Genomic DNA, 57,671 nt, shown 5'->3' with positions numbered 1-57,671 from the left:
AAAAATCTCCAAGTATGTTTATAATATACCATTTTATCCTATATTTTATAATAGTACGAAATGGTGGAAGTTGCAATGAACTCAACCATGGTATTTTAATCATTCGCAAAAGTTCCATTTTTTAAATAAATTTAATGAAGGGACAGTCTATCGTAAATTAGAAAATTATGATTGAACAGTGATATAATCAGGTAAGAAAGGTTTTTGCATTGGATACATAAATTAGATAGAGAGAGGGAGTGTTCCTCTGCGCGGTTTAGGTAAGGTGTTGGTGTTAATTATTATTTTTTTCGTAATAGGTATTTATCTTAATATCGGCGATGAAGATGAAGGAAACCCTCTTATTGATGGTAACAAAGGTGTTAACCCCAATGGACATATAAATGAAAAAAGCCCTTCCTCTGAAAAGGAAGGGGTTACTGAAGTGACAGAAGGTCTGGCGGTAACGATCGGGAAAAATGCAAAAGAGATAGAAAAGGAATATGGTAAGCCAGATCGAATTGATATGTCCGCCTATGGATATGAATGGTGGGTTTATAAAAAGGACTATGATAATTATTTCCAATTAGCCGTTGAAAATGAAAAAGTGGTATCTGCTTATGGAATCGGTGATGAGGTCAATGTCGCTCCTTTTAAAATTGGACAATCGATTGATGCCATCTATTCCAGCTTATATGTGGAACCCACTGTTGATATTGAAGTTGGTCACAGTTCCTATCGTTTTGAATTGTCGGAGGAAGATATGAACATGAGGCCGTTGATTGATTTAGGGAATATTAATGTTCAGCTATATTTGGATAAATTCACCGGTACTGTTTCAAGCATCCGATTTTTGAATGATTCCGCCTTATTGAAACAACAGCCGTATGAGTTGACCTATCATGGTGAACTTGTGACAGTTAAGGACCTTTCTGATGAAGACTTGGGGAAAGTGGAAGAGGGCAATGAGCAGCAAATATTCGATATTACGAATATAATGCGCAGCAGGTTTGATTTGAAGCCTTTAGAATGGGATGCGCCAACTGCAGAGGTTGCTTACCTTCATAGCCGGGAAATGACGGACGCACCTGAAGGAACCCATGTTACTGAAACAAAGGGGGATTTGGAAAAGCGTCTCGATGCAGGCCATGTAAAATACAGGTCAGCAGGTGAAAATATAGCGGCTAATTATGTTGACGCAGCTGCAGTCATGGAAGGTTGGCTAAATAGCAAAGGGCATCGGGATGCGATGCTGAACGAGGAATTTACAGGTCTGGGCGTCGGGGTATATAAAAAGTACTACACCCAGAATTTCATAAAGAGATAAAAAAAACGGATCCGATTTGGGTCCGTTTTCTTGTTCTGGATTATATTTTGAAAATAAAAAAGGTCCCTGTCTTTGTAGCGCAAGTTCCCCATCATCACGGTTGACCTTTCCCTTGATGATGATTGTATGCCTAAGTATTAATTTGCACGGAATCGATCGCCAATGGAGGGGTTTACATAAAGAACTTGGATATCCGCAGTCACGGCAGCATACCCTTTTGGAACTATAAGGGTACTCATCCCCAAATCATCCAATTGCATTTTAAAAGGAATGTTATGCACTTTTTATTTACCTTTAGCATATGGTGCAATAGGCGATGTCTAAGTGTGAGGTGAGAGTAATGGCAAAAAGAAAGCGGCCCTCCGTGGATGGATTTCGGGAGTTTGTAAAGGAACATCCTCATTTAGTGAATGAAGTGAGAAGCAAACAAGCAACATGGCAGGAACTTTTTGAAGAGTGGTATTTACTCGGAGAAGATCATCCACGCTGGCAGGCTGACGGCAGTGTGGGCGAGTCCAAAGTGAATACAGGGTCCCCATCACCGCCGGTTGAAAAGGGAGACCAAAGCACTGAGTTGATCGGTTCGTTAATGAGTGCAGTTAAAAATATGGATATGGGGCAGATTCAACAATATATTACGAATGCCAATCAGGCCATCGGTGCAATCCAAGGAGTGCTATCTGCTTTCCAAGGGAATAAGTCAGGTGATACCAGTCCTCCCCCAAAAGAAAAAGAGCAGAGAGCTAACCCTTTTTTATTCACCAAAGATTAAGGAGGGTTTTTCATGCGTCAGAATATATATGAATTCATTCAAACAAACGAAGATATGCGTAATTACTTGAGGATTCAGCCTGCATGGTACAAAAGGTTAATGCGTAATCCCCATGAAGTGGATGTGTTTGAAACCGAAGCGAAATATTATTTTGAGAAGTCGATTCCACATCGGGTCTCTAAATTTTCGGATAGCGTTCAGGTTGCCTCAATGATGCTTCATATGTTTCAAGCGATGAATGCTTCAGGTGAATGAAGAAAATAAGAGTAATTTACTCCTTTTGGCGAACAATAAAGGCAAAAGGGGGACGATGGAATGAGAAAGTTGATTTTGGCTCTCACAGTGTTGATGGCAGCGTCGGGTTGTGGAAAGAAAATACCGGAACCTGAAAATTCAGGAGTAGCCATGCAAGATGTTTCTACACATAAAGCTGCCACCACTGTATCGAGCATCCGAAACTCAGATGAGGACTTTCGGGTAAAAACTTTTGTAAAAGGCAACTCTGTCTATGTCGAGTGCTACTTGAAAAACTATGGTTTTTCTGAATCAAATCCTGAACAATTGGCAACTGTGTCCGTATTTATTGATAATCAAAAGAAAGTCGATATGAAAACGGCAGCCTTTATCTTAAAGGAAGTCCCGAATGGCATGCATAAAATTAAGCTGGAAGTCTTGAATAGTTCAGGTGAAAAAACAGGGTTGCAAAAAGAGATTGAGGTACATATCACTTCCTCGATTTAATCAAACCATTAGCATCTAAAAGGGAGAAATGGTAAAATGGTTGTGGAGGTGAGCTTGTTAATGCTTGCTACTATGGAAATCATCAACATTTTACAACAGGCTGATGGATTAGCTGAAATGATCCTTCATTCTGAAATAGGGGAAGAATACCTTCTTAGTTTATATAAATTACAAAGCGACAAAGAGGCACAGCAGAAAATTTCCAAGTTTACTTCGCTAAAGGATCTATTTGAAGATGTTCAGAGGTTCGGTAAATATCATCCGGATTATAAACGCATCAATTTAGAAACCAGGCAAGCTAAACGAGACATGGATATGCATCCTGCCGTAGCAAGGTTTAAGCTGGCGGAGACCGAATTACAATCCGTTCTTGATGAAATAAGCGGAAGAATTGGCCGAGCCGTTTCTGAACAGGTCAAAACCCCAGCGGGGAATCCATTTTTTGTTTCATCAGGTGGATGTTCAACGGGAAGCTGCGGAACCGGCGGAAGTTGTGGATGCTCTGCTTAAAGTAATGGCAAGAATCGTGAACATTCAGGCCGCTATATAAGAACATGCAGCCACCGAAATTCGATATTGCTACGGAGTTCGGTGGCTGTGTCATGTAAGGAATCTTCAACGAGACAGTTGGTCAACCTGATACGTTACAAAGTGATTAACTGCGATATAAGATACAATCCGGACATAGGTTGCCGCAGCAAAACATCTTTTGCTGCGGCACATAAAAACGATGCCGGAATACATATAAATGTTCTTCCTGTCGTACGAAAATGGTTTCACAATGAAGCTGCTTGCCACGCATTGAAAGGCTTGCAGCTTTTTTTATTAAGAAGGAAAGCTTACTATTACCATTTTGTGCCGGATGATAATGGATATATATAAATGGTATACCTGTGAACTTTTTTATCGAAGCTTGGGTAATTTCATCATTATCTAATAGATGATCAATAAATTGACTCCAAATTTGGTTTAAATCCATCGTTGTTTGTCTCCCTTCACAGTGTGTATATTCATAATAGTGAGAGAATTTCGTTTATAATCTTTTTTTCTTGGTTGAAAGTAAAGATTCTGCTATGCTACACTTAGTTAAAACCTTTATAAAAGGGAGTTATTGATATGCTTGGAGCGAGACAGGGAATCATCGTCTATTTACATACATTAAAACAAGCCAAAATGCTTAGGAAATTTGGAAATATCCATTATGTTTCAAAAAAGTTGAAATATGTAGTTCTTTATACGAATATGGATGAAGTGGAACCACTAGTGGAAAAGCTGAATAATTATTCGTTCGTTAAAAAAGTGGACCTTTCTTACAAGCCTTTTTTGAAGGTGGAGTTCGAAAACTCCAAACCGGATAAAGCGAAAGAATATGATTATAAAATGGGAATTTGAAAAAAGCTGACTCATGCGGAGTCAGCTTTTTTCAATTTCTGGCATCAACATCTTTCAACCTAATGGGGGCAAATATCTATTCATTCGCAAAATGCCGATTAAGTGTTGGTAGTACAACTCGATTTCTGCAAAGAGCACCGAAGGTTTCACGTCGATTTCAATAATTGGTCTATCCAGTTCCTCCGCCAAGTTCTCAAAAAGCTCATAGCGTTTGTTTTTGGTGGCGTGAGGGTTCGGTATACCTTCACGGCAAATGTAAAGTGGCTGGAATTTCCCGGGATCTGTGGGCTGCATGACGATAACCAATGATGTTACCTTTTTATCATCAATAGTAGAATGCATAGCCAAAAGCCTTGCAACTCGATGTTTCTGATTGCGGCCTACTTCCAGCAACTCATATATATCGGAATATCCTTGTCCAATTTCAATAAAACGTTGAATCAATTAAACCTCTCCTAACTAACTTATTATTCATTACTTTATCATTATCCCTCATAAAAGAGAAGGACAACTTCATTGACGAATCATGACAAAGAAAATTAGATATCAGAGGTTTATCAAAAAAAAAAAGCCCTGCAAAAATATGCAGGGTCCTTCTATGTCTAACTAAGGACCAGAAGGCAAAGGGAGAGGAGAAACCGGAGGAAGAACTTATGGGGAAACGTAAGCCTTCTCCGCGGTTGGCAACAACACCTAAAAAGGAATGTTGTTATTCACATTATTGCCAAAAACCACTTTATTATTCAAAATGTAAAAGATTTATAAAAAGAATGGATATCTTCCTTTATGGTCCGAAATGATAAGTCGATTTTCATCTTGGAAGTGAAGCCAAATCGGTTTAAATATTGGCTAGCTTTTTCTAATATGTTAGGATAGGAAAGTAACAGAAATTTGTCATAAAATGTGGTGAGGATGATGAGGGTCGTTTCCGGAATTTGCAAAGGAAGACCACTTAAGGCTGTACCGGGTACAGGAACCCGGCCGACTACTGATAAAGTCAAGGAATCTATTTTCAACATGATTGGTCCTTATTTCGAAGGAGGGCTGGTCCTCGACTTGTTTGCCGGGAGCGGTGGACTGGGAATTGAAGCGTTAAGCAGAGGCATGGATAAAGCCATATTTGTCGACCGGGATTTTAAAGCAAATCAAACGGTTAAGGCCAATTTGGAACTATGCAAGTTTTCAGACCGTGCAGAAGTTTATAAAAATGATTCAGAGCGTGCACTGAAGGCTTTGGTGAAAAGGGAAATGACTTTTGAATTGATTTTTCTTGATCCACCTTATAAGAAACAAAAGCTTGTCGAGATTCTTGAAGAAATACATAAATACCGATTGCTGAACGATATGGGATACATTGTTTGTGAGCATGGCCATGATGTTACATTGCCAGAAAAAGTTGGTGACTTTACCGTTAAGAGAAAAGAAGTTTATGGCGTCATTGCCGTTACGATTTATCAATGGGGAAACGTACACGAACAGGGGGAACTATGAATGTCCAAAATAGCGATTTGTCCGGGGAGTTTTGATCCAATAACATTTGGTCATCTTGATATCATTCAAAGGGGAGCGAATGTTTTTGATGAGGTATATGTGGTCATCGTGAACAATTCAGCGAAAAATTCACTTTTTACTGTGGAGGAGAGACTGGAATTGATTACTGAAGCGACTGCTCATATGCCGAATGTTAAAGTGGATTTCTATCAGGGATTGACGGTCGACTATGCTGAAAGCGTTTCCGCGAATGCCATCATTAGGGGATTGAGGGCGACTTCCGACTTTGAATATGAAATGCAGGGAACTTCGATGAACCGATTCCTTAACAATAAAATAGAGTCATTCTTTATCATGACGAAAAATCAATATTCTTTCTTGAGTTCAAGTATCGTGAAAGAGGTTGCGAAGTATGGCGGGGATATCTCCGAACTAGTGCCAAGCGTCGTCGAGAAAGCTCTGGCCAAAAAATACGAGGAACTGAAAGGATAGAAAAAAGAGCATTGCCAACGCGCAATGCTCTTTTTTTCGGTTTACGAAAGGCCTTTGAATAGCCTTTTGGTAAATATGATGATGTATAGGATCAAAAACACGAGTGTCAGAATGGGTCCGAAATCAAGCATGTTCTGATATAGGGAATTCACGTGTTCACCGGAACCGCTGACTGGGAATGCATTTATCGGGCTGCCGCTGTACATATTGCCTTTATATAATGGTCCCCAAAGTAAGACGGTAATAATGGATGCCAGAAGGCCATGTGCTATCCTTGCCAGAAAAAAGGGAGTGAAACGAATGTCTGTTGCGGCAATGATGCTGGCAACTTGCGCTTGAATGCTGAAACCGTTGAAAGCTAAGATGAAACTTGTCATTACTGTTTGCTGAAAGAGTGTCGCATCTTCGACCGTACTGGTTAATTTTGAACCAAGAGTCATTTCAAACATGCCTGATATGAAGGGGAGGCTTAAGGAATCGGGGAAATTGAAAATATGTAAAATTCCTCTGACCCCTGATGCCAGCAATCCGGTTATGTTCATATGAAATAAAAGCTTGTTCACCACCGAAAAGAGAATGATGAATCCCCCGATCATTAATAGGGTTTGAATGGATGAGAGTACCGCATCTCCAAGTAAACTGCCAAATGGTCTTGTTTCTTTTATTCTGGTTCGATGCATTTGGCTAAAGGCTTGTCTTATGGAGGGGAGCTTGGCCATTACATTTGTATGGGATTTTTCTTCTTTCCAACGGTAAAAACGCATGATGATGCCTACACAAAAATTTCCTAAGTAGTGGGAAAGTGCAAGGATGATCCCTAAATGAGGATTGTGGAAAAACCCAACGGCAACGGCAACGAACAGGAACAATGGATTGGATGAATTAGTAAAACAAACGAGTCTCTCAGCTTCGATGCGTGTCAATTGTTCTTCCTGACGAAGCCTTACAGTGAATTTCGCTCCAGCTGGAAACCCTGATGCAAGTCCCATCGCCCAAACGAAACCGCCCACTCCTGGTACACGGAATAAGGGACGCATAAATGGTTCGAGCATGACGCCAATGAACCTGACAACACCAAAACTGATTAATAACTCCGAGAGAATCAAGAAAGGTAGAAGCGAAGGAAAAACAATTGTCCACCAAATATTCAGTCCGCCTTTGGAAGCTTCAAAGGATTCTTGGGGGAAGATGATCAAGCCAACTGCCATCATCGTGACGGAGGTAGCTAACAGTACTGTTTTTGATTTTGATTTTAGCAAAATTCATCCTCCTCTTGAAGGTTTCTAAATAAGGGCAGTTCGTTTCGTATATAATAAAATATGAACTTCCTTTTCTCGAAAAGTAAGCGCATGATGGAATATGGATTGTACCGACATGTATAAATGAGGATGATCCGCACAATGGAATATCAATGAAGACCTCACTTTATTGGCTACATAGGTTATATCCGCCATGCTTGTTTCACTGTCAATATAAATAATATGCTTCTATAAATCCGTTTAAGACCATAACTTTGAATGAGTGTTATTTCAATATTTTGAACTAGTTACAGCGGGAGGGATATCTTTGTCGAAACCAAAGGTCGGGCTTGCACTTGGGTCAGGAGGAGCTAGGGGGTTTGCACATATTGGCGTGATAAAGGTATTAAAGCAAGAAGGCATTCCGATAGATATGATTGCCGGAAGCAGCATGGGGGCTATGGTTGCTGCCTTTTATGGAGCGGGTTCGGATATCGAGAGGCTGTATAAGTTGTCCCGTGCATTTAAGCGAAAGTATTATTTAGACTTCACCATACCTAAAATGGGCTTCATTTCGGGTAAACGGACAAAGGATTTAATCAGGGTATTTACATATGGAAAGAAATTTGAAGAACTTGATATTCCTGTGGCGGTGGTCGCCACTGATATAAAAACGGGGGAAAAAGTCATTTTTCAGGAAGGTCCCATCGCACCGGCTGTAAGGGCAAGCATCTCCATTCCCGGTATTTTCACTCCCGAAAAAATCGGGAACAGACTGCTTGTAGATGGAGGCGTTGTTGACAGGGTTCCTGTTTCAGTCGTGAAGGATATGGGAGCAGACATCATAATTGGTGTGGATGTAGCCCACGTGAAACAGGATATGGAGATAAACTCCATCTATGACGTCATCATGCAAAGCCTTGATATCCTGCAAATGGAGCTGGTTAAAAGCAGGGAGTTTGCTTCAGACGTCATGATACGCCCCAGGGTGGAGAAATACAGCTCGAAATCATTTACAAACGTTCAGGAAATAATTAGTATTGGAGAAGAAGCTGCAAGAGGAAAGATAGATCAAATTAAGCAGAGTATTGTTACTTGGAAGGAGTCCTTTGAAGATGAGCCGTAAAATGTATGTACGCACTTTCCTGGTGGTGGCTATACTTCTCATAGCATCAGCCCTTTATTCCCTACCTTTTTATGTATCAAAACCAGGAATGGCTAAAGAATTGGAGCCAATCATTGAGGTATCCGGAGGAGATGAAGCAAAAGGAAGCTTTATGTTAACCACTGTAAGGATGGGCCGGGCGAATGTATATTCCTACATGCTGGCGAAGTGGAGCAAATATCAGGAACTTTATCCGGAAACCTCCATTCGAAGCGAAGATGAAACAGATGAAGAATATAATATCAGGCAGCTGCACTTAATGGATGGTTCTAAAAATAATGCCATTCAGATCGCATATGAAAAAGCAGGGAAAGAAGTCGAATACGAGTACCTGGGTGTATATGTTTTGGACGTGCTAAAAGGAATGCCGGCAGCTAAAGAGCTGAAAGCGGGCGATCAAATCATTCAGGTCGATGATGTTAAATTCAAGTCTGCACAGGAATTCATGAACTATATTAACGGAAAGAAGGCTGGAGACGAAGTTAAAATAGTGTATAAGCGGGAAGAGACGGAGAAAACGGCCGTTCTTTCTTTGCAGCCTTTTAAAAATGACCCAAATAGGGTAGGAATAGGCATTTCGCTGGATGATAATCGAAAAGTGACCACAAAACCGGCGATTTCCATAGATTCAGAACAAATAGGCGGTCCTTCGGCTGGTTTAATGTTTTCATTGGAAATTTATAATCAATTAACAAAGGGCGATCTTACAAATGGATATGACATAGCGGGGACAGGAACGATGTCCGACGATGGGACAGTCGGTCCAATTGGCGGAATTCAACAGAAAATAGTTGCAGCCGATAAGTCAGGAGCCGAAATATTCTTTGCCCCGAATGAAAACGGAGCAGCAGGTTCGAATTATGAAGATGCACTTATTGCAGCAAAGGATATCGACACGGACATGAAGATCGTGCCGGTGGACAACTTTGATGATGCAATAGACTATTTAACGAAGCTAAAAGGAAAAGAAAAATGAAAAAAAGCGCAGGCAGTCATCTACTGTTTGCGCTTTTTTTGATGATTTGATTTTTACTCTTAAGGATGGACGGGCAAAGCTTAAACGATTCTTCATTTGAAAATGATGGGAGATTCATATTCCCGTTTCATCAATGCAGCTTGATATGGTTCCGACAAGCCCAATGCATACACCTGTGCCGCTCGCAAGTCCGTATCGATATCCTGTTTCTGATAGGACGAAAGTTTAGAGATGAGCGGGAGGGGTAAGCCTTTTTTTACAGTGCGAAGATAATCTTGTCCCCGGCCATTCATGCCAAGAAGTCTGATATAGGCTGGTTGGTCATTGTGAATCACCTGTTCCTTTAATGTATGGGTCAATATATGGACACACATCCGTTGTAGTCGTGTCCATGTGTAGCGTTTTGTCTTCAGGGCTGCCATGAATCCAGAAAAGCTCGAAGATTGTTTGGCCATCTCCTTTATCCGGTGTTCAATGCCTTCCTCAATTTCGTATATCCCCGCTAATTCGGTTAAAGAGGAAGAAAGGATTCGGTATTTCAACATGGGCCAATACATTTCCCAGTCATGCAAGGCATGGTAGTGCTTTAAATATTGCTCAAGACCATTCATCGTCGGTTGAGGAATATAACTGGAAACAGAATTTAACTCCTGGTGTTCATGGATGGCTTTTCGTATCCCCGTTGCACTGGCAATAGGGTCTTTGGACAACTTTGTTTCATGGTATCCGGCAGCGACCCTTTGAATCGTATAAGGGCGAATGGAGTAGCCGTTTGAAAGTGCAGCACTTACATATTCCTTTCCAAGAATATTATTTGGCTTAGTCAAATCCAATCCGGCATCACCATTGATGATCGATCGATAAGCCTGGGCAGCACTGGCCGGATAACTATTACCGGCATCCATAGCCGATTTAATTGCGGCATCGAATGCAGCGGAATTATCCGATAGAATTCTGTGGGCAGTGATGAATGGTTCAATTCTGCCATCCTCGCTTCCAAAGCAAAAGGAGTCACAGCCAAGGGATTCCAAAAGAGAAATAGATCCTTTTGCAAATATTTCCGCCTTCTGTGTCGCGAAAGCATAGGGTAGCTCAATGACAAGATCTATGCCGCCGTTCAAGGCCATTTCGGCACGTGTCCACTTGCTGACGATAGCAGGCTCGCCACGCTGTAAGAAGGGTCCGCTCATAACAGCGACCACAACATCTGCCCCTGTTTTTTCTCTACTTTCTCTTGCATGTAAAACATGTCCATTGTGAAAAGGGTTATATTCGACTACTAAACCGCAAGCTTTCATTCGTTCACCTCAGAGAAAAACTTTGTATTTTATCAACTTAGTGCTAAAATAGTATTTCAAGTAAAATTACTATAAGTAATCGTCCGGATTCTTTGTTTGAAATGATTCTTAAACTTAGACAATCAGTTAGGATGACTACATTATAGTGTAAAGAAAAAATATTGACAAACTTATAATTGAAAGCTATAATTATTTTTGTTGCCTTGAGGTGATTTCATTTGAAATGGACGATTAGTCAACTTCAAAAAATTCGGGACAAAGATTTACGGTTTGATGAACTGGTGGATGTCTTGGACATTAGAGAAAGAGACCCGCAAATTCGCGATGTTTCTCCGATCAGAGTAGCAGGAAGAGCTGATATCAGCTCGACCGAGATTACTTTTCACTTGCATCTTTCAGGTGAATTAACATTACCTTGCTCCCGTACACTGGTAGACGTTAAATATCCGATTGATATTGATACAAAGGAAACCTTTCTTTTAAAGGCAGATGGCGCTGATTTCTACGGAGATGATGTCACTGTTGTGGAAGGTGAAGTTGTAGACCTAATACCGGTAATTAAAGAAAATTTATTGCTAGAAATTCCGATGCAGGTTTTTTGTGAGGATGTCGATTCGAACGAAGCTGCTCCTCAATCCGGAAAAGACTGGGCTGTTATTTCTGAAGAGGAAAATGAGCATAAGGTTGATCCGAGATTTGCAAAGCTTGCCGACTTTTTTGACAACAATAAAGAATCTTGATTGGAACGAAAAATCGTTAATCCGATTTTTCCAGCTTTTTTATATTTTTTAAGGAGGTGGGAATAATGGCTGTACCTTTTAGAAGAACGTCGAAAACTGTAAAAAGAAAACGTCGTACGCACTTCAAGCTTCAAGTACCTGGTATGGTAGAATGCCCGAGCTGTGGTGGAATGACTCTTTCACATCACGTTTGTAAAGAATGTGGAACATATAAAGGAAAAGAAGTTGTCGCAAAATAATTTCTTGACCTACTTGAGAGCTTTGCTTTCTTGATGCAACACGCTAATCAAAGCGCAGGGATTTTTCTCTGTGCTTTTTTTACAAATATATTTGGCAGAATATTTTGAATCATCTATGTTTGCCGATGATTTTGGAGAAGGTGTTTACATGGATCAGGTGATTGAAGTTGAAAAGGATAAACGCGGTTTCATGAAGCTCCTATTTAATAGACCGGAGAAAAGGAATGCCGTGAATTATCAATTGATGGACGAACTTGAGTTGATATTGTCAGAAGCTGCATACGATGATGAAGTTAAGTTGCTAGTCCTGACAGGGGCGGGATCTCAGGCATTCTGTTCAGGTGGGGATCTAAGGGAATTTCAGGATTTGCACACAGAAGAAGAGGCCTTTGCTATGTTATCGAAAATGGGTGAAATTCTGTATAAACTAGCAGTTTTCCCAAAACCAACAATAGCGCTCATCAATGGAAGTGCTTTCGGCGGTGGATGCGAAATAGCGACAGCTTGTGATTTCAGATTAGCAAAGAGTGAAGTCAAGCTAGGGTTTGTGCAAGGTACACTGGGAATAACGACAGGCTGGGGCGGAGCTTCACTTTTACTTGAAAAAATACCAGAGCAAAAAGCGCTAAAGCTATTATTGGATGCAAAAATACATAAAGCTGAGGAAGCAAAGGAATTTGGTTTCGTAGATGAGATAGTCGGAGAAGGTACGGATGGATGGGAAATGTTCGCAGAAGATTTTCTTCGCCATGAGACAGGGGTATTGATGGCCTATAAACGATTGCTGGTCCATAAATGGCAGGGTAGCGGGCTTAAAGGAAGAATGGATGCGGAAATCCGGGAATGTTCTAAACTGTGGGCGAGTGATGAGCATCATGCTGCAGTCAATCGTTTTTTAAATAAGAAAAAATAAATATTACACGCTCTATATATCTTCTATCTTTCCTAGCATGTGCATATTATGAATTAAAACTTGCTGGGAGGTAGAGAGATGACGATTGCGAGACAAGATGCATGGAATCATGATGAGGATCTGTTGTTGGCTGAAGTGGTACTGAGGCATATACGAGAAGGCAGTACACAATTAAAGGCGTTTGAAGAAGTGGGGAAACAGTTATCGAGGACATCTGCTGCTTGTGGGTTCCGTTGGAATTCATTTGTAAGGAAGCAATATAAGTCTGGGATAGAGCTGGCGAAAAAACAAAGGAAAGAACAGGTAGTCAATAATCCTGAAATGGAAATGGATTCGGTTGCAGTGGCGGAGAATGTCACGATTGAAGAAAAAACGCCCGAGCATGAAGATAAAGAATCTATTACCCTTCAGGAAGTTATATTATATTTAACTAAAATGGATGAATTCTTTCAGCTTGATAATAAGGAAAAAGAACGGATTTCTGAGCGGTCCCTATTTCTTGAACGGGAAAATGCACGATTATTGGAAGAGAATGTATTGCTTAAAGAAAACCTGAAAGCTGTTGAGGAAGATTACCGTGCGTTAATGCAGATTATGGAGCGTGCGAGAAAACTTAGTGTACAAGAGGACGAAAAGACTAACCCGAAGGTGAGTTTCCAAATGGATAAGAATGGTAATCTGGAAAGGGTCAATAAATAAAAAATGCGGGTGGGAAAATCCGCCCGCATTTTCTTGATGCTTCCTTATTCTTGTGTATCTATTTCTTTATTATCTTGTATGTCAAATGGGCTCCAAATCAGCGGGTTTTCTCCGAGGTCCCTGTCCAAATCATAGGAAACAGCAGAAAAACCCATCTTTTTCCAAAAGTCTTGTGAATGAACTCTTGGATTGGTTTTGATAGGCGTGTTCAGGCTTTTGGCGAATTCGACCAAAGCGCTTCCATAACCTTTTTTCTGATAGTTAGGCAGGACTTCAAGTTTCCAAAGAACAAGGAAGTCCCTAGACTTGTCAAAATACTGGTCGAATTTAGCACTTCTTTTATACAGGCTCATGCGGGCTACAAGTTTGTCGCCATAAAAGATTCCGTAAAAAGGTGATTGGCTGTCATTTTCGATGATGTTACCCTCTAAATCATCTAGCATTGACAGTTCCTGTATCCCGTATTCTTTGAATTTTTTGAATTCCTCAAGCGTTTTAAAATTTACAAGTAATCGTTCTACCTTGTATTCCATAAAAAAGCTCCCCCTTAATTCTGATAAACCTCTTCGATAGTACCCTTTGAAAGTCATCCCACTGATCTTTACGATGTGGAATTCCAGCTAAGGTCAAATCTAGTATGACATCATCGACTTATCCTAGCTGTCTAAATGCTTATAGCCTTTTATCCCCCGCCCTTTTCCCTTCAATTTCTCGCGGGTTGAGTTTGGAGTTATCTTTTGTTCCTAAAAGTATTCAAAATGGCTAAGCTTTTCGTATCTAATATACCATTAAATTAACGCTTAAAGAAGAAAATATATCTTCAATGGCGTATTAATAATTCTTTTCATTGGTATTTTATGACGAGCCTTGTTAATGGCAGTTTAATTTCATTCAATCAGATGTGCTGCGTTTTCCAACGATGGGAAAATTGATGCAGGATAAAAAAGATAATGTGATAAAATAGTGAATATATTTCAAAAAGTAAGGAAGGGTATTATGAGAATTGGAATCATTGGGGGAGGGGCCATAGGGCTGCTGTTTGCGTCTCATTTAAGTGAAAAACATGGTGTGACACTCTATACTCATACTGCGGATCAGGCGTCCATCATCCAACGTGATGGAATCCGTCTTATTGCGGATGGTGAAAGCAGACTGCTGACAGGCATCATTTCCAAGTGCCTGGATGATGGGATATCGGATGTGGATCTTCTGATATTGGCCGTCAAGCAATATCACCTGCCGCAAATATTGCCTAGGATCAAAGGTATTCAGGTTCCATTGCTATTCTTGCAGAATGGCTATGGGCATATTTCTTATTTAAAGCAGCTTCAATCCCAGACCATATATGTGGGGGTAGTGGAGCATGGGGCATTGAAACATGACGGGAATACCGTGGAGCATACAGGGCACGGCATTACTAGGGTCGCTTCCTTTAAAGGGAAACTTGAGCAACTATCGTTAGTGAATGAAAGGTTGGATCATTTTCCTTTTGCGAAGAGTGAGGATTTTCACTCGATGCTGATCGATAAGCTTGTCGTTAATGCAGTGATAAACCCGTTAACGGCGATACTTGATGTGGAAAATGGCGGTTTAATCACTAACTCCTTTTACTACCAATTATTTCAAGAGCTTTTTGAAGAAATCTCCGGTATTTTGGAAGTTGAAAATAAGGATGAGTCATTTGAACATGTGAAATCCGTTTGTATGGCAACTGCCGAAAATCGATCGTCAATGCTAAAAGATATAGAAAATGGCCGTAAAACGGAAATTGATGCTATTTTGGGTCATATCCTCTCGGAGGCAAAGAGTAAAGGGAAAAGTGATTGCCTGACATCTTCTCTATATAAGATGGTCAAAGGAAAAGAGTCTCAGGGGGGATGAGCATGTGCCGTACGTAGTTTCAAGTATTGCCGCGATATTTATTACCTTGCCTTTCGTAGGGTATTTACTTTTTTTTATAAGTGCCAAACAATACACTGGAAACCATAGGCGCTCCGTTCAATTTGCAATGGACATGAGTACGCTGCTGTTCATATTATCCGTCCATTATTTGATCATTACGATTTGGGATAAGCAAATTCTTTGGGTGATCATGCTGATCATGATCATCAACGCATTCGTGGTGGTCCTTGTCCATTACAAGGTAAAACAGGAAATCATTTTCCATAAGGTATTAAAGGGTTTTTGGAGAGTGAACTTCGCCTTCTTTTTTGTAGCTTACCTTCTATTATTTTCCATTGGCATAATTGCAAGTATTACGAAGATATTGACTACATAACATAGAACATCGCATCAATTTTCTGCTGCTGGGCAACTTCTTTTGTTTTCTTAAACCGGAATGTTATACTCTAAAAAGAATTGTAGTTGCAGAGAAAGGGAGAACAGAAATGGAGATGAAAGATCTCGCGTTACCATCTTTAAACCGTTTTGCATCGGACTATTTACAAAACCGTCTTGAAACGGAGGATTATTTTCACTATGACTTGTCTAAGCCTGACATTTATCTCAATAGATATAATGAATTGATGAACCGCTCTTTTTTACGTGATGAATTGTCGGATTACATACAACAATACATGTCCCATTTTTCAATCAGTGAGGCAGTTAAGGGGAATATTGAAAGGTTGCGCAGGGATGATTCCGTGGTGGTAATTGGAGGGCAGCAGGCAGGGTTATTATCAGGGCCGCTGTATACCATTCATAAAGTGATTTCGATCATTAAGCTTGCGGAAGAACAGGAAAAAGAACTTGGGCAGCCAGTCATTCCAGTTTTTTGGATAGCTGGAGAAGATCATGATTTGGCTGAAGTCAATCATGTTTATGTTATGAAAAACGGTAAACCCGATAAAAAAACCTATCCTTCCTATCAGCCGTATAAAACAATGGTTTCTGATGTAGAGCTGGAAACGGATAAGGCTGAGAAATGGCTTGAGGAAATCATTGAAACTTATGGCGAAACGGCCTTTACGAATAAACTCCTGATTGATATGAAGGAAACCATTAAGCAATCGAATACTTTCGTCGATTTCTTCGCCAGACTGATTCATGAATGGTTCAAAGAATATGGCCTTTTACTAGTCGATGCCGGTGATCCGGAATTAAGGCGAATTGAGAAGGCATACTTTGAATCGATGGTCAATGAAAGTGAACGGATTGCTGAAGTGGTCGAGGAACAGCAATCATTCATGCATGCGAAAGGGTATGCAAAAATGATTGAAATGGATAAACGGGCAGCTAATTTATTTTATTATGATCCAGAAAAAAAAGATCGATGTTTACTCGAACGTGTAGAAGGTGGTTTCAGCGGAAAAAACGGTGAAGTATCATTTACCGGGCAGGAACTCTTGCAGATTGCCAAAAATCATCCTGAACGATTAAGCAACAATGTCATTACACGCCCGCTCATGCAGGAAATGCTTTTCCCTGTATTGGCTTTCGTTTCTGGACCTGGGGAAATAGCTTATTGGGCAGAATTAAAAAAGGCATTTGAGTTGTTTTCCATGAAGATGCCGCCAATCATTCCTAGGTTGAATATCACGCTGGTAGAGCGCAGTATCCATAGCGACCTTGAAGAAATGGAACTCGGTTTGGAAACTGTTCTGACTGAAGGAACCGCTAATGCTGTGAAAAGTTACCTTGATTCGGTGAAAGATGAGACGATTGACACTCTGTTCGGGACACTGAAATCACAGCTTGAAGAGAACCATGAAAAGCTATTTGCCCACGCTGTCTCTTTAGATAGAGGACTTGAGCCGATGTTGAACAAAAACATCGAATTCATTCAAAAGCAATTGAATTTCATGTATGGCAAAATCGGTGACCGTACAAAGGAACGGCATTCGGTCATATTGAAAAAATATGAACGGATTGCAAATTCACTGTACCCTCTTGGATCACCTCAGGAGAGGATTTGGAATGTGTTTTATTACTTGAATCAATACGGGCCAGAGTTCGTACGGGATATGATGAAACTGGAATACCGGTTCAATAATCAGCATAAATTGATTTTCATTTAGAAAATCCATCCGTTTTGGGGAAAAGTGGCGGACACTTCAATTTGAATAGGGTTGCCACAAACCAATCCTGCCGGAGGGATTAAAAAGTGTAAAAAAGACAGGTGCTAAAGCCTGTCTTTTTTTTCTGTTTTCTGGGCTATTGTCAGGTAGTGCTTCGACAGTAATGGTGGGACTGCGTCTTAGTCTGAGTCCATTCGAGGGAATTGCACGTTTCTGTGAATAATTTGGCTAAATAAACTTAAGTAGAAAAGAAGGGAATTTTTACTTAGAAGGAGAAAGTAAAAACAAGTGGAGAAAGGTGGGGGAATGTGGTACATTGAGATTAGAATGTGGGGGTTGTGGGTATGTTCATGGGAGAGTACCATCATAACATCGATATAAAGGGCCGTTTGATTGTCCCAGTGAAATTCAGGGAAAATCTCGGGGAGCAATTTGTCCTTACCCGCGGACTCGATCAATGTTTATTTGGTTACCCTATGGAAGAGTGGAAGCTGCTTGAAGAAAAGCTGAAAGCCCTACCTTTAACAAAAAAAGATGCCCGAGCCTTTACCCGTTTTTTCTTTTCTGCAGCTACAGAGTGCGAAATTGATAAACAAGGGCGAATTAATATCCCCACGCCGCTTACTTCATATGGCCAATTGGAAAAAGAATGTGTAATTCTTGGTGTTACCAATCGTATTGAGATTTGGAGCAAATCCCTTTGGGAAAACTATTTTTCAGCTTCTGAGGATTCTTTCGCTGAGATAGCAGAAAATATGATTGGCTTTGATATTTAAGGCTGCCCCCAGAAATAGGGTCACTCAATAACCGATTGGAAGGATGTCTAGCATGTTTCAACATACAACAGTGTTATTAAAAGAGACGGTTGATGGATTGAACATCAAACCTGATGGAATTTATGTGGATTGTACTTTAGGAGGAGCCGGTCACAGCGAATACTTACTTTCACAGCTCTCTGACAAGGGTAGGCTTTATGCTTTTGATCAGGACGAAACGGCGATTCGGAATGCTAAGGAAAAATTGGAAAGCTATGGCGAACGTATTGTTCTTGTTCCTAATAATTTTAAATACTTAAAAGAAGAGTTGAATGCCCGGGGAATCGAGAAAGTGGACGGGATCCTTTATGATTTAGGTGTGTCATCCCCACAATTGGATACACCAGAGCGTGGTTTCAGCTATAACCATGATGCACCTTTGGATATGAGGATGGACCAAAGTGCTGCCATTTCTGCCTATGATGTCGTGAATACTTGGTCATTCCATGATTTGCTGAGAATTTTCTTCCAATATGGCGAAGAAAAGTTTTCGAAACAAATTGCCAGGAAAATTGAAGCGGCACGTGAAATAAAACCGATTGAAACGACATTCGAGCTTGTGGAGTTAATTAAGGATGGAATACCGGCCCCGGCAAGACGTAAAGGCGGACACCCTGCGAAACGAGTGTTCCAAGCAATAAGAATCGCTGTGAATGACGAACTTGGTGTCTTTGAAGATTCCTTGGAGCAAGCCATATCGCTTTTGGATAAAGAAGGAAGAATATCTGTCATTACATTCCATTCATTAGAAGATAGAATTTGTAAAACGGTATTTAAAAAAGCCAGTAGCATGCCGGACCTTCCGCCTGGACTTCCAGTTATCCCGGATGAATTCAAACCAACTATGAAAATAATTACGAGAAAACCGATTTTACCTTCTGAAGAAGAATTGGAAGGGAATAATCGTTCCCGGTCGGCTAAGTTAAGAATCGCCGAAAAGCAATAATCACAGAAAAAAATCAGTAGAGGGGGAACATGAATGAGTTCCATAGCCAAAAAAATACAAGAACAGCAATATGAAGACCAACAGCAGCAACAGACGCATCAAACAGTGGTCATCCGTAAAGCGAAGATATCCATTGGTGAAGTTTTCTTACTATGTGCCCTTGCTATCATGGTTACCTTTATGGGAGTGAAAATAGTCTCTAATCAAGCGGCCATCTATGAAACGAATAAAGAAATCCAGCTAGTGGAAACGTCGATTGAAAAACAGGGTAAAGTGAATGAAGATTTGAAAGTACAGGTTGCTGAACTTAGTACATACGAAAGAATTTGGAAAAAAGCTGCAGCGCTAGGCTTCAAGTTAAATGAGAATAATGTGAAGGGTGTGCAGTGATAATGCAGAAACAAAAAAATATGAAGCATGGGGCAGCCGGATTATTCTTCTTATTCGGCCTGCTCTTTTTTGTATTAGTCTGCCGCTTTTTGTATATTCAGGTGACAGGTACAGCAGGCGGGGAGGTACTGGCTTCGAAAATCGACAAGAAATATGAAAAAAAACAGGTCCTAGAAGCCAAAAGGGGAAGCATACTCGATACTAAGGGTGAAGTCATCGCTGAGGATACTCCCTCCTATATCTTAAGGGCTGTACTCAGTGAAAAGGAGCCGGAGCATGTCAAGGATCCGGAGATGACCGCTAGTAAGCTAGCTAAATATATCGACATGGATGAACAGGACATTTATGAAAGACTTACGAAAAAAGGGGCATACCAGGTGGAGTTTGGCAGTGCGGGCAAGGATTTGACTCAGGTCGTCAAGCAGAAAATAGAAAAAATGGAACTGCCGGGAATTACATTCGGAAGTACGAATAAACGTTTTTATCCTAATGGAATTTTCGCCTCCCATCTGATTGGCTATGTAGAAAAGGATGAAGAAACGGAAGAAATGGCTGGTAAGTTCGGCATTGAAAAGTACCTCAATAAAGAACTACAGGAAACGAACGGGGAGCTGACATATGACAGTGACTCATGGGGCTTTCTTTTACCGGATACGAAGGAAAAGGTGGTTGCCCCGGATAATGGCAATGATGTTATGCTTACGATCGACAAGAAAATACAAACGTTCCTGGAAGATTCGATGAGCAAAGTGCAGGAAAAATACGATCCCGAGCAAATCATAGCGATTGTCTCCAATCCAAAAACGGGGGAAATTGTGGCGATGGGGCAAAGGCCTACCTTCCACCCGACAACGAAAGTCGGGCTTACGGATACTTGGCGTAACCTGGCTATTGAAGAAAGCTTCGAACCGGGATCAACCATGAAAACATTCACCCTTGCCGCGGCTGTTGAGGAAGGGGTCTTTAATCCGAATGAAAGCTTTGTCGCTGGAACCTACAAAGCCGGATCGGGGAAAATCGGAGATCATAGCGGAATCGAAAGAGGGAAGAGCATGACATTTCTTGAAGGGGTTCAACGTTCCTCCAACGTCGCTTTTGCCACTCTTGCAATGGATAAGATAGGAGAGGATACTTTCCGTGAGTATTTGACTAAGTTCGGATTTGATAAAAAAACGGGAATTGACCTGCCGAACGAGATAACTGGAAAAATTCAATACAAGTATAAGCTTGAAAAAGTTACTACTTCCTTTGGACAGGGTTCGACCGTTACACCGATTCAACAAATCCAAGCTGCATCCGCAATAGCCAATGACGGAAAAATGATGCAGCCGTACGTGATAAAAAGCATTTCCGATCAAGATACCGGAAAAATTTTGAAAACGACAAAGCCAAAAGTGACAGGGCAACCGATTTCGGCAGAAACTGCAAAACAAGTACGTGATTATTTGGAAACGGTAATTTCCGCGAAAAAAGGAACAGGGAAAAAATATGCCATTGATGGATATGAAGTAGCGGGGAAAACCGGTACTGCACAAATTCCTGGTCCGACAGGTAGATATTTAGAAGGGAAAAATAACTATGTATTCTCCTTTTTAGGTATGGCTCCAAAAGATGATCCGCAGTTGGTCATGTATGTGGCGGTCAAGCAGCCGAAGTTAGGTGTATCTTATGTTGGGGCTGATCCATTGTCAGAGATATTTAATCCTGTCATGCAAAATAGCCTGCAATATCTAAACATAAAGCCTTCTGAGGTTAAAAAACAAAAAGCAAATAAAATCGTTGACTATACGAATCAAACCGAAAGTTCAGCTGTCAAAGAACTGAAGGAACTTGGCTATGATGTAAGTACGATCGGCAGTGGGCGTAAAGTGCTCGATCAATCCCCAAAAGCGGGGAGTATACTGTTACAGGGTGAAAGGATAATCCTGAGGACGGAAGGAGAAATGAAAGTTCCTGACATGAAGGGATGGTCCCTGCGCGATGTTATGAAATTGGCTAAGGTTGCAAAACTGGAGCTAAAAACTGAAGGTACTGGATATGTGAGTAAACAAAGTCTTGAGGCCGGGAAAAAAGTGAAGGAAGGAGAGACCTTCAATATTGAATTATCCCAGCCTGAAGGGGCTGGTGAAGATATACCGACAAAAGAGACAACAGAGTGAAGATAAAGAGGGGATCCAAATGGATCCCCTCTTTAATTCTTACAAAGTTTCTAGTCTAGCATCGAGTAGACAAGCATATATTGAAGCATGTATGAAATGGAGGTGCCTGTTTTTGCGTGTTTCGAATGTTACTGTCCGAAAACGGCTGGCAATCGCATTGGCGATCGGTATCGTTGTTTTTTTTATCATTGATATCCGATTGGGAATTGTACAGTTTTATCTAGGGGATAAGTTGACGGGGCTGGCTAAAGATTCCTGGAGCAGGAATATTCCTTTTGAAGCCAAACGAGGAGAAATTCTCGATCGGAATGGTGTTGAGCTGGCAACGAATATATCTGCTCCAACAGTCTATGTCATCCCAAGACAGATTGAGAATCCTGGGGAGACGGCGGAACAGCTTGCTTCAATATTGGATATGACAAAGGAAAAGGCTTATCAATGGTTAACGAAACAGGCGATGAGCGTCAGAATTCCGGAAGGCAGAAAGATATCTCATGAAAAGGCGAAGGAAATAAAAGCATTAGGGATAAAGGGCGTTTATATAGCTGAAGATTCAAAGCGCCATTACCCATTTGGTGAATACCTTTCGCATGTTCTTGGCTTTACAGGCTCTGACAATCAAGGGTTGATGGGTATTGAATTGTCATATGATAAGGAACTAAGCGGAGAAAAAGGATTCGTTAAATTTTACTCCGATGCGAAAGGGAAAAGGCTTGAGAATATGGCCGATGACTATAAGCCCCCTGTTGATGGTGATAACTTGAAGCTAACCATCGATAGCAAAATCCAGACAATTGTGGAGAGGGAGCTCGATAATGCGGAGGCGACATATGATCCCGATGGTCTAATTGCCATTGCAATGGACCCGAATACAGGGGAAATATTGGCAATGTCAAGCAGGCCAACCTTCGACCCGGCCAATTTTCAAAATGTACCTTCAGAAGTGTATAATCGTAATTTACCAGTTTGGAGTATATATGAACCAGGTTCGACTTTTAAGATCATCACGCTTGCTGCGGCGCTTGAGGAAGGGAAGGTCGACTTACAAAAGGAACATTTTTATGATTCCGGACATGTGGAAGTGTCAGGGTCTACACTGCATTGCTGGAAAAGCGGAGGACATGGGGACCAAACTTTTCTTGAAGTCGTCGAGAACTCATGTAACCCTGGTTTTGTAGAATTAGGGAACCGGCTTGGTAAAGACAAGCTGTTTAAATATATAAATGATTTTGGGTTTGGGCAAAAGACGGGGATTGATTTAACAGGAGAAGGAAAAGGAATCATGTTCAACATGGATCAAGTGGGTCCGGTTGAGCAGGCAACGACAGCGTTTGGACAAGGTGTAGCCGTAACGCCCATTCAGCAGGTGACAGCGGTATCGGCGGCTGTGAATGGCGGAACTTTGTATACACCTTATATCGCGAAGGAACTTGTGAATCCAAAAAATGGGGAAGTGCTGATGCGAAAGACCCCACAGGCGAAGAAAAAAGTGATTTCAGAAGCAACCTCGAAGAAAGTCCGTGAAGCACTTGAATCCGTTGTCGCCCAAGGTAGCGGTAAAGGAGCATTCGTGGAGTCGTACCGAGTCGGCGGGAAAACGGGTACAGCCCAAAAAGCTGAAAATGGCAGATACCTTGAAAATAATTATATTCTCTCATTCATTGGGGTCGCACCAGCGGATGATCCGCAAATCGTCGTTTATATAGCTGTGGATAATCCGAAAGGAACGGTACAGTTCGGCGGGGTCGTTGCCGCACCAATCGTTGGGAATATCATGGAGGATTCACTTAGGGCCATGGGCGTCAAGCCAAGGAAAAACCAGATTGAGAAGGAAACGGTCTGGACGGATCCTGTCATGGTCGAGGTACCTGACGTTGTGGGTCTAAGCAAAAAAGAGTTGCAAACCCAGCTGATCGACCTTAAGCTGGATATTGCCGGAAATGGGGATAAAGTCATAAATCAAGCCCCGGATCCAGGTGTTAAAGTAAAACAAGGCTCCACAATAAGAATTTATCTTGGCGAAAATACAGAATAAGTATAATATAATATATGAATAGTTAAAGCGGCTGAAGAATCATCAGCCGCTTTGTTTACGGAGTCGGGATAACCCCGTATAATTGAAATTGGTTTCTCGACAAGCCAAGGCTAATCACATATAATGAATCCTCAAATTAAGTTGAGAGGGATGGAAAAATGAAGCTTCACAAATTACTATCTTATTTACACTCCTTATTTACGTATGAAGGAGAAAATCCTGAAATCACCTCCATTGAAAATGATAACCGTAAAGTCATAGACGGAAGTTTATTTGTTTGTATAAAAGGTTATACAGTCGATGGTCATGATTTTGCCCGACTTGCTGTAGAACATGGAGCTGCAGCAGTCATTGCCGAAAGGCCGCTTGACCTCGATGTTCCCGTGATCGTAGTCAGGGATTCGAGCAGGGCGATGGCGGTGCTTGCCGATGCATTCTATGGCCATCCGACTCAGAAGATGCGCTTGATCGGAATTACAGGTACAAATGGAAAGACGACGACCAGTCACTTATTGGAAAAGATTTTCGAGGATCGACAAGAAAAAACAGGCTTGATTGGCACGATGTATACAAAAATTGCCGATACGGTATATGAAACTAAGAATACGACGCCAGATAGCGTTACGCTGCAGAAGGCTTTTCATGAAATGGCCGAAGCATCCGTTACCACTGCCATTATGGAAGTTTCATCACATGCACTTGAGCTTGGACGCGTCCATGGCTGTGATTATGATATTGCCGTCTTTACGAATCTCACACAGGATCATTTGGATTTTCATAAAACCATGGACAGATACAGGCAGGCAAAATCCTTATTTTTCTCACAGCTAGGCAATGCTTACATAGAAAATCGTCCTAAATATGCTGTGCTTAATGCTGATGATGAGGCAACAGCTGATTTCATTAAAGCGACTGCTGCTACAGTTGTAACATACGGCATAGACAAAGAAGCAGATATCAGGGCCAAGGATATACAAATTGATGCTAATGGCACATCGTTCACCTTGACAGCAGGTAAAGAAGAGCGTTACATTCAGCTGAAGCTAATTGGTAAATTCAGTGTTTATAATGTGCTCTCTGCAATCTCAGCTGCTTTGTGCGCCGGTAACGATCTAGATGAGACAATTAGATCCATAGAGGATATAAAAGGTGTTGCAGGCCGTTTTGAGCTCATTACAGCGAATCAGGACTTCCCTGTCATTGTTGACTATGCCCATACTCCGGATAGTTTAGAAAATGTTCTAAAGACTGTTGGTGAGTTTGCTAGAAAGAAAATTTTCGTGATAGTGGGCTGCGGCGGGGACCGAGACAAGACAAAGCGTCCCATCATGGCCGAAATAGCATGCAGTTTGGCGACTGACCCGATCTTCACTTCGGATAATCCGCGCAGTGAAGATGCTGCCCAGATCCTCCGGGATATGGAAGCTGGTGTAGCAGGCAAAGAATATACGGTTATTGAAGACCGCAGGCAGGCGATTGCTTACGCTGTTTCCAAGGCGGAAGAGGGCGACGTTATATTAATAGCCGGAAAAGGTCATGAAACCTATCAATTGGTCGGTGACGAAGTGCTTCACTTCGATGACCGTGAAGAAGCGGAAAAGGCGATTCAAAGTCGTTTGGGTTCAGTTTGAACAAAGCTGAAATTGCCATGCAACAAATAAGAAAAGACATCAAGCAGAATTTTATATTTGAATTGTGTTAGGAATGAGGGAGTAAGGAATGTTGGAACAAGTGATTTTTTATACGATTTTGGTGGCGTTTTTAGTAACCGTTCTTCTTTCGCCGATTTTCATCCCGTTTTTAAGAAGATTGAAATTCGGGCAAAGTATTAGGGAAGAAGGCCCACAATCGCATCTGAAGAAAACTGGAACACCCACCATGGGCGGTTTGGTAATTTTATTATCTGTCACCATCGCTACACTAGTCATGACTTTGAAATTTTCGGCACCTTCAACCGAAACGTATTTATTATTATTCGTTACTTTAGGTTTTGGTTTATTAGGTTTCCTGGATGATTTCATCAAAGTGGTCATGAAGCGAAACCTAGGATTGACTTCCAAGCAAAAACTGCTTGGACAAATTGTGATTTCTGTCATCTTTTACTTCGTCTTTAAGCAGACAGACCGTTTTAATCCTGAATTGACGATTCCAGGTACTGACTTTGCTTTTGATTTTGGCTGGTTTTATCTGTTTATCGTTATTTTCTGGCTGGTAGGTTTTTCGAATGCCGTCAATTTGACGGATGGGCTTGATGGACTTGTCTCAGGAACATCAGCCATTGCCTTTGGTGCTTTTGCCATTTTGGCCTGGAGTCAGTCACAATATGATGTCGCTATTTTTTCGGTGGCGGTTGTCGGTGCAGTACTCGGGTTCTTGGTATTCAATGCACATCCAGCAAAGGTTTTCATGGGGGATACGGGTTCCTTGGCCCTTGGGGGAGCAATCGCAACCATCGCCTTGTTAACGAAGCTTGAAATCCTACTGGTAATCATTGGCGGAGTCTTCGTGATTGAGACGCTCTCGGTCATCCTGCAGGTAGGATCTTTTAAAACGACTGGTAAACGTATTTTTAAAATGAGTCCGCTTCACCACCATTATGAGCTTTCCGGCTGGTCGGAATGGCGCGTCGTCGTGACTTTCTGGACAGTGGGGCTGCTGTGTGCGGTACTTGGAATCTATTTAGAGGTGTGGATATAATTGAAAGAGACTGCAAAGTATTCAGAGAAAAAGATATTAGTATTGGGTTTGGCAAAAAGCGGAGTGATTGCAGCTTCGCTTCTACATAAATTAGGTGCTTTCGTGACGGTTAATGACATGAAGCCATTATCGGAAAATCCTGAGGCTCAAGGACTTCTTGAACAGGGAATCAAAGTCATCTGCGGCAGTCATCCGATCGAGCTTCTTGATGAGGGTTTCGAGCTGATCGTGAAAAATCCGGGAATCCCTTATCGGAACCCTATCGTAAAAGGGGCATTGGAAAAAGGGATCCCTGTTATCACGGAAGTTGAACTGGCCTATCAGATAAGTGAAGCACCTTTCATAGGGATCACTGGTACAAATGGGAAAACGACCACGACAACATTGATTTACGAAATGTTGAAGACCGGTGAAAAATCCCCGCTGGTTGCCGGTAATATCGGGACAGTGGCTTCTGGTGTTGCTGAAAATGCAAAACCCGATGACTCGATCGTCATTGAATTATCATCGTTTCAGCTAATGGGAATAGACGAATTTCGCCCTGAAATCTCAATCGTGACAAATTTGTATGATGCACATTTGGATTATCACAGTTCAAAACAGGAATATGTCGAAGCAAAAGCTGCCATTACGAAAAATCAAATAGACTCAGATTTCATGATTTATAATGCAGATCAAGATCTTGTTTTGTCCATGGCGAAAAAGACCAAGGCTGAACTTGTTCCTTTTTCAGCTGAAGTGAAACATGAGAATGGAGCCTATGTGGAAGATGGTGCCGTCAGTTTCCGAGGAGAAAAAATCATTGAAGTTTCAGAGATAGCCCTTCCTGGGAAGCATAATTTGGAAAATGTGCTCGCTGCCATCTCAGCGGCCAAACTGAAGGGTGTAGCTAACGAAGCCATACAGACTGTACTCAAAACATTTTATGGTGTGGAGCACCGTCTGCAGTTTGTGGCAACGATCGATAACCGTAAATTTTATAATGATTCGAAAGCGACGAACATTCTTGCAGCATCCAAAGCGCTAACTTCCTTTACGGAACCTGTCATCTTATTGGCGGGCGGTTTGGATCGCGGAAATGAATTTGATGAGCTGAAACCGGCGATGAAAAATGTCAAAGCCGTGATAACTTTTGGTGAAACGGCAGAAAAAATTGAACGGGTAGCCAAAGAATTAGGAATAGCGAATATAAAACGTGTCGATAATGTAGAAAAGGCCGTGCCGGCTGCATTTGAATTATCAGATGAAGGCGACTGCATTCTTCTCTCCCCTGCTTGTGCAAGCTGGGATCAATATAAAACTTTTGAGCAAAGAGGAGACATGTTTATGGAGGCCGTGCATAAACTTAAGTAAGAGCTTTCGCAGAGAGAAGTGAACTTGCTTCTACGTTGACACCATGGAAAAAAGCGATAATGAGCCGTTATCGCTTTTTTTTTGACTAAAGTGCTGACAAGCAATCAGCATTGATGTTTATATTCGCAGGCTCGAAAAACTTCCTAGAGGTGGATGTCCGTGCCATTAAAAAAATCGAATCCTGATCTCATTCTCATTATCGTCACCTTAAGTCTTTTGACTGTTGGATTAATCATGGTTTACAGCGCGAGTGCCATTTGGGCAACATATAAATTTGATGATTCGTTTTATTTTGCTAAAAGGCAGTTGCTGTTTGCCTGCGTTGGTGTCATAGCCATGTTTTTCATCATGAATGTGGATTACTGGACGTGGCGGACATGGGCCAAGATCCTTATCATCATTTGTTTCATTATGTTACTGGCTGTGCTTGTACCAGGTATAGGGATGGCGAGAAATGGTTCGAGGAGCTGGATTGGTGTGGGTGCCTTTTCGGTGCAGCCCTCTGAGTTCATGAAGCTGGCGATGATCGCTTTTTTAGCTAAGTTTTTATCAGAACGGCAAAAGCTGATCACCTCCTTTAAAAAAGGGATGCTTCCATCCTTGGGTTTAGTGTTTTTGGCATTTGGATTGATCATGTTACAGCCGGACCTTGGAACGGGAACGGTGATGGTTGGAACGTGCATCGTTATGATTTTTATATCCGGGGCAAAAATCAGTCACTTTGTTGGCTTGGGGCTAATCGGGGTAGCAGGTTTTATCGGACTGATTTTGTCAGCGCCCTACCGGATAAAAAGGATCACGTCTTTTCTGGATCCTTGGGAGGACCCTTTGGGCAGTGGATTTCAAATGATTCAATCGTTTTATGCAATCGGACCAGGGGGATTGTTCGGATTGGGACTCGGGCAAAGCCGCCAAAAGTTTTTCTATTTACCAGAACCGCAGACTGATTTTATCTTTGCCATACTTTCCGAGGAGCTTGGCTTCATCGGGGGTTCTCTTGTCATTTTATTATTTGCGCTTATGCTTTGGCGGGGCATTCGGATTGCACTTGGTGCCCCTGATTTATATGGGAGCCTTGTAGCGGTGGGAATCATTGCAATGGTCGCCATTCAAGTGATGATCAATATAGGTGTGGTAACGGGTTTGATGCCAGTTACGGGTATCACCTTGCCCCTCTTAAGTTATGGTGGTTCATCACTGACACTCATGTTGATGGCGATTGGGGTGCTCCTGAATATTAGCCGTTATTCAAGGTTCTGAAAATAAGTGAAATATATGGTTTGGCAAAAGGGAAGTTCTGTTAAACGCAGGCTTCCTTTTTTTATGTTGAAAACCCTTGCAGGAAAACGATTTTGGATGGTGCCTTGCCGAAATTTAGAAATAAATGAAATGCCGCTTAAATATTACCATGTATGAATGTTGAGGAATCCACAATAAATATTGGCAATACGTCTTTGTTTAGACTATAGTATAAGAGGGTTAGGCCGTACTGGGGCTTGCTTCTGTTCATTTTTCTGCTAAAAAGGCGTTATTAAACTTGTAATATAAGTGACCTCATGGAAGAGGAAATGAAAATTATAACCTGGAATTTTTGGAACAACAAGGAGGTTTATCATGGATAATGTGATAAAGCAATTAACTGAAATGAAAATCGGCAAAGTTCTTGAACAGGAACCGCTTGCAAATCATACAACTATGAAAATTGGGGGGCCGGCAGATTTATTCATCGTGCCTTTATCCATTGAGAATATAGAAAAAACAATGAAGGTCATCAAAGAAAATGGGATTCCATGGACGGTGATCGGCAGGGGCTCTAACCTACTTGTGAGTGATGGCGGAATTGAAGGTGCCGTGCTTAAATTGGGTAAAGGACTTGATCATCTCGAGATAAATGGGCCGGAGATAAAAGCAGGAGCTGGGGTATCACTTGTCAGCCTGTCCGTACAAATCAGTAAAAAAGGATATGCAGGATTGGAATTTGCCAGTGGGATTCCTGGTTCCGTCGGCGGAGCAGTCTATATGAACGCTGGTGCACACGGTTCAGATATGAGTGAAATTCTCAAGGAGGCACATGTTCTTTTTGAAGATGGAACCCTGGCTTGGCTTTCGAAAGAAGAAATGGAGTTTTCTTATCGAACTTCTCTGCTTCAGAAGAAAAGACCTGGTATCGTACTGGAAGCAATTTTTCAATTGACAGAGGGTGATAAAACCGAAATCGTTGAAAGAATGCAGAATAACAAGAATTATCGTAAAGATACCCAGCCGTATAATCTTCCATGTGCCGGGAGCATATTTAGGAATCCACTTCCACACCATGCTGGTAAATTGGTCGAGAATGCAGGCCTGAAGGGACATTCTATTGGCGGAGCTCAGATTTCACCGATGCACGGGAACTTTATCGTTAACACAGGTAATGGAAGTGCAGCGGATGTTCAAGCGTTGATACAGCATGTGAAGGATACTGTGTATGATAAATTTGAAGTTGAAATGGAAACAGAAGTGGAAATTATCGGCAGAAAATAATAGGATTCATAATATCCAAATATTGTGATATAATGTGTTACCTTTTAAAGTTTGTTAATAACCAAATATAGAGTTTGTCTTGATTTCGCACTGTCAAGAACCATCCATTTTTTCAGGAAGAGGTGAAGGGGATGGAAAAGGGGAAAATCGTTTCCATTGAGGACCGCATCCCGAAATTAAAACAATTAAGAAAAAGCAAAGCAAACAGGCGGCTTGTTCTTTTGCTTTCCCTTTTCTTCATTCTGGTTGCTTGTGTGCTATATTTCTTATCTCCGTTAAGCTATGTGAAATCCGTGCAGGTAGAGGGGAATCGTTATATTACTTCCAAACAGATCATTAAATTGAGTAAGGTGAAGAAGGATCGAAGCATCTGGAAGGTTGATACAGGGGAAGCTGCAGCCAATATCAAAAAAAATCAAGAAATAAAAAGCGTTAAGGTGACACCGATATTTCCTAATTCCATTAAAATTACGGTTTCGGAACATAATAGGATGGCATATCTGTCCAATAATGGGAAGTTTGCACCCATTTTGGAAAACGGGTCCGTTTTAGAGGAGTTGGCAACAGGCGAAATTCCAGTATTTGCCCCTGTTTTAATTGGTTTCAAAGAGGGTAAAGCATTAAAGTTGCTTTTAGAAGAGCTGGACAAGCTTCCAATCGAGATTCAGAATGCCATTTCAGAAATTCATTACGCTCCAACCAAAACTGATGTCTACCATATCGTCATGTATATGAACGATGGGTTTGAAGTAAGTGCGACAAGCCGGACTTTATACGAGAAAATGATTCACTATCCATCAATTGTCAGCCAGTTGGATCCAAATGTAAAGGGAGTCATCGATCTGGAAGTGGGTTCTTATTTTAAGGCATATGAAGACGCTGATCAAAAGGAAGACACTAATGAGGAAAATTAATGGCAAGCGGGTGGTTTTACCCCTGGTTTGCGTGGTGCTCGGATTCATGATAGCCTTCTCTTACAATCTGACCAAAGAAGGTGAAGGTGCAGGGAAGGACAAAGCCTGGGATCAGGAATATGAGCTGAGGCAGAAGCTGATCGAACAGGAGAAGCAGAACCGGGAACTTCAGAAGGAACTCCTTCAGAAGCAAGAAAATGTATCCCAAATAGAAAAAGACTTAGCGCAGGAAAAGCAGCTTTTTTTCAATTTGGCAAAGGATACGGAAAAATACCGTATGTTTCTCGGGAAAGTGAAAGTGAAAGGCTCAGGCCTGCAGGTGACGCTTGAAGATGGTACGGATATGGATTCAGAAGCCAATGTTAATAATTACCTCGTCCATGAACAGCATGTCTTCAAGGTCGTCAATGAACTATACATATCAGGTGCAGAGGCTGTTGCGATTAACGGTCAAAGGTTAAATCATGATTCATACATAATCTGTAATGGGCCTGTGATTACAATCGATGGCCATCAGCATCCTGCTCCCTTCATCATATCTGCGATTGGGGACCCGGATGTCCTGGGTGCTTCACTGGACTTACCCGGTGGCATCAAGGAACAGCTGGTTAATGAGAATATTATCTTTACAGTGGAAAAACAAAAGAATATCATTTTTGATCCAATTATTGGAGGGTGATCAGACCGCCGGATTCGATGAAAGATTGGTGAGAAACTGGAAATGAAAAAAAAGCTTTCTTTTAGTTTGGTTACGTTGATTGCTGGCTTCATGCTCGCTATTCAATTCAATTTGGTGAATCAGCCTGTCGTTTCCGATACAAGGGATATGTGGGAGCTGAAAAATGATTTATTGAAAGAACAGCAGACCCAGGCGGATCTAATAGAGGGTATAGGGAAGCTTGAGGGAAAAATAGCATCCTATGAAACAAAGAAAAATGAGAGTAAAGAAGAAGTATTGCGTGACACCCTGACCGAATTAAAGACAGATGCAGGTTTGACCGAAATTAAAGGTAATGGGGTCATCGTATCTATACAGCCTATCAAAGCAGATCTCCTTCTTGGTGAGAGGGTCGAGTATATTTCACCTGTTTTGATCATTCGGCTCATTAATGAAATGTATAGGTATGGCGCTGACGAAATTTCCATTTCAGGACAAAGGTATATATCAACATCGGTTATTCGTGATATTAATGGGCAGCCGAAAATGGACGGGTATCCTCTTGTTCATTACCCGGTCGAAATACAGGCAATAACCGTTAATCCAAAGAAACTGAAGCAACGCATTGAAGGTTCCGAACTTATGGATGATTTCTTTATAGATAATTTTGAAGTGCAGATCAATGTGCCTTCCGGTGAGTTGACATTGCCGGCTTACCAAAATGCTATTAATGTGGAACATATGGAACCCATTATGGATGGGGGTGAATCGTAATGTGGCTTCCAGTTTTTGGACTATTGATTGGAATCACCCTTGGTTTTTTGGTGGATTTTGATATTCCACATGAATATTCAAATTATCTTTCCATTGCTGTGCTTGCTGCTTTTGATACCTTATTTGGGGGCATAAGGGCCCATTTGCAAAATCTTTATGATGAAGTTGTATTTGTAACAGGATTCTTCTTTAATATTGTTTTAGCCGCAGGTTTGGCTTTTCTAGGTGTACATCTTGGTGTAGACTTATATTTAGCCGCAATCTTTGTGTTCGGTGTAAGGCTCTTTCAAAATATCGCCCTGATTAGAAGGATCCTAATTGAAAAATGGTCCATTTCCCGGAAAAAGCAGAAAAAAAATCTATAATTTTAAAGGGAATTAAGTTATAAATGACGAATAGTTTATGGCAGTATCTAGTTTATTAAGTGTATCAGTCTCGTTGAGAAGCGAACAATAAGCACCATAAGGTGGGAAATCTACGAGTTTTGTTCGGGAAATACTAAATGAACCGCATTTCTATGAAATTCGCGAGTTGTTGTAATCAGTTCTGTTATTCTATAATGTATAAGTCTTCGATATAAAAATGTTATTCTACTAATACATGTATAAAACTGAAGGAGGTGCCATGGAATGAACAGCAACGAAATATACGTAAGTCTTGACATCGGTACATCCAGTGTAAAAGTTATCATTGGGGAAATGGTCAATGACACATTAAATATAATCGGCGTAGGAAATGTTAAATCAGAAGGGCTCAAAAAGGGTTCGATCGTCGGTATAGATGAAACCGTCCAATCCATTCAAAAGGCTATAGAGCAAGCAGAACGGATGATAGGGATGGAGATAAAGAATGTAATCGTCGGCATAAGCGGAAATCACGTGACGCTTCAGCCATGCCATGGGGTAGTAGCGGTATCCAGTGACAATAAAGAAATTACCGAGCATGACGTTTTCCGTGTTAGGGAAGCAGCGGAGTTAATAACGATACCATCCGACAGGGAAATCATCGACGTGGTGCCGATTCACTACAAAGTTGATGAACTTGATGAAATCAGTGATCCAAGGGGCATGATAGGTGTCCGGTTGGAAATGAGAGGGATTTTAATCACAGGTCTTCGGACAATTTTACATAACACACTGCGCTGTGTGGAAAGGGCAGGGTTGGAAATAACCGATATCGCGCTTCAGCCGTTAGCCGCAGGTTCCCTTGTTTTATCCAAGGATGAAAAAGAACTTGGTGTGGCACTTGTCGATATTGGCGGTGGTTCCACGACTCTGGCAATTTTCGAACAAGGCTATTTACAATATACGTCTGTGATACCTATAGGCGGGGAAACACTTACGAAGGACCTTTCCATCGTTCTAAGGACAACGATGGAGGAAGCTGAGAAAATAAAAGTAAAGCATGGACATGCCTTTTATGATGACGCGTCTGAAGATGAAGTATTCCAAATACCGATCATCGGCAGCGATCAGCAACAGACCTGCAACCAGTTAATGCTTTCGGATATCATTGAAGCGCGGGTGACCGAAATATTCGAGTTGATTCAAGATGATTTGAAGAGACTTGGCTTCCAGGATATACCGGGTGGTTTCGTGTTGACCGGGGGCGTCGTCAAGATGCCGGGAGTCCTGGAGCTAGCTCAATATGTGTTCCAAAACCGAGTAAGGACAGCTGAACCGAATTACATCGGTGTCAGGGAGCCCCAATACACGACAGCTGTTGGTTTGATTAAACACGCATGCAAGAAAGAGAGAATGCAAAAAAACACCGCTAATAAAACTCCTGTAGCAGCTGGACAAGCTCAAGAAGATAACGACCAGCGCAGCCAGAAGGTTTCTCAGAAAAACAAAGAGAACACGGCTAAAAAACAAGGTGAAAAAGGTGAATCTAAATTCAAAAAAATCCTGGGTTACTTTTTTGAATAACAATCATTAAGAATCGGGAATTTCGTCAAAATAGGAGGATTGTCATGTTGGAGTTTGATTCTAATCTAGAACAATTAGCAACGATAAAAGTAATAGGTGTTGGCGGCGGCGGAAACAATGCGGTAAACAGAATGATCGAGCATGGTGTACAGGGTGTTGAGTTTATTTCTGTCAATACTGACGCACAGGCTCTTAATCTATCAAAAGCAGAAATCAAAATGCAAATCGGTGGAAAGCTTACTCGTGGTTTGGGAGCAGGTGCCAATCCCGAGGTAGGAAAAAAAGCTGCTGAAGAAAGCAAAGAGCAGATTGAAGAAGCGCTTAAAGGTGCCGATATGGTTTTCGTAACTGCTGGAATGGGCGGCGGTACAGGAACAGGGGCTGCTCCTGTCATAGCGGGCATCGCTAAAGATCTAGGGGCTCTTACAGTGGGTGTAGTTACACGTCCATTTACTTTCGAAGGCCGAAAACGTGCAACACAGGCACAAGGCGGCATTTCATCCATGAAGGAATCGGTTGACACACTGATCGTCATTCCGAACGACCGCCTCCTTGAAATCGTCGATAAAAGCACGCCGATGCTTGAAGCATTCCGTGAAGCCGATAATGTACTTCGTCAAGGTGTACAAGGGATTTCAGATTTAATTGCTGTTCCAGGTCTTATTAACTTGGACTTTGCCGATGTGAAGACAATCATGTCCAACAAAGGTTCCGCACTTATGGGAATCGGGATTTCCTCAGGGGAAAACCGTGCGGCGGAAGCGGCGAAAAAAGCCATTTCCAGTCCGTTGCTTGAAACATCGATTGATGGTGCCCAAGGCGTACTGATGAATATTACAGGTGGCACGAACCTAAGTCTTTTTGAAGTCCAGGAAGCGGCCGATATCGTGGCTACTGCATCCGATCAAGACGTCAACATGATTTTTGGTTCTGTTATCAATGAAAACCTTAAAGATGAAATCGTCGTTACGGTAATTGCAACAGGCTTTAACGAGGTTGAAGCTTCAATACGGCCTACGGGACGTCCAACACTCGGACAACAGCAGCAATCAAGACCTCAGACACAACAAACGCCACAGCCAAACGTGAAGCGTGAAGTGAAGAGAGAAGAAGTCAATGAACAGCCTGCACGTAATGCCAATCAAGGTGATGAGGCCCTGGATATTCCAACCTTCCTCCGTAACCGTAATAGACGCCGTTAATACCGACGTCATATGCCGTTCCCATTTGGGGACGGTTTTTTGTCGTTAATAATGTGAACTCTTAAAAGCAATTGGTGTCAATTGACCTTATAATAATGGGGCGTTTCTCGAGCTTTATCACTCGGACCGAAGTGATAAATGAAATCTGCATTATTGGATCCATGATCTTTTCTGGATGTCCTGTGAGCTGGAAGACGGAATTGTACTGGGTGGAATGCCTTGGCAGAAGGGAGTCCCCATCATTTGTTCACTTTCATTCATTAATGTGAAAAGATGAGAGAGCATTGAACTACCCGCCGCTTCCCGACCTTACGGTCTGATTGAAGTGGGGGATTCCTAAGAACATTAGCCTATTGGCCAAATTTTAATTAGGCTATCCCCGAAGTTCCTACGGTTAGAAGCCTTATGGCTTCGTTCATTAGATTGAGTCCTGCGTTAATATCTCGATCGTGGTGAGTAGAACAAGAAGGACAATCCCATTCACGAAGATTAAGATGTTTAACGTCTTTATTTTGGTACCCGCAGCTAGAACACAGTTGGCTAGAAGCAAACGTTTTAGATACGGACACGATTTGTTTACCATACCATTTTGCTTTGTATTCCAACATTTGTTTGAATTGGTACCAAGATACTTCACTAATCGCTTTAGCTAGTTTGTGATCTTTCATCATATTGGACACTTGCAAGTCTTCCATTCCAATAACATCGTGGTTTTTGATGATTTCGGTTGAGACTTTATGTAAGTAATCCATTCGGGCATTTGAAATTTTTTCGTGTAGGATGGCCACTTTTCTTTTTTGTTTTTGATAATTTTTGGCTTCAGCCAATGGTTTATTTTGATTCAAGGCTATTTCTTGTCGCCTTGAAAGAATTCGTTGTGCTTTGGCCAATTTTTTTTCGACCGTTCCGAAGAACTTTGGGTTTTGATAAACCGTACCATCTGAAAGAATGGCAAAATTCTTCAAACCAACATCTACACCGCACGAACGATTCGTTTTAGGACGTACTTGTACATTGGTTTCCGCTAAAACAGAAATGAAATATTTACCCGAAGGGTTCCGCCTGATTGTGGCATTGATGATTCGCCCTTCGACCTCGCGGCTTTTAGCAAAACGAACTAAACCGAGTTTTGGCAATTTAATTTGGTTTCCAAACATTCCGATATTTCCATTCGTATGTTTAGTCGTGTAGGATTGGACCGGATTCTTTTTCGATTTGAAGCGTGGAGACTTGTTTTGTTTTTTATAATATCGACTATAGGAATCTGCTAAATTTTCTACTGATTTCTGTAAGGCTATACTGTCTACTTCTTTTAGGAAAGAATACTCTTTCTTTAAAGCTGGAAGTTCTTTGATTGTTGCGTATTTATTCAGAAAAGAACCTTTCCATTCATTAGAGGGTAATTGGCCGTTTTGCTTCATTTCTTCACAGATATACCAGTAGGCATCTTTCTCATTTTGCTTGCCTAAAAAGAAGTTATAGACAAAACGGGAGCAGCCGATCGTTTTATTGATGAGAACTAGTTGTTCTTTCGTTGGATAGATTCGAAATTTATAAGCCTTGTTTACGACCATTGGTTCACCCCTTTATAGTTATTATCATTCAGGGAACGTATGTTTGTCAAAAGATTACTTTGGATTATGCCAACCGCCATTCATCTCCCCTTACCGTTGGACTCTCGCCCTTCACACGCTTGAAGAGGGAGTCTTCTGGAGGGAAATGATAAATTATTAAACTTTTATAACATAAATCGACAGAAGTAAAAGGGAGCAGGATAGTCTCTAAGACGGTATTGAAAATATCAATGGCTGTTTTTCTACAAAAAGGGTAAAAATGACTGAAAAACTCTTAAGTTTTCAGTACAAAAAGTGACACACTTTCTAAGGGCAGGTACGCTATACTTTTTGCTAGTGGAAGGTTTGTTAATAAAAGGAGGGGAGGGTGTTTGACTTTATATTTAGATGTAATCTGGTTGTTGAATTGGTTATTTGACTGCCTCCTTTTATATTGGACCGCAATTATTCTTAAACGAAGGGTAGCTCTTTGGCGGGTATGCATCGGCGGGTTGATTGGTTCCTTCATTATCGTATTGGCATTCACTCCTTTTTATGCAATTGCCGACCGAGTGTACATGAAGATTTTAGTATCCCTTGTCATGGTGCTGGCAACCTTTGGGTTTAATAGGTTGAAACTTTTCATGAAATCGGTGGCCACTTTATATTTCGTGACGTTTTTATCGGGAGGAATCCTTCTGGGACTTCACTACTTATTTGAATTCCAAATCGTGTCCAAGGACCCTGGTCAATATGCAGGAATCAACCGTTTTGGCGACCCTGTCAGCTGGATATTCGTAATGATCGGGTTCCCGCTCGCATGGCAATTTTCCAAGCGAACACTAGAAGGGATGGAGATGACCAAGCTTACACATGAACAAATGGTTTCGGTCTCGGTTAAAATCTCTGACTTTGAAGGGGAATTTCATGGATTGGTGGATAGCGGCAATCAACTATATGATCCAATTACACGCTCCCCAGTCATGATCATCTCTCTTTCAGGAGGGGAAACAGGAATTCCGGACGATATGCTAGAACTCTTTAAAAATCCTGATAACCTGATTAGTCAGGAAACGCAGCCCGAATATTCATGGACAGGAAGAATGCGTGTCATCCCTTATAAAGTCGTGGGCCATGAACATCAGCTGTTAACCGCAATCAAACCGGATTACATTAAAATCATTCAAGGAGAAAAAGAATTTCATGTCAAGCAGGGTCTCGTTTCGTTTACCTTTCAGCAACTCTCTCCCGACAATAGCTATCAATCTATCGTTCACCCGAAAATGTTAACCGGGATACCGGTGCAAAATGCCTCCTGAACCATCAATTCACTCTTTAATTTGACCCATAATCCGTTTATTAGAAGGGAGAATTATTTTGAAGAAATTCATTCTTCGGCTCACTTATTTTTGGTACAAACTATTGTTCAAGCTCGGATTGAAAACGGACGAAATATTTTATATAGGAGGGAGTGAGGCACTGCCCCCGCCCCTTTCGAAGGAAGAAGAGGCAATACTGATCAATAAATTACCGAATGGTGATGAAGCTGCACGCTCGATCTTGATTGAACGTAATTTAAGGCTGGTGGTTTATATTGCCAGGAAATTCGAAAATACTGGCATCAATATTGAGGATTTAATCAGCATTGGAACCATAGGTTTGATCAAAGCTGTGAATACATTCAATCCTGAGAAGAAAATAAAACTCGCTACATATGCTTCGAGATGCATCGAGAATGAAATATTAATGTATTTACGCAGAAATAACAAAATCCGTTCTGAAGTTTCTTTTGATGAACCCCTGAATATTGATTGGGATGGAAATGAACTTCTGTTATCCGATGTACTTGGAACGGACGATGACATTATCACGAAAGACCTTGAGGCAAATGTTGACCGTAAGCTGCTGACAAAAGCACTTACACAGTTATCCGAACGTGAAAAACAGATAATGGAACTCCGTTTTGGGCTTGCAGGCGGAGAAGAAAAAACCCAAAAGGACGTTGCCGACATGCTGGGGATTTCCCAATCTTACATTTCACGTTTGGAAAAAAGGATTATTAAGAGGCTTCGTAAAGAATTTAATAAAATGGTGTAAAAAAATAAAGTGCTTAAATGTCAATCAAATCAATACTTTGGTAGCTATATTGAAAAATAATGGGGATTTTCTGTTCTAGCCATGTGCATATTTTTTCCTCCCGCGGAAATACTGTTTTTTGTACAGCGCTCCTGTGAGGAGGGAATAATTTTGTCTCGTAATAAGGTTGAAATCTGCGGTGTGGATACATCAAAATTACCGGTTTTAAAGAATGAAGAAATGAGAAAACTCTTTAAAGAACTGCAAGATGGCGATATTTCAGCAAGAGAGAAACTGGTAAACGGGAATCTTCGACTCGTTCTAAGCGTCATTCAACGCTTCAACAATCGGGGAGAGTATGTAGATGATCTATTTCAGGTAGGCTGTATAGGGTTGATGAAGTCGATAGATAACTTTGACCTAGGTCAAAATGTTAAGTTTTCAACGTATGCTGTTCCGATGATTATTGGAGAAATCAGAAGATATCTTCGTGACAATAATCCGATTCGGGTATCCCGTTCTTTAAGAGACATCGCTTACAAAGCTTTGCAGGTAAAAGAAAAGCTCATAAGCCAGACCCTTCGTGAGCCGACAGCTGAAGAAATCGCCAAGGTGTTGGAAGTACCTCATGAAGAAATTGTTTTTGCACTAGATGCTATACAAGATCCAGTTTCACTTTTTGAACCGATTTATAATGATGGCGGGGATCCGATTTATGTACTCGACCAACTAAGTGATGAAAAAAATAAAGATAGTACCTGGATTGATGAAATAGCTATAAATGAAGGCATGAGACGGTTGAATGACCGGGAAAAAATGATCCTTCGCAAACGGTTTTTCCAAGGGAAGACGCAAATGGAGGTAGCCGAGGAAATCGGCATTTCACAAGCACAGGTCTCCCGATTAGAAAAAGCGGCAATCAAACAAATGAATAAAAATATCCAACAGTAGAAGCTGAGCATGAGAAAAAGTTAGCTGAAGCGGGTAGGGCAAAAATGTCAATACCCGCTTAAAGCTACTTATCCATAGCGGCTTTTTTATTTTGTTGAAAATCCCTTCCGGAAGGGATCGTGATCGAATGGACGTTTATTTATCGTATTCTTCATCCTTGAGCGCATCATGTCATATACATAGGAATAGGACCTTCATCTATGATGAAATTTTGAGGAGCTGAGTGATGTGACCAGGATTTCCGAATTTCAAATTAAGGATATCGTCAATATAGCGGATGGTAAGAAATTAGGTAATATGTCAGATCTTGAAATCAATACGGCCACGGGGAAAATAGAGGCCATCATTGTTTCAAATGGAACTAGATTGATGGGTTTTTTTGGCAGGGAACAGGATATTGTGATCCCATGGCGTAAAATAAAAAAAATCGGTGCAGATGTCATACTTGTTGAGCATCAGACTGTTTTTCAAGCCGAAGTGAAAGATGAACGGTTTTAAAGGTGCGTGGCACAAATATATGATACACTAGACTAAAAATAAAGAGGTTTATAGCATGAAAGAGCCATTTGTTTTAATAAAAGACCAATATATGCTCATTGACAGCTGGAGACAAAAAAATCTCCAGCTCGTAGCGGGCTTCACCACAAAAAATGGGGGAGTCAGTACAGGTGATTTTCAAACATTGAATACCGGTTTTCATGTCGGTGATAAACTTGAAGATGTCCAGGGAAACCGCAGGATTATAGCTGATAAGCTGACGTTTCCGCTTAATGAATGGATAGGCGCCGAGCAGACACATGAAACGAAAATCCATCAAGTTACCAGCCGCGATGGCGGGAGAGGTGCTACGGATTATGATTCAGCCTTTAAAGCGACTGACGGATTCTATACGAAGGACCAAAACGCTCTATTGACCCTTTGCTATGCAGACTGCGTGCCCTTATACTTTCTTGCTCCGGCACATGGTATGATTGGGGTGGCACATGCCGGCTGGAAGGGTACGGTTAATGGAATTGCACGAAAAATGGTTGAGGCATGGCTGAGTGAGGGTATAAGAGCAAGTGAGATATTTGCTGTTATTGGACCGTCGATTTGTTCGAAGTGCTATGTAGTTGATGATTATGTCATGGATTTAGTGCAGAATATGCTGGTAGATATTGACGAAAAGCCCTATAATTTAATCAGTGAAGGACAATATCAGTTAGACCTTAAGCAACTTAATGCATTGATTCTTCAAAAATCAGGAATTCCAAAAAGTCAGATCGACGTTACATCATACTGTACAAGCTGTGATCATGAATTGTTTTTTTCACATCGCCGTGATAACGGGAAGACAGGCAGATTGATGAGTTTTATCGGTTGGAAGGAGGATTTAGAGTAACAGTGAAAGTAGTGGACAATTTAAAAAACATCGAAGAAAAGATAAATAGAGCATGTGAGAATAGTGGAAGGGACCGTGAAGCGATAAAGTTGATCGCAGTGACGAAATATGTTTCGGTCGAGAGAGCGAATGAAGCATTGGAAGCGGGAATACTTGATTTGGGTGAAAACCGTGACGAAGGGCTTTTGACTAAATATGAAGTGCTGAAGGACAAGCCCAACTGGCATTATATCGGTTCTATGCAAACACGCAAAGTAAAGAATGTCATCGATAAAATTTCGTATATCCATTCATTGGATCGCATTTCTTTGGCAGAAGAAATTCAAAAACGAGCAAATGAGCCGATAAACTGTTTAGTGCAGGTGAATGTTTCTGGTGAGGAATCAAAACATGGCCTGGGTCCTGAGGAGACGATGGATTTCGTCAAAGGATTATCCAAGTTTGATAAGGTGAATGTTGCAGGATTGATGACAATGGCTCCACTGACCGATGATGAACAGGTTTTGCGGGAATGCTTCCGCAAACTGAAAGGCATCCAGGTTGAAATACAAAATTTAGAGTTGAAGCATGCCCCCTGTACTGAGTTGTCCATGGGGATGTCCAATGATTTCATGATTGCCATTGAGGAAGGCGCTACAATGATCAGGATTGGTACAGCACTTGTAGGCGAATAATTTTAAGGAGGTACCCTATAGATGTCGTTCGTATCAAAATTTAAATCTTATTTCGCGCTGGATGATGAGTATGAGTACAAGGATGAAATGATGGAAGAAGAGGAGGCTGAACCAAAAGTCGTGAAGTCAGCTAAACAGCATCAGTCCGCTTCTGCAGGGAATCATGCCAATCAGAATATCGTAAGTTTGCAAAGCGTACAGAAATCTTCTAAAGTAGTATTATTGGAGCCTCGTGCTTATGCAGAAGCCCAGGAGGTAGCTGACCATTTAAAAAACAGGCGTGCTGTAGTCGTGAACCTTCAACGAATCCAGCATGACCAAGGAAAGCGAATCATTGATTTTCTAAGTGGGACTGTTTATGCAATCAGCGGGGATATCCAAAAAATCGGAACAGATATATTCTTATGTACCCCGGACAACGTCGATGTTTCCGGTAATATTACCGGCTTCGCCGCCGAAGAGGAGTACGAAGAAGCGAGGTGGTAATGGTTAATGGGTTTAGTGCTTCAGGGTTTATATTATTTAATTGAAATTTATTCAATGGCATTAATCGGTTACATATTGATGTCATGGTTCCCCAATGCAAGGGAGACATCGATTGGTCAATTTCTGGAAAAGATTTGCGAACCGTATTTAGAACCGTTCAGAAAGTTCATCCCGCCACTTGGCATGATCGATCTTTCACCTCTTGTGGCTTTGCTGGTACTTAATTTTGCCAGCGGTTATGGAATCAATTACTTACAGACTTTAATAGGATGATCAACAACTAACCTGACATGATTACTACACAGTCGGAAGATACTCTGCTGTGTAGTAGCAACGCAGAGCCGTTTAATCAATTACTTATGATCGTCCATTAATTTGATAATTAAGGAGCATTTATTCAATCATGAGTATTTATCAGCATTTCAGGCCGGAGGAAAAAGATTTTATTGACCAGGCTATGAATTGGATCGATCAGGTTAAAAATTCCTACGCTCCGAAACTATCTGATTTTCTTGATCCGCGTCAGCAGGAAATCCTTACTTCCTTATTGGGGAATGATCCGGATGCGAAACTGCAATTCAATGGCGGGGGCGATTTCGTAGAGCGAAAACGTGTGCTCATTTACCCTGATTATTACTCTCCTGAACCATCGGATTTCAATATCTCCTTATACGATATCTCCTATCCAAAAAAGTTTGTTACGCTTGAACATAGGCAAATACTTGGAACCTTGATGTCACTAGGGGTAAAACGTGAAAAATTTGGTGATATAATAGTGACGGAGGAGCATACTCAGTTTATAGCTGCCGAGGAGATGGATTCATATCTCACAGGGAATCTGGAGAAAATAGGTAATGCTTCTGTTTCCATCAGACGGCTTCCGATCGAGGATATCGTCCAAGTTAAAGAAAAATGGGAAGAGCAAGTAACCACCGTCAGTTCTCTTAGGCTTGACAGTGTGCTGTCGTCCGTCCTGAACATGTCCCGTCAAAAAACGCAGGCCTTGATAACGTCAGGTAAAGTAAAGGTGAATTTCAAGCAAACGGAAAACGTCTCGGAAGAATGCCGTGAAGGTGATACACTTTCCATCAGAGGTTTTGGCAGATGTAAAATAGCTTCAATCGATGGGAAAACCAAGAAGGATAAGTGGAGAATCTCGTTAGGCAGACAAAAATAATTCAATAAAAAGCAGGATTTATAAATTTATTGTCGAATATAGAGTTTTAACATACTAGAGTAGAAACCGTTCTGGAGGTGCCGTAATGCCCTTAACCCCGATAGATATACATAACAAGGAATTTAACAAAGTATTTCGTGGGTATGATGAAGATGAAGTTAATGAATTTCTCGACCAGGTCATTAAAGATTATGAACTGATTTTGAGGGAGAAGAAAGAACTTGAAGATAAACTGAACGAGACTTTTGATCGTTTGGGACATTTTACGACAATTGAGGGTACACTTAACAAGTCGATTATTGTCGCTCAGGAAGCAGCTGAAGAATTAAGGCGCAATGCCCAAAAAGAAGCGAAACTGATCATAAAGGAAGCAGAGAAAAACGCGGACAGGATCGTCAATGAGTCACTCGTGAAAGCAAGGAAAATAGCGATGGATATTGAGGATTTGAAAAAGCAATCCAAAGTATTCCGGACGCGTTTCAAAATGCTTGTCGGTGCACAGCTCGATTTGCTGGACAATGACGATTGGGATCATCTTCTGGATTATGAAGTGGATGCGACTGAAATAGAATTAAATGAGAGAGTGGAAGAGGAAATTTAAACGATTCCTTGACTTTGAACACTTTTTTCGCATATAATTTTTTAACAATACTATTCATTATGAAATTAGACGATGACAGGGAAAGTAAATTCTTCACACACTTATTTTTAGCGAACCGGGGATGGTGAAAGCCCGGAATAAGCGAAGATATTGAAGATCACCCTTGAGTTCTGAGTTGAACCTGCTTTTGCAGTAAGTAAATGAAGCGTTTCATTCACGTTACGAATGCTCGAGAGGATGGATTCACTTTGTGAATCTTTCTAGCCAGGGTGGTACCGCGGGAAGCTAAGCTTTCTCGTCCCTTTTTTAGGGATGAGAGGGCTTTTTATTTTGGCCGGATATCAAGTCATCGGTTCGAATGAATTTATGAAAAGACGGATGGAGGATTTAATGATGGAATACAAAGATACCTTATTGATGCCTAAAACTGAATTTCCAATGCGGGGGAATTTGCCGAAACGTGAACCGGAAATCCAAGAAAAATGGAATGAAATGAACATCTATAAAAAAGTGCAAGAACAAACGGAAGGACGTCCTTTATTCATTTTGCATGATGGACCTCCGTATGCAAACGGCGATATCCATATGGGCCATGCAATGAACAAGGTTTTAAAGGATTTCATTGTCCGATTTAAATCTATGAGCGGTTTTCAAGCTCCGTATGTACCTGGCTGGGATACGCATGGGCTTCCGATCGAAACGGCATTGACAAAAAAAGGCGTGAAACGGAAAGAAATGAGCGTTGCCGAATTCAGAAAGCTTTGTGAAGAGTATGCTTATGGTCAGATTAACAATCAACGTGAGCAGTTTAAGAGAATAGGGGTCCGTGGTGATTGGGATAATCCTTATATCACATTGAAGCCTGAATATGAAGCCCAGCAAATCAAGGTATTCGGTGAAATGGCGAAAAAAGGCTATATTTATAAAGGGAAAAAACCTGTTTACTGGTCCCCGTCAAGTGAATCAGCTCTTGCCGAAGCAGAAATTGAATATCAAGACAAACGTTCTGCGTCCATCTATGTTGCTTTTGAAGTCACAGATGGCAAAGGTGTAATCGAAGAGGGCGTCAAAATCATCATCTGGACGACAACACCATGGACGATTCCGGCTAATCTTGGTATTTCATTGCACCCGCAATTAAATTACGTAGTGGTGGCTGTCGAAAATGAAAAGTACTTACTTGCTGAGGCACTGCTTGAGTCGGTTACGGAAACATTAGGCTGGGAAAACCCGTCTATCCTGAAAACAGTTAAAGGAAGCGAGTTGGACCGTGCTGTTGCCAAACATCCTCTTTATGACCGCGAATCTTTAGTGATGTTAGGTGAGCACGTAACGACTGAAGCTGGAACGGGTTGTGTTCATACTGCGCCTGGCCATGGTGAAGATGACTTTATCATTGGGCAAAAATACGGCTTGGACGTACTTTGTCCTGTAGATGAAAAAGGAGTCATGACGGAAGAGGCAGGGGAATTTGCCGGATTATTTTATGATCAAGCGAATAAACCTATTACCGAAAAATTAACTGAAGTAGGCGCGTTATTGAACTTGACGTTCATTACGCACTCTTACCCACATGACTGGAGGACGAAGAAGCCAACGATCTTCCGTGCAACAGCACAATGGTTCGCGTCAATCAAAGACTTCCGCAGTGAACTTCTGGAAGCGATTGAAGAAACCAAATGGGTACCGGCTTGGGGCGAAACGCGCCTATTCAATATGGTCCGTGACCGCGGGGATTGGTGTATTTCCCGCCAACGCGCTTGGGGAGTGCCAATTCCTGTGTTTTATGCAGAAAATGGCGAGCCGATCATTACGGATGAAACAATCAACCATATTTCAAATCTATTCCGCGAACACGGTTCAAACATCTGGTTTGAGCGTGAAGCGAAAGATCTTCTGCCTGAAGGCTATACACATGAAGGCAGCCCGAATGGTATCTTCACGAAAGAAACGGATATCATGGACGTATGGTTCGATTCCGGTTCTTCTCATCAAGCGGTACTTGAAGAAAGAGACGACTTGCAACGGCCTGCTGACCTTTATTTAGAAGGGTCCGATCAATATCGCGGCTGGTTTAACTCATCGCTTTCAACAGGTGTTGCAGTTACAGGCAAAGCGCCATATAAAGGTGTACTTAGCCACGGTTTCGCATTGGATGGCGAAGGCCGTAAAATGAGTAAGTCGATTGGGAATGTTGTACTGCCATCCAAGGTCATGAACCAACTTGGTGCAGATATCTTACGCCTTTGGGTAGCTTCGGTGGATTACCAATCGGATGTCAGGGTTTCCGATCCTATTTTAAAACAAGTTTCGGAAGTTTACCGTAAAATCCGTAATACATTCCGCTTCCTGTTAGGGAACTTGGATGGATTCAATCCAAAAACCGATAAAGTGGCAGTCCAAGAATTGCCTGAAGTCGATCGATACATGCTCGTTAAATTGAATAAACTGATCAAACATTCGAAGCTAAGTTATGAAAATTATGAGTTTGCTACAATTTATAATATGGTCAATAATTTCTGTACACAGGATTTAAGTTCGTTCTACCTTGATTATGCAAAAGACATTCTTTATTGTGAAGCTCCAAATGGTAAAGAGCGTTTGGCCATTCAAACGGTCCTTTACGAATCATTGGTCAGCTTAACCAAATTGGTGTCACCGATCCTCTCTCATACAGCTGATGAAGTATGGGCGTTCATTCCGGGTGTAACGGAAGAAAGTGTACAGTTGACATTGATGCCTGAAGAAATTTCCGTTGATGATGCTGAAGTCATTGAAGAAAAATGGACGGCGTTCATGGATGTCCGTGATAATGTTCTAAAAGCATTAGAAGAAGCCCGTAACCAGAAGGTCATCGGAAAATCACTAAACGCTAAAGTGATGGTATATGTTAATGAAGAAACGAAGAATCTGCTTGATGGCATCAAGGAAAGCTTTGAACAGCTATTCATCGTATCCGAATTCGAAATCGCTGGCGATGTGGCAAGTGCTCCAGCAGAAGCGGTTAAACTTGAGGATATAGCGATCCTTGTTACAAAAGCAGAAGGTGAAACGTGTGAACGTTGCTGGAATGTTTCGAAGGAAGTAGGTCAAGTGGAAGAACATCCAACACTTTGCCCGCGTTGTGCTACAGTCGTGAAAGAGCATTACGTGAATCAATAATTCCCACAAAAAAAGCCGGTCCCTTTATAAAGGGCCGGCTTTTTGCGGGAATAAAAGCTAAAACCCAAATCGGGAATTCTACCTTTATCCAATCTTCCTGATATTCTTCAGGTACAGTTAGCAGACTTATGCTTTTCGGATTAGTCATTATTTCTAGTTTATGCTACAATTCAAAAGTGAAGATTTGATTAGTTTGGGGGAAAAAATGTGTTTTATTATTTGATTGCCCTTTTGGTCATAGCTATCGATCAGCTGACAAAATGGATGATTGTGAAAAAAATGGAGTACGGAGAAAGCATTGAAATTATTGAAAACCTTCTATATATCACCTCGCATCGTAATCGTGGGGCAGCATGGGGAATTCTACAAGGTCAAATGTGGTTTTTCTACATCATCACCATCGCTGTCATTATTGGACTTGTCTATTATATTCAGAAAATGGCGAAGGAAAGCATTTTGCTTGGAGTTGCACTTGCTCTCATGCTAGGCGGTGCGATTGGTAATTTCATCGATCGTGTTGCTCGTCAGGAAGTAGTGGATTTCGTTCATACCTATATTTTCAGCTACAGTTTCCCGGTATTTAATGTTGCTGATGCTGCGCTTTCAATTGGTGTCGGACTGCTCGTGATTCATATGTTTTTAGAAGAAAAAAACGCTAAGGAGAAAGATAATGGATAAAAGGTTATACAGCATCGATGAAACACTAAAAGGAGTTAGGATTGATAAGGCTCTTTCCACTTTGAATGAGGAATGGTCACGTACTCAGGTCCAGCAATGGATTAAGGATGATCATGTTTTGGTAAATGGCACGGCGATAAAGACGAATTACAATGCTATTCCTGGCGATACAATCGAAGTGACGATTCCTGATCTTGAGGAATTGGATGCGGTAGCAGAGGAAATGGATTTGGATATCTATTATGAAGATAAAGATGTACTCGTTGTTAATAAACCGAGCGGCATGGTCGTCCATCCGGCACCGGGACATGTATCTGGCACGCTTGTAAATGGATTGATGGCTCACTGCAAGGATCTTTCTGGAATTAACGGAGTCATGCGGCCTGGAATCGTCCATCGGATCGACAAAGATACATCAGGTTTATTGATGGTTGCCAAAAATGATATGGCACATGAGAAACTGGTACAGCAGCTTGTTGATAAAACGGTTACCCGTAAGTATCAAGCTGTAGTTCATGGTGTGATCCCTCATGACTTCGGAACGATCGATGCACCGATCGGCCGCGATAAAAAAGATCGCCAAAGTATGACTGTCACAGATTCGAATTCCAAAAATGCTGTCACGCATTTCCGTGTCATCGAACGCTTCAAAGCTTTCACTTTGGTGGAATGCCAGCTTGAAACAGGAAGAACACATCAAATCCGTGTACACATGAAATACATTGGCTTCCCACTGGCGGGAGATCCGAAATATGGTCCGAAAAAGACACTGAAATTAGATGGACAAGCGTTGCACGCGGGTCTTCTAGGTTTCATTCATCCGCGTACAAATGAGTATATGGAATTCGAAGCTCCGATTCCGGAAGAGTTTGAAAATCTAATTAATCAATTACGTAGAAGTAAGGATTGACAAATTCGTTTTTCTGATATATTATAATAACAACTTAATAAGAACCTTTAACACAGTTCAGAGAGACTGAGAAGGAAACGGATACGCAAAGTGGGATAACCATGCCCATGGCGATAAAATCCTCATGCCTTCTTGGCATGAGGATTTTTTGTTGAAATTAACCTATCAGAAAAAAGGAATCGGGGTGGCCGACGTGTTGAATGAGAAAGCCATAGTACTTGATGAGCAGGCCATTAGCAGAGCCTTGACGAGAATTGCCCATGAAATTATTGAGAAAAATAAGGGTATTGAGAATTGCGTCTTAATCGGGATACGTACTCGCGGGATTTTCCTCGCTGACCGACTTGCAAAGCGCATCAATCAAATAGAAGGCAAGGAAATAGAACTTGGTGAACTGGATATTACACTTTATCGTGATGACCTTTCGAAAAAGACCAATGATGGGGAACCCATCGTAAAAGGCTCAGACATTCCGGTCAATATCACTGACAAGAAAGTGATTTTAGTGGATGATGTTCTTTTCACAGGCAGAACCGTTAGAGCGGCAATGGATGCTCTAGTGGATTTGGGAAGACCTTCGCAGATCCAGCTCGCCGTATTAGTGGATAGGGGACATAGGGAATTGCCGATTCGCGCGGATTTTGTCGGCAAAAACGTTCCGACTTCTCAATCTGAAAAAATTACAGTTACTTTAACAGAAGTAGATGAAGTAGATCAAGTTACTATATTAGAAAACTAAACAACATGAAAATTTCATATTACCCTTTTAAAGACAGTCCAGAGAGGCTGGCAAAGGGGAGTCAATCGGGAGAGCTGTGCCTACGCATAGGCATTCGCCTTCTGAGAAACCCTCTTTGTATATTGCAAAGAGGGTTTTTGCAGTTTTGATGGAATTTTCATGAGGGGGATACGGAAATGGAAGAAACTAAAAGGGACATCGTACTGGATGTCGAGGACGTGCCAAAGGCTGGCCAGTGGATTACGTTAAGCATCCAGCATTTGTTCGCCATGTTCGGTGCAACGGTGCTGGTGCCATTCTTGGTAGGATTGAGCCCGGCGGTAGCACTGGTTTCAAGCGGATTGGGCACACTTTCATACTTATTGATAACCAAAGGTAAGATACCTGCTTATCTCGGTTCATCTTTCGCTTTCATTTCGCCAATCATCGCGGCTAAGGCTCTAGGAGGTCCGGAAGCGGCCATGATCGGCTGTTTTGCAGCAGGGTTCATATATGGGATAGTAGCTTTGATTATCCAAAAAGTCGGATTGCGCTGGTTGATGAATATACTTCCTCCGGTTGTGGTGGGTCCGGTGATTATCGTAATCGGATTAAGCCTAGCCGGAACGGCCGTGGACATGGCAATGTATGATCCACAAGATAAATACAGCGTAACATATATAGTGATAGCGCTGATCACTTTAGCGGTAACCATCATCTGCAACGTGTTCTTTAAGGGATTCATTAACTTGATCCCCATTTTAATGGGAATCATAGTCGGCTACGGCTGTTCGGCTGTTGCAGGTATAATAGATTATGAACCGATCAAGTCAGCACAATGGTGGGAAATGCCTGAATTCATGTTTCCCTATGTAACCTATACACCGTCCTTCTCATGGGAAGTCATTGCCATCATGGTACCGGTCGCCATCGTAACTTTATCAGAACATATCGGACACCAGATGGTACTGAGCAAAGTAGTCGGCAGAAATTTTTTGGAAAATCCCGGTTTGCATCGCTCGATTTTAGGAGATGGAGCAGGAATCATGATTGGTTCCTTAATCGGTGGGCCGCCGCTGACTTCATATGGCGAGAATATTGGGGTCCTGACTATGACAAAGGCGTACAGTGTGTATATCATCGGTGGGGCAGCATTGACTGCAATCATCTTTGGCTTTAACGGTAAGATTTCAGCAGTCATCAGCTCGATACCTACAGCTGTGATGGGCGGTATTTCCATCTTGCTCTTCGGTATCATCGCATCAAGTGGATTGAGGATGCTGATTGATAATAAGGTCGATTTTGACAAGAAAAGGAACCTGATGATAGCTTCAGTCATCCTGGTGTTAGGAATCGGAGGAGCGTTCGTACAACTATCGGAAACGGTATCGCTTTCCGGAATGGCACTTTCAGCCATCGTCGGAATCCTTCTTAACTTGATTCTTCCGGACCGTGAAAAAATATCCGGAGATATATTTGAAAAATAAGATACTGCATCAAAACAATAAATCACCTTTTAAAAGAAGTCCAGAGAGGCTTAAAAGGGTGTTGCTGTAAAGAATGAGAACGGGATAAAGTGTAAACCATTCCGTGTCCTCACACTCTTTATGACCTACACCCTGTCCTTAATGGCGGGGTATTTTTTATGCCCCGCATCACAAATGTGAAAGGAGCAGGATCGATGAAAAAATTATTGACCATGAATGAATTGACTTTAACTGATATTGAAAGAATTTTACATGAGGCAGAGTGTTTTGCCAACGGATCTAGCTGGAATCCAAAGCAGCAGACCACAGTTGCCAATCTCTTCTTTGAACCAAGTACACGTACAAAATCAAGCTTTGAAATGGCTGAAAGAAAATTGGGACTAGAGGTCATTCCTTTTGATGCGGGTACATCATCCGTGTTAAAAGGTGAAACCTTATATGACACTGTTAAAACGTTAGAAGCAATAGGTGTAAATGCCTTGATCATCCGTCATGAACAGGATAATTATTTTGACGAATTGAATGAGAAGATCGGGATTCCAATAATCAATGCAGGGGATGGCTGCGGAAATCATCCAACCCAATCATTACTGGACTTATTGACGATAAAACAAGAGTTTAAAAGTTTCAAAGGTCTGAAGATTTCCATAATCGGTGATGTGAGGCATAGTCGAGTTGCGAAATCGAATGCAGAAGCATTAACTCGTTTAGGAGCGAATGTCGTATTTTCGGGTCCGCCTGAATGGTTTGACAGAACAGACAGTTTAGGAAGGTATGAAGACATCGACCATGCGGTAGCTACCTCGGATGTGGTCATGCTGCTCAGAATACAGCATGAAAGGCATAATGAAAAATACGATCAGGCAAATGGAGATTATCTGGAAAGTTTCGGCCTGACCAAACAACGTGAAAAAAATATGAAACCGGGTGCGATCATCATGCATCCTGCACCAATAAACCGCGGTGTTGAAATAGACAGTGATTTAGTCGAATGCAGCCGCTCAAGAATTTTTAAACAAATGGAGAATGGCGTGTTCATTAGAATGGCCGTATTAAAAAATGTGCTTGAACAATCCGAAGGGGGAAACATTCATGAAAACAGTAATCAAAAATGGAGTATTGCTAGATAATCAAAACTCATTCAAAAAAGCGGACATTGAAATGGAAGGCAAGGTAATCACAAAGATCGGCGAGAACTTGGCAACGGAAAATTGTAAAGTAGTTGACGCTGAAGGGTTACTTATCACATCAGGTTTCATTGACCTGCATGTCCATTTACGCGAACCGGGCGGTGAACATAAAGAAACAATCGCAAGTGGAACGCTTGCAGCGGCAAGAGGCGGTTTCACTACGGTAGCGGCAATGCCTAATACAAGGCCAGTTCCCGATACAGTGGAAAACCTTGAAGCGCTAAACAGGAAAATTGAAGAAACGGCTCATGTCAGGGTACTCCCATATGCATCCATTACGATTAGGGAAGCAGGCAAGGAGTTGACCGACTTTTCTTCATTAAAACAAACGGGTGCTTTCGCCTTTACGGACGATGGCGTGGGAATTCAAGAAGCAGGGATGATGCTGGAAGCGATGAAACGGGCAGCCGCTCAAGATATGGCCATAGTTGCTCATTGTGAAGACAATAGCTTAATCAATAAAGGCTCCGTCCATGAAGGAAGATTCTCAAAAGAACAGGGAATCAATGGAATTCCGTCAGTATGTGAAGCTGTACATATTGCCCGGGATATCCTCCTTGCTGAAGCGGCGGATTGCCATTATCACGTTTGCCATATTTCCACGAAGGAATCGGTAAGGACGGTAAGGGATGCCAAACGCGCCGGTATCCGCGTCACAGCCGAAGTTACACCGCATCACTTATTATTGTGTGAAGATGATATACCGGGACTTGATACGAATTATAAAATGAACCCGCCATTGAGGGGCCGTGAAGATCGGGATGCATTAATAGAAGGACTGCTTGACGGAACCATCGATTTTATAGCAACTGACCATGCCCCGCATGCGGCAGAGGAAAAAGCGCAGGGAATGCAGCTGGCTCCTTTCGGAATAGTAGGATTGGAAACGGCCTTCCCGCTGCTTTACACCGAATTGGTTAAAAAGGGCGTCATTACATTAAAGCAATTGATCGATTTCATGACAATCAAACCATCTGAAAGTTTCTCCCTTCCTTATGGAGAGCTAAAGGAGGGTGCTATCGCGGATATCGTGCTCATCGATTTGGAAACAGAAAAAGAAATTAATGCTGAAGAGTTTGCTTCAAAAGGAAAAAATACACCTTTTAATGAAAAGAAATGTTATGGCTGGCCAGTCATGACGATTGCGGAAGGAAAAATAGCTTGGGAAAAAGGACGTGTTCAAGGATGAAAAGACAGCTAATTTTAGAAGACGGGACAGTATTCCTTGGGGAAGCATTCGGAGGGGACGTAGAAAAAATAGGTGAAGTCGTTTTTAACACAGGAATGACGGGGTACCAGGAGATTCTATCCGATCCATCCTATTGCGGTCAAATCGTTACACTTACGTATCCATTAATCGGGAACTACGGAATAAACCGGGATGATTTTGAATCCATCAATCCAGCGATATCGGGATTCGTCGTTAAGGAAACGGCAGAACTTCCTTCCAACTGGAGAAACCAATTATCACTTGATGAATATCTGAAAATGAAGAACATACCTGGAATAAGCGGAATCGATACGAGAAAGCTGACTAGAATCATCAGGAAATCAGGTTCACTTAAAGGGGCGCTCTGCAATATCAATAAAGATGCAAAAGAAGTCGTTTCCCAGTTGAAAGCAACAGTGATTCCTTCTAATCAAGTGAAACAGGTTTCAACAAAAGCACCTTATTCCAGTCCGGGCAGAGGCCCGCGGGTAGTTCTTGTAGATTATGGCATGAAGCATGGGATTTTACGTGAGTTGACGAAGCGCGGCTGTGATGTCGTGGTTGTGCCTTATAACGTCACGGCCGAAGAAGTGATGCAATATCATCCGGATGGCGTGATGCTTTCAAACGGTCCTGGAGATCCGAAAAGTGTTCATGAGACGCTTGAAATGATCCGTACAATCCAAACTCAAGTGCCATTATTCGGAATTTGTTTAGGACATCAATTATTCGCACTGGCAAACGGGGCGGATACGGAAAAATTAAAATTCGGCCATCGAGGTTCTAATCATCCGGTTAGGGACCTTCGTACCGGAAAGGTATCCATCACATCTCAAAATCATGGATATACAGTAGAAGAGCTTTCCATTGAAAATACAGAACTTATTGTGACACATACAGCATTGAATGATGATACGATTGAAGGTCTGCGCCATAAAAAGTATCCGGCTTTCACCGTACAATATCACCCGGAAGCATCACCAGGGCCGGAAGATGCCAACTACTTATTCAATGAATTCTTACAAATGATTGAAGCTGCAACCAACAAGGGGGAAAAAACATGCCAAAACGCACTGATATAAAAAGCATCCTAGTAATTGGTTCCGGTCCGATCGTCATCGGACAGGCCGCCGAGTTCGATTATGCAGGAACCCAAGCGTGTATAGCCTTAAAAGAAGAAGGTTATCGTGTGATCCTGATTAACTCTAACCCTGCTACAATCATGACAGACAGTGAAATGGCTGACGCGGTTTATATCGAACCGATCACATTGGAATTTGTCAGCAAAATCATTCGTAAAGAGCGCCCGGATGCACTGTTACCTACCTTGGGCGGACAGACTGGTTTGAACATGGCAGTCGAGCTTGCCGAAGCAGGAATCCTGGAAGAATGCAATGTACAGATTCTTGGGACCAAACTTTCAGCTATCCAACAAGCGGAAGACCGTGACCTTTTCCGTACGCTAATGAACGATCTAGGGGAACCAGTACCTGATAGCGACATTATTCATAACTTGGAAGAGGCTTATACATTCGTTGAACGAGTCGGCTACCCAGTCATTGTTCGTCCTGCCTTCACGCTTGGCGGAACAGGCGGTGGGATTTGTGATAACGAAGAGCAGCTGATCGAGATTGTTGAGGGTGGCCTGAAAAGCAGCCCGGTACACCAATGTCTGCTTGAGAAGAGCATTGCCGGTTTCAAAGAAGTGGAATATGAAGTGATGCGTGATTCAAATGATAATGCGATAGTCGTTTGTAATATGGAAAACTTCGATCCTGTCGGTGTCCATACAGGCGATTCAATTGTTGCCGCACCAAGCCAAACATTAAGTGACAGAGAGTACCAAATGCTTCGAAATACGTCTTTGAAGATTATCCGTGCCTTGAAGATTGAAGGTGGATGTAATGTTCAGCTGGCGCTAGATCCAAACAGCTATCAATATTATGTCATTGAAGTGAACCCAAGGGTCAGCCGTTCGTCGGCACTTGCTTCAAAAGCAACAGGATATCCAATTGCAAAGCTTGCAGCAAAGATAGCCGTTGGTTTGACGCTCGATGAAATGATGAACCCTGTCACTGGCAAAACCTATGCCAGCTTTGAACCGGCACTGGACTATGTCGTTACGAAAATTCCGCGCTGGCCTTTCGATAAGTTCGAAAGCGCCAACCGTAGGCTCGGGACCCAAATGAAGGCAACCGGAGAAGTCATGGCAATCGGCCGTACATTCGAGGAATCAATCTTAAAAGCTGTCCGTTCCCTTGAAGCGGGTATATACCATCTTAATTTGAATGACGAGTTTGAAGATGGAAAAATAGAGAAACGGATCCGAAAAGCGGGAGATGAACGGTTATTCTATATCGGTGAAGCGTTAAGAAGGGGAATAACGATCGAAACAATACACGAATGGAGCCAGATCGATTTATTCTTCTTGCATAAGTTGAAAAAGATTATCGACTTTGAAAAGCAGCTTAAAGAACATTCTTTTGATTGTGAAGTATTGCAAAAGGCTAAAGAACTAGGGTTTTCTGACAAAACGATTGCAGAAATATGGGGAGTTCCCGAAATTGACGTCTATGAGTACCGTAAACAGCAAGGGATCATCCCTGTTTACAAAATGGTTGATACATGTGCTGCGGAATTCGAATCGGAAACACCGTATTTTTATGGGACATACGAAGATGAGAATGAATCCATCGTTACTGACAAGAAAAGTGTCATTGTTCTGGGATCAGGCCCAATTAGAATCGGGCAAGGAGTAGAGTTTGATTATGCGACCGTACATTCGGTATGGGCCATTAAAGAAGCGGGATATGAAGCGATCATCATCAACAACAATCCCGAAACAGTTTCGACGGATTTCAGTATCTCCGACAAACTTTATTTCGAACCATTGACTATTGAAGATGTCATGCATGTCATCGATTTGGAAAAACCGGAAGGGGTCATCGTCCAGTTTGGTGGACAGACAGCAATCAACCTTGCAGATGGTCTTGTTGAAAGAGGAGTGAAGATCCTTGGTACTTCACTTGAAGACCTGGATAGGGCGGAAAATCGCAATAAATTCGAAAGAGCACTTAAGGATTTAGGCATCCCGCAGCCAAAGGGTAAAACCGCAACATCGGTTGATGAAGCGATCGTCATCGCTGAAGATATTGGTTATCCGGTTTTAGTAAGGCCATCGTATGTTCTCGGAGGAAGAGCGATGGAAATCGTCTATAAACAAGAAGAATTGCTGCATTACATGAAAAATGCCGTGAAAATAAATCCGGATCATCCTGTCCTGATAGACCGCTACTTAACGGGTAAGGAAATCGAAGTCGATGGAATTTCCGATGGCGAAACGGTCGTTATCCCTGGAATCATGGAGCATATCGAACGTGCAGGCGTCCATTCAGGTGATTCGATTGCAGTCTATCCGCCTCAAAATTTAACGGAAAAACAGAAAGAAGTAATCATCGATTATACGACCAGATTGGCAAAAGGTTTGAATATAATTGGTCTCTTGAACATTCAATATGTCATCAGCAATGAAGAAGTGTATGTGA

At 41.7% G+C, this 57,671-nt stretch carries 58 protein-coding genes (1 of these 58 running past the window's edge); 52 read left to right on the top strand and 6 right to left on the bottom strand.

Translation table 11 applies throughout. From position 1 onward, the window contains the following. Nucleotides 1–271: 271 nt before the first annotated feature. The 5 genes from FNK51_RS01580 to FNK51_RS01560 all read left to right on the top strand — a co-directional run bounded on the left by FNK51_RS01580 (nucleotide 272) and on the right by FNK51_RS01560 (nucleotide 3,329). Nucleotides 272–1,306 (top strand): CAP domain-containing protein, encoded by a 1,035-nt coding sequence (locus tag FNK51_RS01580; RefSeq protein WP_286178536.1) that lies wholly within the window; start codon nucleotides 272–274, stop codon nucleotides 1,304–1,306. A gap of 340 nt (nucleotides 1,307–1,646) precedes the next feature. After that, on the top strand, nucleotides 1,647–2,078 hold the full coding sequence (locus tag FNK51_RS01575) for a YlbD family protein (protein WP_260399654.1): 432 nt from the start codon (nucleotides 1,647–1,649) through the stop codon (nucleotides 2,076–2,078). A 12-nt stretch (nucleotides 2,079–2,090) separates the two neighbouring features. Further along, nucleotides 2,091–2,333, top strand: a complete 243-nt coding sequence (locus FNK51_RS01570) for a YlbE-like family protein (RefSeq protein ID WP_098371103.1) — start codon at nucleotides 2,091–2,093, stop codon at nucleotides 2,331–2,333. A gap of 60 nt (nucleotides 2,334–2,393) precedes the next feature. Continuing rightward, a complete protein-coding gene (locus FNK51_RS01565) occupies nucleotides 2,394–2,819 on the top strand; it encodes a hypothetical protein (RefSeq protein WP_098371102.1) in 426 nt (141 codons plus the stop codon). 60 nt (nucleotides 2,820–2,879) lie between these two features. Further along, the gene (locus FNK51_RS01560) at nucleotides 2,880–3,329 is read left to right on the top strand and encodes a YlbF/YmcA family competence regulator (protein ID WP_141992231.1); all 450 of its coding nucleotides are present in this window, start codon (nucleotides 2,880–2,882) and stop codon (nucleotides 3,327–3,329) included. A 145-nt stretch (nucleotides 3,330–3,474) separates the two neighbouring features. Here the strand turns inward: FNK51_RS01560 and FNK51_RS01555 are convergent, their stop codons facing one another. Beyond that, complete coding sequence (locus FNK51_RS01555) at nucleotides 3,475–3,798, bottom strand: hypothetical protein (protein WP_098371101.1); 324 nt, start codon at nucleotides 3,796–3,798, stop codon at nucleotides 3,475–3,477. Nucleotides 3,799–3,935: 137 nt separating this feature from the next. Between FNK51_RS01555 and FNK51_RS01550 the strand changes: the two genes are divergently transcribed. Beyond that, nucleotides 3,936–4,211, top strand: coding sequence for a YlbG family protein (locus FNK51_RS01550; protein ID WP_048684554.1), 276 nt, complete (start codon nucleotides 3,936–3,938; stop codon nucleotides 4,209–4,211). Between the two features lie 54 nt (nucleotides 4,212–4,265). Here the strand turns inward: FNK51_RS01550 and FNK51_RS01545 are convergent, their stop codons facing one another. Continuing rightward, nucleotides 4,266–4,655 (bottom strand): DUF7147 family protein, encoded by a 390-nt coding sequence (locus FNK51_RS01545; protein WP_098371100.1) that lies wholly within the window; start codon nucleotides 4,653–4,655, stop codon nucleotides 4,266–4,268. Between the two features lie 471 nt (nucleotides 4,656–5,126). Here FNK51_RS01545 and rsmD point away from each other — a divergent pair, with 471 nt between their 5' ends. After that, nucleotides 5,127–5,702, top strand: a complete 576-nt coding sequence (gene rsmD / locus FNK51_RS01540; RefSeq protein ID WP_034313946.1) for a 16S rRNA (guanine(966)-N(2))-methyltransferase RsmD — start codon at nucleotides 5,127–5,129, stop codon at nucleotides 5,700–5,702. Then, nucleotides 5,703–6,194 (top strand): pantetheine-phosphate adenylyltransferase, encoded by a 492-nt coding sequence (gene coaD, locus FNK51_RS01535; RefSeq protein ID WP_098371098.1) that lies wholly within the window; start codon nucleotides 5,703–5,705, stop codon nucleotides 6,192–6,194. Between the two features lie 41 nt (nucleotides 6,195–6,235). Here coaD and ylbJ read toward each other — a convergent pair whose 3' ends face one another. Continuing rightward, nucleotides 6,236–7,453, bottom strand: coding sequence for a sporulation integral membrane protein YlbJ (gene ylbJ, locus FNK51_RS01530; RefSeq protein WP_098371097.1), 1,218 nt, complete (start codon nucleotides 7,451–7,453; stop codon nucleotides 6,236–6,238). Nucleotides 7,454–7,760: 307 nt separating this feature from the next. Between ylbJ and FNK51_RS01525 the strand changes: the two genes are divergently transcribed. Then, nucleotides 7,761–8,558, top strand: a complete 798-nt coding sequence (locus tag FNK51_RS01525) for a patatin-like phospholipase family protein (protein WP_098371096.1) — start codon at nucleotides 7,761–7,763, stop codon at nucleotides 8,556–8,558. Next, nucleotides 8,548–9,573 carry a SepM family pheromone-processing serine protease gene (locus FNK51_RS01520; RefSeq protein ID WP_098371095.1) on the top strand — a complete coding sequence of 342 codons (1,026 nt, stop codon included), beginning with the start codon at nucleotides 8,548–8,550 and terminating at the stop codon, nucleotides 9,571–9,573. The genes FNK51_RS01525 and FNK51_RS01520 overlap by 11 nt, the downstream gene beginning before the upstream one ends. A gap of 92 nt (nucleotides 9,574–9,665) precedes the next feature. On the opposite strand, the gene FNK51_RS01515 is transcribed toward FNK51_RS01520, so the two are convergent. Next, the gene (locus tag FNK51_RS01515) at nucleotides 9,666–10,871 is read right to left on the bottom strand and encodes a nucleotidyltransferase (RefSeq protein WP_141992223.1); all 1,206 of its coding nucleotides are present in this window, start codon (nucleotides 10,869–10,871) and stop codon (nucleotides 9,666–9,668) included. 218 nt (nucleotides 10,872–11,089) lie between these two features. Between FNK51_RS01515 and FNK51_RS01510 the strand changes: the two genes are divergently transcribed. The 4 genes from FNK51_RS01510 to FNK51_RS01495 all read left to right on the top strand — a co-directional run bounded on the left by FNK51_RS01510 (nucleotide 11,090) and on the right by FNK51_RS01495 (nucleotide 13,462). Beyond that, nucleotides 11,090–11,611, top strand: a complete 522-nt coding sequence (locus FNK51_RS01510; protein ID WP_141992222.1) for a YceD family protein — start codon at nucleotides 11,090–11,092, stop codon at nucleotides 11,609–11,611. A 65-nt stretch (nucleotides 11,612–11,676) separates the two neighbouring features. Further along, on the top strand, nucleotides 11,677–11,850 hold the full coding sequence (gene rpmF / locus FNK51_RS01505) for a 50S ribosomal protein L32 (RefSeq protein ID WP_034313929.1): 174 nt from the start codon (nucleotides 11,677–11,679) through the stop codon (nucleotides 11,848–11,850). Nucleotides 11,851–11,998: 148 nt separating this feature from the next. Further along, nucleotides 11,999–12,763: an enoyl-CoA hydratase/isomerase family protein gene (locus tag FNK51_RS01500; protein WP_141992221.1), complete on the top strand. Its 765-nt coding sequence runs from the start codon at nucleotides 11,999–12,001 to the stop codon at nucleotides 12,761–12,763. Nucleotides 12,764–12,841: 78 nt separating this feature from the next. Continuing rightward, complete coding sequence (locus tag FNK51_RS01495) at nucleotides 12,842–13,462, top strand: RsfA family transcriptional regulator (RefSeq protein ID WP_098371092.1); 621 nt, start codon at nucleotides 12,842–12,844, stop codon at nucleotides 13,460–13,462. A gap of 44 nt (nucleotides 13,463–13,506) precedes the next feature. Here FNK51_RS01495 and FNK51_RS01490 read toward each other — a convergent pair whose 3' ends face one another. Further along, on the bottom strand, nucleotides 13,507–13,995 hold the full coding sequence (locus FNK51_RS01490) for an N-acetyltransferase (RefSeq protein ID WP_098371091.1): 489 nt from the start codon (nucleotides 13,993–13,995) through the stop codon (nucleotides 13,507–13,509). A gap of 463 nt (nucleotides 13,996–14,458) precedes the next feature. Between FNK51_RS01490 and FNK51_RS01485 the strand changes: the two genes are divergently transcribed. The 19 genes from FNK51_RS01485 to ftsZ all read left to right on the top strand — a co-directional run bounded on the left by FNK51_RS01485 (nucleotide 14,459) and on the right by ftsZ (nucleotide 35,872). Next, nucleotides 14,459–15,343, top strand: a complete 885-nt coding sequence (locus FNK51_RS01485; RefSeq protein WP_141992220.1) for a 2-dehydropantoate 2-reductase — start codon at nucleotides 14,459–14,461, stop codon at nucleotides 15,341–15,343. Nucleotides 15,344–15,347: 4 nt separating this feature from the next. Further along, the gene (locus tag FNK51_RS01480) at nucleotides 15,348–15,740 is read left to right on the top strand and encodes a DUF3397 domain-containing protein (protein ID WP_141992219.1); all 393 of its coding nucleotides are present in this window, start codon (nucleotides 15,348–15,350) and stop codon (nucleotides 15,738–15,740) included. 109 nt (nucleotides 15,741–15,849) lie between these two features. After that, a complete protein-coding gene (gene bshC / locus FNK51_RS01475) occupies nucleotides 15,850–17,478 on the top strand; it encodes a bacillithiol biosynthesis cysteine-adding enzyme BshC (RefSeq protein WP_141992218.1) in 1,629 nt (542 codons plus the stop codon). Nucleotides 17,479–17,822: 344 nt separating this feature from the next. Next, nucleotides 17,823–18,254 carry a division/cell wall cluster transcriptional repressor MraZ gene (gene mraZ, locus FNK51_RS01470; protein WP_034313914.1) on the top strand — a complete coding sequence of 144 codons (432 nt, stop codon included), beginning with the start codon at nucleotides 17,823–17,825 and terminating at the stop codon, nucleotides 18,252–18,254. 52 nt (nucleotides 18,255–18,306) lie between these two features. Further along, nucleotides 18,307–19,239: a 16S rRNA (cytosine(1402)-N(4))-methyltransferase RsmH gene (gene rsmH, locus FNK51_RS01465; RefSeq protein ID WP_034313911.1), complete on the top strand. Its 933-nt coding sequence runs from the start codon at nucleotides 18,307–18,309 to the stop codon at nucleotides 19,237–19,239. A gap of 33 nt (nucleotides 19,240–19,272) precedes the next feature. Continuing rightward, nucleotides 19,273–19,629, top strand: coding sequence for a cell division protein FtsL (gene ftsL / locus FNK51_RS01460; RefSeq protein ID WP_076366682.1), 357 nt, complete (start codon nucleotides 19,273–19,275; stop codon nucleotides 19,627–19,629). 2 nt (nucleotides 19,630–19,631) lie between these two features. Next, nucleotides 19,632–21,788, top strand: a complete 2,157-nt coding sequence (locus FNK51_RS01455; protein ID WP_141992217.1) for a penicillin-binding protein — start codon at nucleotides 19,632–19,634, stop codon at nucleotides 21,786–21,788. A 112-nt stretch (nucleotides 21,789–21,900) separates the two neighbouring features. Beyond that, nucleotides 21,901–23,823 (top strand): stage V sporulation protein D, encoded by a 1,923-nt coding sequence (locus FNK51_RS01450; protein WP_098371086.1) that lies wholly within the window; start codon nucleotides 21,901–21,903, stop codon nucleotides 23,821–23,823. Nucleotides 23,824–23,981: 158 nt separating this feature from the next. Then, a complete protein-coding gene (locus FNK51_RS01445; RefSeq protein ID WP_098371085.1) occupies nucleotides 23,982–25,454 on the top strand; it encodes a UDP-N-acetylmuramoyl-L-alanyl-D-glutamate--2,6-diaminopimelate ligase in 1,473 nt (490 codons plus the stop codon). An 88-nt stretch (nucleotides 25,455–25,542) separates the two neighbouring features. Then, nucleotides 25,543–26,520, top strand: coding sequence for a phospho-N-acetylmuramoyl-pentapeptide-transferase (gene mraY, locus FNK51_RS01440; RefSeq protein WP_034313901.1), 978 nt, complete (start codon nucleotides 25,543–25,545; stop codon nucleotides 26,518–26,520). Then, nucleotides 26,521–27,873, top strand: a complete 1,353-nt coding sequence (murD, locus tag FNK51_RS01435; RefSeq protein ID WP_141992216.1) for a UDP-N-acetylmuramoyl-L-alanine--D-glutamate ligase — start codon at nucleotides 26,521–26,523, stop codon at nucleotides 27,871–27,873. It abuts the gene before it with no gap. Nucleotides 27,874–28,032: 159 nt separating this feature from the next. Then, entirely contained in the window at nucleotides 28,033–29,133 is a 1,101-nt protein-coding gene (spoVE, locus tag FNK51_RS01430; protein ID WP_098371083.1) for a stage V sporulation protein E, read from the top strand. Between the two features lie 354 nt (nucleotides 29,134–29,487). Continuing rightward, entirely contained in the window at nucleotides 29,488–30,396 is a 909-nt protein-coding gene (murB, locus tag FNK51_RS01425) for a UDP-N-acetylmuramate dehydrogenase (RefSeq protein WP_141992215.1), read from the top strand. Between the two features lie 131 nt (nucleotides 30,397–30,527). Continuing rightward, the gene (locus FNK51_RS01420) at nucleotides 30,528–31,310 is read left to right on the top strand and encodes a cell division protein FtsQ/DivIB (RefSeq protein ID WP_098371081.1); all 783 of its coding nucleotides are present in this window, start codon (nucleotides 30,528–30,530) and stop codon (nucleotides 31,308–31,310) included. Further along, nucleotides 31,297–31,989, top strand: a complete 693-nt coding sequence (locus FNK51_RS01415) for a DUF881 domain-containing protein (RefSeq protein WP_098371080.1) — start codon at nucleotides 31,297–31,299, stop codon at nucleotides 31,987–31,989. Before FNK51_RS01420 ends, FNK51_RS01415 begins: the two co-directional genes overlap by 14 nt. A gap of 42 nt (nucleotides 31,990–32,031) precedes the next feature. Further along, the gene (locus tag FNK51_RS01410) at nucleotides 32,032–32,742 is read left to right on the top strand and encodes a DUF881 domain-containing protein (RefSeq protein ID WP_098371079.1); all 711 of its coding nucleotides are present in this window, start codon (nucleotides 32,032–32,034) and stop codon (nucleotides 32,740–32,742) included. Then, nucleotides 32,742–33,107, top strand: coding sequence for a small basic family protein (locus FNK51_RS01405; protein ID WP_098371078.1), 366 nt, complete (start codon nucleotides 32,742–32,744; stop codon nucleotides 33,105–33,107). Before FNK51_RS01410 ends, FNK51_RS01405 begins: the two co-directional genes overlap by 1 nt. A 264-nt stretch (nucleotides 33,108–33,371) precedes the next feature. Beyond that, a complete protein-coding gene (gene ftsA / locus FNK51_RS01400; protein WP_098371077.1) occupies nucleotides 33,372–34,670 on the top strand; it encodes a cell division protein FtsA in 1,299 nt (432 codons plus the stop codon). A gap of 44 nt (nucleotides 34,671–34,714) precedes the next feature. Continuing rightward, complete coding sequence (gene ftsZ / locus FNK51_RS01395; protein WP_098371076.1) at nucleotides 34,715–35,872, top strand: cell division protein FtsZ; 1,158 nt, start codon at nucleotides 34,715–34,717, stop codon at nucleotides 35,870–35,872. Between the two features lie 368 nt (nucleotides 35,873–36,240). Here ftsZ and tnpB read toward each other — a convergent pair whose 3' ends face one another. Beyond that, a complete protein-coding gene (tnpB, locus tag FNK51_RS01390) occupies nucleotides 36,241–37,446 on the bottom strand; it encodes an IS200/IS605 family element RNA-guided endonuclease TnpB (RefSeq protein ID WP_141992214.1) in 1,206 nt (401 codons plus the stop codon). A gap of 371 nt (nucleotides 37,447–37,817) precedes the next feature. On the opposite strand from tnpB, the gene spoIIGA reads away from it, so the two are divergent. The 19 genes from spoIIGA to carB all read left to right on the top strand — a co-directional run. Next, nucleotides 37,818–38,744 carry a sigma-E processing peptidase SpoIIGA gene (gene spoIIGA / locus FNK51_RS01385; RefSeq protein WP_098371074.1) on the top strand — a complete coding sequence of 309 codons (927 nt, stop codon included), beginning with the start codon at nucleotides 37,818–37,820 and terminating at the stop codon, nucleotides 38,742–38,744. A gap of 58 nt (nucleotides 38,745–38,802) precedes the next feature. After that, nucleotides 38,803–39,522 carry an RNA polymerase sporulation sigma factor SigE gene (gene sigE / locus FNK51_RS01380; protein WP_034313874.1) on the top strand — a complete coding sequence of 240 codons (720 nt, stop codon included), beginning with the start codon at nucleotides 38,803–38,805 and terminating at the stop codon, nucleotides 39,520–39,522. Between the two features lie 150 nt (nucleotides 39,523–39,672). Next, complete coding sequence (sigG, locus tag FNK51_RS01375) at nucleotides 39,673–40,452, top strand: RNA polymerase sporulation sigma factor SigG (protein WP_034313871.1); 780 nt, start codon at nucleotides 39,673–39,675, stop codon at nucleotides 40,450–40,452. A gap of 228 nt (nucleotides 40,453–40,680) precedes the next feature. Beyond that, nucleotides 40,681–40,950, top strand: a complete 270-nt coding sequence (locus tag FNK51_RS01370; protein ID WP_076366653.1) for a YlmC/YmxH family sporulation protein — start codon at nucleotides 40,681–40,683, stop codon at nucleotides 40,948–40,950. Nucleotides 40,951–41,005: 55 nt separating this feature from the next. Continuing rightward, complete coding sequence (gene pgeF, locus FNK51_RS01365; protein WP_141992213.1) at nucleotides 41,006–41,833, top strand: peptidoglycan editing factor PgeF; 828 nt, start codon at nucleotides 41,006–41,008, stop codon at nucleotides 41,831–41,833. A gap of 2 nt (nucleotides 41,834–41,835) precedes the next feature. Next, complete coding sequence (locus FNK51_RS01360) at nucleotides 41,836–42,507, top strand: YggS family pyridoxal phosphate-dependent enzyme (protein ID WP_141992212.1); 672 nt, start codon at nucleotides 41,836–41,838, stop codon at nucleotides 42,505–42,507. A gap of 21 nt (nucleotides 42,508–42,528) precedes the next feature. Further along, complete coding sequence (locus FNK51_RS01355; protein WP_063596306.1) at nucleotides 42,529–42,993, top strand: cell division protein SepF; 465 nt, start codon at nucleotides 42,529–42,531, stop codon at nucleotides 42,991–42,993. Between the two features lie 6 nt (nucleotides 42,994–42,999). Then, entirely contained in the window at nucleotides 43,000–43,266 is a 267-nt protein-coding gene (locus tag FNK51_RS01350) for a YggT family protein (RefSeq protein WP_063596305.1), read from the top strand. Between the two features lie 130 nt (nucleotides 43,267–43,396). Continuing rightward, nucleotides 43,397–44,170 (top strand): YlmH family RNA-binding protein, encoded by a 774-nt coding sequence (locus FNK51_RS01345; protein WP_141992211.1) that lies wholly within the window; start codon nucleotides 43,397–43,399, stop codon nucleotides 44,168–44,170. An 85-nt stretch (nucleotides 44,171–44,255) separates the two neighbouring features. Further along, entirely contained in the window at nucleotides 44,256–44,771 is a 516-nt protein-coding gene (locus FNK51_RS01340) for a DivIVA domain-containing protein (RefSeq protein WP_034313857.1), read from the top strand. Nucleotides 44,772–45,164: 393 nt separating this feature from the next. Further along, the gene (gene ileS, locus FNK51_RS01335; protein WP_141992230.1) at nucleotides 45,165–47,933 is read left to right on the top strand and encodes an isoleucine--tRNA ligase; all 2,769 of its coding nucleotides are present in this window, start codon (nucleotides 45,165–45,167) and stop codon (nucleotides 47,931–47,933) included. A 207-nt stretch (nucleotides 47,934–48,140) separates the two neighbouring features. Then, nucleotides 48,141–48,611: a signal peptidase II gene (lspA, locus tag FNK51_RS01330; protein WP_098371069.1), complete on the top strand. Its 471-nt coding sequence runs from the start codon at nucleotides 48,141–48,143 to the stop codon at nucleotides 48,609–48,611. After that, the gene (locus tag FNK51_RS01325) at nucleotides 48,604–49,521 is read left to right on the top strand and encodes an RluA family pseudouridine synthase (protein WP_141992210.1); all 918 of its coding nucleotides are present in this window, start codon (nucleotides 48,604–48,606) and stop codon (nucleotides 49,519–49,521) included. The genes lspA and FNK51_RS01325 overlap by 8 nt, the downstream gene beginning before the upstream one ends. A gap of 196 nt (nucleotides 49,522–49,717) precedes the next feature. Further along, nucleotides 49,718–50,260: a bifunctional pyr operon transcriptional regulator/uracil phosphoribosyltransferase PyrR gene (gene pyrR / locus FNK51_RS01320; protein ID WP_098371383.1), complete on the top strand. Its 543-nt coding sequence runs from the start codon at nucleotides 49,718–49,720 to the stop codon at nucleotides 50,258–50,260. A 176-nt stretch (nucleotides 50,261–50,436) separates the two neighbouring features. Next, a complete protein-coding gene (locus FNK51_RS01315; protein ID WP_098371067.1) occupies nucleotides 50,437–51,726 on the top strand; it encodes a solute carrier family 23 protein in 1,290 nt (429 codons plus the stop codon). A 194-nt stretch (nucleotides 51,727–51,920) separates the two neighbouring features. Continuing rightward, the gene (locus tag FNK51_RS01310) at nucleotides 51,921–52,856 is read left to right on the top strand and encodes an aspartate carbamoyltransferase catalytic subunit (protein ID WP_141992209.1); all 936 of its coding nucleotides are present in this window, start codon (nucleotides 51,921–51,923) and stop codon (nucleotides 52,854–52,856) included. Next, complete coding sequence (locus FNK51_RS01305; RefSeq protein WP_098371066.1) at nucleotides 52,819–54,105, top strand: dihydroorotase; 1,287 nt, start codon at nucleotides 52,819–52,821, stop codon at nucleotides 54,103–54,105. Before FNK51_RS01310 ends, FNK51_RS01305 begins: the two co-directional genes overlap by 38 nt. Beyond that, nucleotides 54,102–55,208: a carbamoyl phosphate synthase small subunit gene (locus tag FNK51_RS01300; RefSeq protein ID WP_141992208.1), complete on the top strand. Its 1,107-nt coding sequence runs from the start codon at nucleotides 54,102–54,104 to the stop codon at nucleotides 55,206–55,208. Before FNK51_RS01305 ends, FNK51_RS01300 begins: the two co-directional genes overlap by 4 nt. Further along, a protein-coding gene (gene carB, locus FNK51_RS01295) for a carbamoyl-phosphate synthase large subunit (protein ID WP_141992207.1) crosses the window boundary here: on the top strand, nucleotides 55,187–57,671 show its 5' portion. The gene runs 722 nt beyond the window's last position; only the first 2,485 of its 3,207 coding nucleotides appear in the window; the start codon lies at nucleotides 55,187–55,189; its stop codon lies beyond the right edge, outside the window. The genes FNK51_RS01300 and carB overlap by 22 nt, the downstream gene beginning before the upstream one ends.

Origin of the sequence: Bacillus sp. B4EP4a (assembly GCF_006680105.1) — a bacterium.
Taxonomy (GTDB): Bacteria; Bacillota; Bacilli; order Bacillales; family DSM-1321; genus Peribacillus; species Peribacillus simplex_E.
Note: the sequence above shows the minus strand (reverse complement) of the source record. Positions and strands in the feature narration are given on the sequence as shown.

What these genes read in the sequence shown, in the direction of transcription:
- FNK51_RS01575 (WP_260399654.1), top strand. Translation starts at nt 1,647, where the DNA reads ATGGCAAAAAGAAAGCGGCCCTCCGTGGATGGATTTCGGGAGTTTGTA.
- FNK51_RS01570 (WP_098371103.1), top strand. Translation starts at nt 2,091, where the DNA reads ATGCGTCAGAATATATATGAATTCATTCAAACAAACGAAGATATGCGT.
- FNK51_RS01565 (WP_098371102.1), top strand. Translation starts at nt 2,394, where the DNA reads ATGAGAAAGTTGATTTTGGCTCTCACAGTGTTGATGGCAGCGTCGGGT.
- FNK51_RS01560 (WP_141992231.1), top strand. Translation starts at nt 2,880, where the DNA reads ATGCTTGCTACTATGGAAATCATCAACATTTTACAACAGGCTGATGGA.
- FNK51_RS01555 (WP_098371101.1), bottom strand. Translation starts at nt 3,798, where the DNA reads ATGGATTTAAACCAAATTTGGAGTCAATTTATTGATCATCTATTAGAT.
- FNK51_RS01550 (WP_048684554.1), top strand. Translation starts at nt 3,936, where the DNA reads ATGCTTGGAGCGAGACAGGGAATCATCGTCTATTTACATACATTAAAA.
- rsmD (WP_034313946.1), top strand. Translation starts at nt 5,127, where the DNA reads ATGAGGGTCGTTTCCGGAATTTGCAAAGGAAGACCACTTAAGGCTGTA.
- coaD (WP_098371098.1), top strand. Translation starts at nt 5,703, where the DNA reads ATGTCCAAAATAGCGATTTGTCCGGGGAGTTTTGATCCAATAACATTT.
- FNK51_RS01520 (WP_098371095.1), top strand. Translation starts at nt 8,548, where the DNA reads ATGAGCCGTAAAATGTATGTACGCACTTTCCTGGTGGTGGCTATACTT.
- FNK51_RS01515 (WP_141992223.1), bottom strand. Translation starts at nt 10,871, where the DNA reads ATGAAAGCTTGCGGTTTAGTAGTCGAATATAACCCTTTTCACAATGGA.
- rpmF (WP_034313929.1), top strand. Translation starts at nt 11,677, where the DNA reads ATGGCTGTACCTTTTAGAAGAACGTCGAAAACTGTAAAAAGAAAACGT.
- FNK51_RS01500 (WP_141992221.1), top strand. Translation starts at nt 11,999, where the DNA reads ATGGATCAGGTGATTGAAGTTGAAAAGGATAAACGCGGTTTCATGAAG.
- FNK51_RS01495 (WP_098371092.1), top strand. Translation starts at nt 12,842, where the DNA reads ATGACGATTGCGAGACAAGATGCATGGAATCATGATGAGGATCTGTTG.
- FNK51_RS01490 (WP_098371091.1), bottom strand. Translation starts at nt 13,995, where the DNA reads ATGGAATACAAGGTAGAACGATTACTTGTAAATTTTAAAACGCTTGAG.
- FNK51_RS01485 (WP_141992220.1), top strand. Translation starts at nt 14,459, where the DNA reads ATGAGAATTGGAATCATTGGGGGAGGGGCCATAGGGCTGCTGTTTGCG.
- bshC (WP_141992218.1), top strand. Translation starts at nt 15,850, where the DNA reads ATGGAGATGAAAGATCTCGCGTTACCATCTTTAAACCGTTTTGCATCG.
- mraZ (WP_034313914.1), top strand. Translation starts at nt 17,823, where the DNA reads ATGTTCATGGGAGAGTACCATCATAACATCGATATAAAGGGCCGTTTG.
- rsmH (WP_034313911.1), top strand. Translation starts at nt 18,307, where the DNA reads ATGTTTCAACATACAACAGTGTTATTAAAAGAGACGGTTGATGGATTG.
- ftsL (WP_076366682.1), top strand. Translation starts at nt 19,273, where the DNA reads ATGAGTTCCATAGCCAAAAAAATACAAGAACAGCAATATGAAGACCAA.
- FNK51_RS01455 (WP_141992217.1), top strand. Translation starts at nt 19,632, where the DNA reads ATGCAGAAACAAAAAAATATGAAGCATGGGGCAGCCGGATTATTCTTC.
- FNK51_RS01445 (WP_098371085.1), top strand. Translation starts at nt 23,982, where the DNA reads ATGAAGCTTCACAAATTACTATCTTATTTACACTCCTTATTTACGTAT.
- mraY (WP_034313901.1), top strand. Translation starts at nt 25,543, where the DNA reads ATGTTGGAACAAGTGATTTTTTATACGATTTTGGTGGCGTTTTTAGTA.
- murB (WP_141992215.1), top strand. Translation starts at nt 29,488, where the DNA reads ATGGATAATGTGATAAAGCAATTAACTGAAATGAAAATCGGCAAAGTT.
- FNK51_RS01420 (WP_098371081.1), top strand. Translation starts at nt 30,528, where the DNA reads ATGGAAAAGGGGAAAATCGTTTCCATTGAGGACCGCATCCCGAAATTA.
- FNK51_RS01415 (WP_098371080.1), top strand. Translation starts at nt 31,297, where the DNA reads ATGAGGAAAATTAATGGCAAGCGGGTGGTTTTACCCCTGGTTTGCGTG.
- FNK51_RS01410 (WP_098371079.1), top strand. Translation starts at nt 32,032, where the DNA reads ATGAAAAAAAAGCTTTCTTTTAGTTTGGTTACGTTGATTGCTGGCTTC.
- FNK51_RS01405 (WP_098371078.1), top strand. Translation starts at nt 32,742, where the DNA reads ATGTGGCTTCCAGTTTTTGGACTATTGATTGGAATCACCCTTGGTTTT.
- ftsA (WP_098371077.1), top strand. Translation starts at nt 33,372, where the DNA reads ATGAACAGCAACGAAATATACGTAAGTCTTGACATCGGTACATCCAGT.
- ftsZ (WP_098371076.1), top strand. Translation starts at nt 34,715, where the DNA reads ATGTTGGAGTTTGATTCTAATCTAGAACAATTAGCAACGATAAAAGTA.
- tnpB (WP_141992214.1), bottom strand. Translation starts at nt 37,446, where the DNA reads ATGGTCGTAAACAAGGCTTATAAATTTCGAATCTATCCAACGAAAGAA.
- pgeF (WP_141992213.1), top strand. Translation starts at nt 41,006, where the DNA reads ATGAAAGAGCCATTTGTTTTAATAAAAGACCAATATATGCTCATTGAC.
- FNK51_RS01355 (WP_063596306.1), top strand. Translation starts at nt 42,529, where the DNA reads ATGTCGTTCGTATCAAAATTTAAATCTTATTTCGCGCTGGATGATGAG.
- FNK51_RS01350 (WP_063596305.1), top strand. Translation starts at nt 43,000, where the DNA reads ATGGGTTTAGTGCTTCAGGGTTTATATTATTTAATTGAAATTTATTCA.
- FNK51_RS01345 (WP_141992211.1), top strand. Translation starts at nt 43,397, where the DNA reads ATGAGTATTTATCAGCATTTCAGGCCGGAGGAAAAAGATTTTATTGAC.
- FNK51_RS01340 (WP_034313857.1), top strand. Translation starts at nt 44,256, where the DNA reads ATGCCCTTAACCCCGATAGATATACATAACAAGGAATTTAACAAAGTA.
- ileS (WP_141992230.1), top strand. Translation starts at nt 45,165, where the DNA reads ATGGAATACAAAGATACCTTATTGATGCCTAAAACTGAATTTCCAATG.
- FNK51_RS01325 (WP_141992210.1), top strand. Translation starts at nt 48,604, where the DNA reads ATGGATAAAAGGTTATACAGCATCGATGAAACACTAAAAGGAGTTAGG.
- FNK51_RS01315 (WP_098371067.1), top strand. Translation starts at nt 50,437, where the DNA reads ATGGAAGAAACTAAAAGGGACATCGTACTGGATGTCGAGGACGTGCCA.
- FNK51_RS01310 (WP_141992209.1), top strand. Translation starts at nt 51,921, where the DNA reads ATGAAAAAATTATTGACCATGAATGAATTGACTTTAACTGATATTGAA.
- FNK51_RS01305 (WP_098371066.1), top strand. Translation starts at nt 52,819, where the DNA reads ATGAAAACAGTAATCAAAAATGGAGTATTGCTAGATAATCAAAACTCA.
- FNK51_RS01300 (WP_141992208.1), top strand. Translation starts at nt 54,102, where the DNA reads ATGAAAAGACAGCTAATTTTAGAAGACGGGACAGTATTCCTTGGGGAA.